This window comes from Nonomuraea ceibae (assembly GCF_019396325.1).
Taxonomy (GTDB): Bacteria; Actinomycetota; Actinomycetes; order Streptosporangiales; family Streptosporangiaceae; genus Nonomuraea; species Nonomuraea ceibae.
This window is the reverse complement of the sequence record NZ_JAHKRO010000045.1, coordinates 1-57,671: the sequence shown is the minus strand read 5'-3', so window position 1 is coordinate 57,671 and position 57,671 is coordinate 1. Positions and strand designations below refer to the sequence as shown.

Here is a 57,671-nt window from a genome sequence, read left to right as displayed (position 1 = left end):
GAAAGCACGCTGACCACCCACTGGTCGCCGGGGCCGCCACGCTTGCGGGAGGGTGGCGGCTCCTTCTTCCGTCCGCCCGTCCTCCCGCGCCGTCGGAAGGAAAGCACGACATGACGCCAGCAGGAACGTGGGGCAGGAGGCTGGTGCGCGTCGTCGCGTCCGCAGCCCTGGCCGTGGTGCTGATCGCCACGACCGCCACCGCGTCGTCAGGCGAGGACGAGCAGGCCGGGAGCCTGCCCGGCTTCACCCACGGCCGGGTCGCCGTCGAGGGCGGCTCCGTCCACTACGTCAAGGGCGGGTCGGGGCCGGCGCTGCTGCTCCTGCACGGCTGGCCGCAGACGTGGCAGATGTGGCGCGACGTCATGCCCGAGCTGGCCCGCGAGCACACCGTCATCGCCATGGACCTGCCCGGCCTGGGCACCTCGTCCATCCCCGGCGGCGGCTACGACAAGGTCACCACCGCGCACCGGATCCGCGAGGCCGTGCGCGCGCTCGGCTTCACCAAGGTCGGCATCATCGGCCACGACCTGGGCGTTCTGGTCGCCTACCCGTACGCGCGGGACTTCCCGGCCGAGGTGAGCCGGCTCGTGATGATCGAGAGCCCGCTGCCCGGCTTCGGGCTGGAGGACCTGTACGGGGTGAGCTTCCACTTCAAGTTCAACTCCGCCCCGGCCCCGATCCCCGAGCGGATCATGGACGACGAGGACGTGCCCACCTACCTCGGCATGATCTTCGACTTCAGCCACCGCAAGGACGCTGTCAGTCGCGAAACCTACTATCGCGCGTATGCCTCCGACGCCAGGCGCACGGCGGGGTACGAGTACTACCGCGCCTTCGCCGCCGACGCCGCCGACAACCGGGCCAACGCCGGCCGGAGGCTCGCCATACCGGTCGCGGCCGTGGGCGGCCAGCACTCCTTCGGCCCCGGCGTCGCCGCCTCGTTCGCCCAGGTGGCCGACGACGTGCGCACCGTGGTCGCGCCCGACTCCGGGCACTTCGTCCCCGAGGAGAACCCGGAGTTCCTGGCCGGGTGTGCGCTCCTGTTCTTCGGCCCGGCGGGCACGACCCCCGGTCCCGGGCTCGGCGACTGTGCCCCCTGACATCCCAGGGCCGCCTGACACCCCAGGCCCGTCGCGGTCCCCGTCCCCGGATCCGGGGGCGGGGCCGCCGCATGACCACACCCCGACAGGAGGGAAGGCTGACATGAGCCAGCAATACGCGCATCAGCGCCTGTCCCCGCCAGGCGTCTCGGCAGAGAACGAGCGGGAGGCGGTGCGGCGGCTGCGCCGCGACGTCGAGGGGGCCGTCCTGGTCCCGTTCGAGGCCGCCTACGAACGCGAGCGGCAGGCGCCCTACTCCGACATCGACCCCAGGCCCGTCGCCGTCGTGATGGCGAGCGGCCCGGCCGACGTCCGCACCGCGCTCACCACCGCGCGCGAGCACGACCTGCCCTTCGCCGTCCAGGGCACCGGGCACGGCACCCACGCCGCCTCCGACGGCGGCATCCTCGTCAAGACCACGCAGCTGGCCGGCGTCCTGGTCGACCCGGTGCGCCAGGTGGCCCGCGTCGGCGCCGGCGCCGTGTGGGAGCAGGTGATCGCCGCCGCCGCGCCGCTCGGCCTGGCGCCGCTGGCCGGCTCACACCAGACGGTCGGCGTGGCCGGCTACACGCTGGGCGGCGGCCTCGGCTGGCTGTCGCGCCGGTACGGGTTCGCCGCCGACAGCGTGCTGCGCGCCGAGGTGGTCACCGCGGACGGCCGGCTGCTCACGGCGAGCGCCGACAGCCACCCCGACCTGTTCTGGGCGATGCGCGGCGGCGGCGGCAACTTCGGCGTGGTCACCTCGCTGGAGTTCCGGCTCCACCCGGTCGCGCGGGTGTTCGCCGGGGCGGCGTTCTTCCCCGGCGACCGGGCCGCCGACCTGCTCGCCCGCTACCGCGACTGGATCGACGGCGCGCCCGACGCGCTCAGCACCGCGATCCTGCTCACCCGGCTGCCGCACGACCGGCGGGTGCCCGCCGCGCTGCGGGGCAGGCCGGGCGCGGTCGTCCAGGTCATGTACGACGGGCCGGGCGAGGAGGCCGGGCGGCTGCTCGCGCCGCTGTTCGAGGCGGCGGGGCCGCCGCTGCTGGAGACGTTCCGCACCGGCGCGTTCGGTGAGATGGACATGGGCGGCACCGGCCCCGCGCACGTCAACCTGCTCGACTCGCTGCCCGACGAGGTGATCGAGGTCCTGGTGTCGGCGGCGACCCGGCCGGGCTCGCCGGTCTCCGGCGTGGAGATCCGCCACTGGGGCGGCGCGCTGGGCCGCCCCGGCCCGCACGCCGGCCCGATCGGGCACCGCTCGACGCGGCTCAGCGCCATCCTCGACGCCAGGCTGCCGGAGGTGGAGGCGGTGATGCGCCCCCACACGGGCGGGCGCGCGTTCCTCAACTTCCTGCACGACCCGGGCAACGCCGTGGCGGCCTACGACCCGGCCGACCACCGCAGGCTGCGCGAGGTGAAGCGGGCCTACGACCCGGACAACGTCTTCCGGCTGAACTACAACATCCCGCCCGCCTGAGCCCCGGGCGGCTCTCGCGTGCGTCGCGGCCCGGCTCACAGCTCGACGCGGACGTCGTACAGGGTGACCCAGGTGTTGAACTCGATCAGCCGCTCGATGACGGCGCGGGCGCTCCACGGGCCGCCCATGCTGTAGGCGCCGGGCGGCGCGTCCAGCAGGGTGCGGATCTCCGCCTCCGAGGCCAGCAGCAGCGCCGGGCCGCCGTCGGCCAGGATGCCGGCCAGCTTCTCGCGCAGCGCCTCCTCGTAGCCGGTGTCCTGGGTGGACGGGTACGGGTTCTTCTTCCTGTCGAGCACCGAGTCGGGCAGCACGCCGCGCATGGCGGCCCGCAGCAGGCTCTTCTCCCGGCCGTCGAAGTTCTTCATCGCCCACGGCGTGTTGTACACGTACTCGACCAGCGTGTGGTCGGTGAACGGGACCCGCACCTCCAGGCTGGCGGCCATGCTGATGCGGTCCTTGCGGTCGAGCAGGAAGTTCTCCCACCGGGTGAGGTTGAGGTAGGTCAGCTCGCGCATGCGCGCCTCCAGCCCGCTCTCGCCGGGCAGCCTCGGCACCTCCTCCAGCGCCTCGGCGTAGCGCCGCTTGACGTACTCCTCCAGGCCGAGCCGGTCCCACAGGCCGATGTCGCGCAGCGCGCCGATGCCGCCGGCCTTCCTGAACGGCGAGTGCCAGGGGAAGGTGTCGGACTGGACCGCGTCCTCGTCGTGGAACCAGGTGTAGCCGCCGAACAGCTCGTCGGCCGCCTCGCCCGACAGCGCGACCGTCATCTCCCGCTTCAGCGCGCGGCACAGCACGAGCAGCGAGTACTCCATGTCGCCGGTCGACACCGGCAGGTCCTGGGCGCGCAGCACCGACCGCCTGACCTCCGGGTCGAGGATCTCGGCGTTGTCCAGCTCGACGATGATGTGCTCGGCGCCGACGTGCTCGGCCACCTCGACCGCGAACGGCGTGTCCGGGTCCTCCCACTGCACGTTCGCCTGGAAGCGCGACTCGTGGCCCTTGAAGTCCACCGAGAACGCCTTGAGCGGCTCGCCGGCGCCCTTACGGGCGATCGCGGCGGCGGCCAGCGCGGTGATCGCGCTGGAGTCGAGGCCGCCCGACAGCAGCGTGCCCACGGGCACGTCGGCGACGAGCTGGCGGTCCACGATCTCCGACAGCAGCCGCCGCACGGTGGCGATCGTGGTGTCCAGGTCGTCGGTGTGCGGGCGGGCCCGCAGCCGCCAGTAGCGGTGCTCGCTGCGGCCCGCGCGCGACAGGCGCAGCACGGTGGCCGGGCGCACCTCGTGCATGCCGCGGAAGACGCCGTGGCCGGGCGTCTTGACGATCGTGAAGATCTCCCGCAGCCCGTCGGCGTCGATGACCGCCTCGGCCTCGTCGTGCGCCAGGATCGTCTTCGGCTCCGAGCCGAACAGCACCCCGTCGGGCGTCGGGTAGTAGTAGAGCGGCTTGACGCCCATCCGGTCGCGCACCAGCAGCAGCTCCTCGGTGCGCGGGTCCCAGATGGCCAGCGCGAAGATGCCGTCGAGCCGGTCGGCGAAGTCCTCGCCCCACTCCAGGTAGGCGCGCAGCACCACCTCGGAGTCGCTGGCGGTGCGGAACTCGTGGCCCAGCCCGCGCAGCTCCTCGCGCAGCTCGCGGTAGTTGTAGACCTCCCCGTTGTAGGTCATGACCGGCAGGCCGTCGTCACCGGCCGCCATCGGCTGCCTGCCGCCCTCCAGGTCGATGATCGCCAGCCTCCGGTGGCCGAGCGCCGCGCGGGCGCAGGTCCACACGCCGCCCGCGTCGGGGCCCCGGTACTCCAGCGTCGCCGTCATCGCCGTGATCGTGTCCCGTTCGCCGGTCAGATCGCGGTCGTAGCTCACCCATCCTGCGATGCCGCACATGGTCAGTTCGTCCTTTCGATGGTCTCGGTGAAGTCGCGGGCGCCGTGCAGCCACGCGACCTTGTCGTGCAGCTCGTCCTCGGAGAGGGCGGACAGCATCCGGTTCCTGGCGAGCGCGTCGGCGCCGGCCGGGTGGTAGAGGCGGGTGCCCATCTCGCGCGAGACGAGCTGGGTCCTGGCCGTGCGGTCCCGGCGGGCCGCGTTGTACTTCTCGAACCGCTGCGGGAAGTCGGCGGGGCCGCAGTCGGCCAGCTCGCCCAGCGTCACCGCGTCCTCCAGCGCCATGCACGCGCCCTGGGCGGCGTACTGGAGCATCGGGTGGGCGGCGTCGCCGAGCAGCACCACCCGGCCGTCGGCCCAGTCGGGCACCGGGTCGCGGTCGCACAGCACCCACTCGCGCCACTGCGCGCCGAGCTCCAGCAGCCGCCTGGCGGTCTCGCCCAGCTCGGGGAAGGCGCCCAGCACCCGCTCGCGCACGGCCGGCCGGCCCGTCACCACGGCGGCGGCGCCGTCGTCGCGGGTGGCGGCCAGGTTGAGGAACTCGCCGCCGCCGATCGGGTAGTGCACGAAGTGCCAGCGCGGCCCCGCCCACAGCGTGACGGTGTTCCAGCGCAGGTCGGCGGGCACCCGGTCCATCGGGATGACCGAGCGGAAGATCGTGTGCCCCGACACGCGCGGCCCGCCGTCGCCGACCAGCCGCGCCCGGATCATCGAGTGCAGCCCGTCGGCCCCGACGAGCGCGTCGCCCGGCACCCGCCGCCCGTCGCCGAGCAGTGCCCGCACGCCGCCCGCGTCCTGCTCGTAGCCGGTGACGTGGCTGCCGCCGCGCAGCTCGACCAGCGGGTGCTCGCGGCAGGCGGCCAGCAGCGGCCCGTACAGGTCCACCCGCTGCACGACCGCGTACGGGTTGCCGAAGCGGGCCCGGTAGCGGCCGGTGAGCGGCATGCTGGCCACCCGCTCACCGGTGGTGCCGTCCATGAAGCGCAGCTCGTCGATGTAGACGGCCAGCTCGCGCACCGCCTGCCCGACCCCGAGCCGGTCCAGCGCGGTGAAGCCGTTGGGGCCGATCTGGATGCCGGCGCCGAGCTCGCTGAACTCGTCGCGGCGCTCCAGGACCACCGCCCGGTGGCCCTGGCCGGCCAGGCCGAGCGCGGCGGCGAGCCCGCCGATGCCGCCCCCGGCGACGAGCACGGTCGCCGTCCTCGTCCGCCCGCTCATCGCCGCACCGGCGTCCGGTCGAGCACCGACAGCAGGGCGTCGCGCAGGATGCCGACCCCGTCGGCGGTCAGCACCGACTCGGCGTGGAACTGCATGGAGGCGAACCGGGGCCCGCGCAAAGCGTGCACCTCGCCCGTCTCCGGGTCGCGGCTGACCGCGACGGTCCCCGTCAGCCCGGCGGGCTCGATCTCGTCGGCCGGGGCGTGCGCGGCGAAGGTGTTGTAGAAGCCGACCCTGGCCCGGCGGCCGAACAGGTCGATCACCCGCTGCACGCCCTGGTTGGGCACCTTCCTGCGGCGCAGCGGCAGGCCGAGCGCGCCGCTGAGCACCTGGTGGCTCAGGCACACGGCCAGGAACGGGGCGCCGGAGCCGAGCAGCCGCCCGACCGCGTCACGCAGGTGCGCGATCTTGGGGTGGGCCAGGTCGGCCGGGTCGCCCGGCCCGGGCCCGAGCACCACCAGGTCGTGGCCGTCCAGCGCGTACGGCTCGTCGAAGCGGCGCACGCTCACCTGGAGGCCCAGCGAGCGGAGCTGGTGGCCGATCATCGAGGTGAACGTGTCCTCGGCGTCCACCACCAGCACCCGCAGGCCGATCAGGTCGGGCGTCCAGAACGTCCGCTCGCCCTGCTCCTGCCGCCAGAACCCGGAGATGCCGTCGTTGCGCCCCTCCAGCGCGCCGCGCACGTCGGGGTGCTCGGCCAGCGGCTCCGGCGGCTCGGCGCACAGCGCGTCGAGCAGCCCGGCCGCCTTCGCCGCGGTCTCGGCCACCTCCGACTCCGGGTCGGAGTGCCTGACGAGGGTCGAGCCGACGCCGATGCGGACCCGCCCGGCGGCGTCGATGTCGGCGGTGCGGATGAGGATCGAGGAGTCGAGCGTCCGCCGGCCCGCCCCGTCGCTGCCGATCAGCGCGGCCACGCCGCTGTAGTAGCCGCGTCCCTCCTTCTCGTAGCGGCCGATCACCCGGCAGGCGCTCTCCAGCGGGCTGCCGGTGACGGTCGGCGCGAACAGGGTCTCGCGCAGAATCTCCCGCACGTCGCGGGTGGTCTCGCCCTCGATGTAGTACTCGGTGTGCGCGAGCCTGGCCATCTCCCGCAGGTACGGCCCCGACAGCCGGCCGCCCGACTCGCAGATCCGGGCCATCATCTTGAGCTCCTCGTCGACCACCATGTAGAGCTCGTCGGCCTCCTTCTTGTCGCCGAGGAAGTCCATGAGCGCGCCGACGGTCGGCCCGGACGGGGGATAGCGGTAGGTGCCGCTGATCGGGTTCATCACCGCGACGCCGCCGTCGACGCTGATGTGCCGCTCGGGCGAGGCGCCGACGAACGTCCGCTCGCCGGTGTGGATGACGAACGTCCAGTACGTGCCCGTCTCCCGGGTGGCCAGCCGGCGGAACAGCGTGAGGGCGGCGGCCGGGGTGTAGTCGGTGATGTCGGCCAGGAACGAGCGCTTGATGACGAAGTTGGCGCCCTCGCCCCGGCCGATCTCGTCGTCGATGACGGCCCGCACCACGGCCGCGTAGTCCTCGTCGGAGGTGTCGACCGTGCGCTCGCGGGTGCGGATCGGCCGGTCGGGGATGCGCGCCAGCGCGGCGGGCAGCGGCAGGCTGCCGTGGCCGGTGACGGTCATCGCCACGAGCGGCGCGCCGTCGTCGCGCGCCTCGAAGCCGCGCTCCGCGATCTGCCGGTACGGGATGAGCGTCAGCAGCTCGGGGCCCTCGGCGCCGGGCTCGTCGGGCAGCGGGAGCTCGGCCAGCGTGGCGACCGTGGACACCTCGCCGACCAGCACGTCCAGCATGCCCTCGCGGCCGGCGCCCGGCCGGTGCAGCAGCGCGAACGGAGGCGGCACGGGGGACAGGACGTCGTCCAGGAGCCGTTCGGCGCTCATGGCCGCCCTCCTCGCGCGAGATCGGTCAGGAGCTCCTTGGTCGTGGCGACCATGCCGCACCGCCCGGCCACGTACCGCAGCGTCATGAGGTGGTCCTCGGCGGTGAAGTCGGCGACGGCGTCGGCCACCAGGAACGGCTGGACGTCGTGGGAGTAGGCGTCCACGGCCGTCATCAGCACGCCGATGTGCGCGTACACCCCCGAGATGATCAACTGGTCGCGCCCGCTGTCACGCAGCATCCACAGCAGCGGCGACTGGTGGAAGGCGCTGTAGCGCCGTTTGACGATGATCCAGTCGTCCGGCCCGGGCGCCACCGGGTCCACGACGCCGCGATGCTCCGCGCCGGTGGTCATGCCGGGTCCCCAGAAGTCCCTGAGCAGTCCCCGCTGCCGGTCGGACATCCCGCCGGGCTGCGTGGTGTAGGCGACGGGGATGCCGGCGGCGGCGCACCGCTCGCGCAGCGCGGCCGCGTTCCTGACGAGATCCGTCACCGGGGCCTCGCCCGCGGGAAAGGCATCCAAGAAGAAATGCTGCATGTCGTGCAACAGGAGAACGGCCCGCTCCGGGGAAACGGTCCACCGCGCCGTGTTGGCCGGTAGTTCGCCGGAGTCCGGCATCGGATAAGGCGTAATAGCAGGAATCCCGATCATTGTTGCCTCAATCTGGTTGTGCGATGAAGAAATTCAGGCGCCCAGTGCGGCGCCCCCGTCCACCGTCAGGTGCTGAAGCGTGATGTGGCTTGCCTTTTCGGAGAGCAGGAATGCGACCGTGTGCGCGATGTCGGCCGGGCTGGCGACCTTTCCGAGGGGGATGCCGGTGCGGTAGGCGCGCGGCTTGCCCTCGATCGACGAGCGCAACGCCCGGTCGTGGTCGCTCCACAGCGCCGAGAGCATCGGGGTGTCGACCGAGCCCGGCGTCACCACGTTGCAGCGGATCCCGTACCCGGCCACCTCCAGGCCCAGGGACTTCGTGAACGCCGTGGCCGCGGCCTTGGAGGCGGCGTAGGCGGCCATGTCGGCGCGGGCGACCAGCGCCGCGTTGGAGGCGACGGTGACGACCGCGCCCGCCCGCCGCGGCACCATCCGGGACACGACCGCCCTGGAGACGTGGAAGACGCCGTCGACGTTGACCGCGAACGTGGCCGCCCAGTCGGCGTCCGACATCGTCACCGCCCGGCCGGTGCGCAGCACCCCCGCGGCGTTGACCAGCTTGGTGACCGGCCCGAGCAGCCGCTCGGCCGCCTCGACCACCGCCTCCACCTGGGCGCTGGAGGCGACGTCCACGGGGAACGCCGCCACCCGCAGCCCGTCGGCCTCCAGCTTCCCGGCCAGCTCCCTCAGCCCGGCCTCGTCCCGGTCCAGGGCGGCCACCGCGATGCCCTCCTCTCCCAGCGTCCGCGCGATCGCCGCCCCGATGCCGCCGGCGGCTCCGGTGACCAGCGCCACCATCAGGAGCTCCCGGCGGAGAATCGCGTCAAATGAATGTGCATGATGAACTCAGCCGCCTTTCCCCGCACAATTGCCGAGGTGCGGGTCTGTCAATTTCCGGGTCTTTCTCTTACGTAAGAGACTGCGATCGGGGATGACCCGGAACAAGGCGGGAGCGTGGCAGCAAGTTGTCTTCCCGGCGCTGTTTCCTGCCAGCCCGGAGCAACGCAGCACGTCAAGAGATGCCCCAGGGGGCGGCCCGAGCTGACGATGTCGTGGTGAGGAAGTCCGGTGTCAAGAGAGCGGCGACCTCGTGGCTGCAGGACCAGGCATGGTTCCTGCAGAAACTGGTCCCGGATTCACCCGCCTACACGATGCTCCGCGCCTACCGAACGACCGGCGAACTCGACGTGCCCGCGCTCCGCGCCGCCTGGCGGGGGGTCGTGCTGCGGCACGAGATCCTGCGCACCACGCTCGTGGACGACGGCGGGCTGCCCGTGCAGGAGATCGCCGGCGACTGCCACCCGCACGCCTTCACCGAGCTCGACGCCCCCGGCGCCACGGCCGAGCAGCTCTGCGCCGACCTCGCGCGCACCCCGCTCGACCTGGAGGACGGCCCGCTCGCGCAGCTCACCGTGGCCCGGCCGGCCGACGGCGGCCACCTGCTCGTGCTGCGGCTGCACGAGGCCGTCGCCGACGAGTGGTCGCTTCCCACGCTGCTCGACGAGCTCTCCGACGGCTACGCCGACCAGCGGGTGCCGCCGCCGCCCGAGGGGCTCCAGTACGCCTCCTACGCCCGCTGGCAGCGCGACCAGGGGCACACGCCCGAGTTCCACGGGCTGCTGCGCTGGTGGACCGGGCACCTGACGCCGCCGCCCGCCTCCCCGGCGCCGCCCGCCGACCGGCCCCGTCCCGACGGGCCGTCCTTCGGCGGCGGGGCGGTTTCCTTCAGCTGGGCGCCCGCGCTCGGGCAGGCCGTCGCCGAGCTGTCCCGTGAGGAACGGGTCAGCGCCCCCGCGGTGCTGCTGGCCGCGTTCCTGTGCCTGCTGCGCCGCCACAGCGGCGAGGACCGGGTGGCCGTCGGCGCCCCCGTCAACCTGCGGCCCGCGGTGCGCACCGGCGCGCTCGTCGGCCCGTTCCGCAACCACGTGGTGCTGTGCGCCGACCTGTCCGGCGGGATCACGTTCCGGCAGGCGGTGCGCCGGGTGGCCAAGGCCGTGGCGCACGCCTACCAGCGCCGGATCGTCCCCTACGACCGGCTGGTGCAGGCGCTGCGGCTGGAGCGGGACCCGCGCCGGATGCCGCTGTGCGACGTGCTGTTCGACTACCGCGACGAGGCCGAGCCGCTGCCCGTCCTGGGTGACGCCGAGGTGCGCCCGGTGCGGCCGCGCGCGGGCTCGGCCAGGACCGACCTGTGCCTCACGGTCGAGCACGTCGGCTCCGGCCTCACCGGGGAGCTGACCTACCGCGACAGCCTGTACGAGGACGAGTCAGCCGGGCAGCTTCTCGACCAGCTCCGCACGTTCCTGGCCATCGCCCTGCGCGCCCCGGACCTGCCCGCCGACCAGATCCCGCTGGAGGACTACGCCCGCACCCGCGCCCGGGTGCGCGAGGCTGACCGGACGGGGGTGCTCGACCCGCTGCTGCCGTCCGTGCCCGAGCTCGTGCGCGCCCGCGCCACCCGCACCCCGGACGCGGTCGCGGTGGACTGGCCGGACGCCGCGCTGACCTTCCGCGAGCTGGACGCGCGCGCCTCGGCCGTCATCACCGCCCTGCGCGCGCTGCCCGCCGACGCACCCCCCGGCGAACCCGCCGGGTCCACCGCCGGGCTTGCCACAGAATCCGCAGCCGGGCCTCTCGGGGACGCCTCCGTGGTCGTCCGGATGGCGCCGGGCCCCGCCCAGGTCGCCGCCGTGCTCGGCACGCTCGGCGCCGGCGCCAGGCTCACCTGCCTGGCCACCGGCGACGCGGGCGAGCGGGGCAAGGCCGTGCTCGCCGAGCTGCGGCCCGCCTGCGTGCTCACCGAGGGCCGGTCCGACGACCTGATCCGCTGGTACGAGGACGAGCTCGGCGGAACCGTCGTCGACGTCACCGCACTCGGCGTCCCCGCCCGCCCGGCCGCCCTGGTCACCCCCATGACCACCGCGCCCGCCTACGTCGCCTACACCTCCGGCTCGACCGGCAGGCCCAAGGGCATCATCCAGTCGCACGGCAGCCTCGCCCAGTTCGCCACCTGGCTGGCCACCGAGTTCCGGATGCGGCCGGGCGCCCGCGTCGCCCAGTGGGCCGCGCCCGGCTACGACGCCGCGCTCGTCGAGACGTTCGCCGCGCTGACCGGCGGCGCGACGCTCTGCCCGGTCCCCGAGCGGATCAGGGCGAACCCGGAGAAGCTGGCCGCCTGGCTCGCCGACGAGCGCATCACGCTGCTGCAGACCGTGCCGAGCTTCGCGCGCAAGCTCCTCGACGCGATCACCGCCGACGGCGCCGGCCGCTCGCTCTCGCTCGGCTGCCTGCTGCTCGCCGGTGAGCCGCTGCCCGGCGAGCTGGCCGCCGACCTGCGCGCGGCCCTGCCCGCCGTCCGGCTGGCGAACCTGTACGGCGCCACCGAGACGATCCTGGCGACCTGGTACGAGGTGACCGGCCCGGTGCCCGGCATGACGCCGATCGGCACGTCCATCCCCGGCCGCCAGGTCGTCGTGCTGGACGACTGGGACCGGCCCTGCCCGCCCGGCGTCACCGGGCATCTGGTGGTCAGGAGCCCGTACGTCGCGCTCGGCTACGCGGGCGCGGGCGCGGACACGCGGCCCTTCGAGCCCGTCTACCACCTCCAGGCGTGCGGGTCCGGCTTCGGCCGCTTCTACCGCACCGGCGACCTCGGCCGCCTGCGGTGGGACGGCCTGCTGGAGTTCCGCGGGCGCGGCGACTCCCAGATCAAGTTCCACGGCACCCGCGTCGAGCTGGCCGAGGTCGAGGACGCGCTGAACCGGAACGAGGCGGTCGCCGAGTGCGCGGTCGTCCCGGTGAGCGGCCCCGACGGCTGGGTCACCCGCCTGGTCGCCTACGTCGTGCCGAACCGCACGGCGGCGGGCGAGGCGGAGGTGCGGGCCGCCGACCTGCGGGCCACGCTGCGCGCCCGGTTCGGCAAGAGCACGCTGCCCCTGTCGGTCAGGACGGTCGGCGCGCTGCCCCGCAACGTCGGCGGCAAGATCGACCGGCGGATGCTGCCGGCGCTGCCCGCGGGCGGCGCGAACCGGAGCGCGCGGACGCCGGCCGAGCTCGAACTGGCCGCCATCTGGTCAGACGTCCTGGGCGCCGAGCCGGACGGCGACGGGGACCCCTTCTTCGCGGTGGGCGGGCACTCGCTCATGGTGCCCCGCCTGCTCGATCGCGTGCGTGACAGGTTCGGCGTGGAGATCCCCCTGTGGGAGTTCTTCGCCAACCCCACCCTGAACGGCCTGGCCGCTCAGGTCAGCGCGCACGCGCTTTCCGCTGATGCTGTCAACCAATCTATGGCGGGTGAGTGATGTGACACTGGTGGAGACCTCGACGTCAGTCGACTTCGATGGGGAGAACCTGGATGTCCCGACAGTACGGCTGATCGCCGAGAACCAGGTCACCTGCGGCGTCGCCCCGTCCGCCCTGGCCAAGGTCGCGGCCAACCGGCGGCTGTTCGAGGACGTCATCGCACGTGGCATCCCCGTGTACGGCGTGACGACCGGCTACGGCGAGATGATCTACATGCTCGTCGACACCTCCAACGAGATCCAGCTCCAGACCAACCTCGTCCGCAGCCACTGCGCCGGCGTCGGCCCGATCTTCGCCGAGGACGAGGCACGGGCGGTCCTCACGGCCCGGCTCAACGCCCTGTCCAAGGGCTACTCGGCGGTCCGGCCCGAACTGCTCGAACGCATGGCGCTCTACCTCAACCTCGGCATCACGCCCGCCATCCCCGAGATCGGGTCGCTGGGCGCCAGCGGCGACCTCGCGCCGCTGGCGCACGTCGCCTCGACGCTCATCGGCGAGGGGTACGTGCTGCGCGACGGCCGCCGCACCGAGACCGGGCCGGTGCTGCGCGAGCTCGGCATCGAGCCGCTGCAACTGCGGTTCAAGGAGGGCCTGGCGCTCATCAACGGCACCTCGGCGATGACCGGGCTCGGCTGCCTGCTCGTCACCCGGGCGCTCGACCAGGTCCGGCAGGCCGAGATCGTCACCGCGCTGATCTGCGAGGTGCTGCAGGGCTCGACCAGCCCGTTCGTGGCCGACGGGCACGACATCGCCCGCCCCCACCAGGGGCAGATCGACGTCGCCGCCAACATGCGCGCCCTGCTCAGCGGTAGCGGCCTGGCGGTGGAGCACAGCGAGCTGCGCCAGGCGCTCAGCGTCGACCCGCTGCGCCTGTCGATCCTGCGCGACCGGGAGCCGCCGCGCCGCCGCAAGGACGGCGACGCGCCCGAGCACGGCGTCCACCGGACCGAGGTCTACCTGCAGAAGGCGTACACGCTGCGGGCCATCCCGCAGGTCGTCGGCGCCGTCCGCGACACGGTCTACCACGCCGCCGCCACGCTGCGCACCGAGCTCAACTCCTCCAACGACAACCCCCTCGTCTTCGAGGGCAAGGAGGTCTTCCACGGCGCCAACTTCCACGGCCAGCCGGTCGCCTTCGTCATGGACTACCTGACGATCGCGCTCACCCAGCTCGGCGTCTTCTCCGAGCGGCGCACCAACCGGCTGCTCAACCGCCACCTCAGCAACGGCCTGCCCGAGTTCCTGGTCGCCGGCGACCCCGGCCTCAACAGCGGGTTCGCGGGAGCCCAGTACCCCGCCACCGCCCTGGTCGCGGAGAACCGGACGATCGGCCCGGCCAGCACCCAGAGCGTGCCGTCCAACGGCGACAACCAGGACGTCGTCAGCATGGGCTTGATCGCCGCCCGCAACGCCCGCCGGGTGCTGCAGAACAACAGCAGGATCCTCGCGGTGGAGTTCCTGGCCGCGGCCCAGGCCGTGGACCTGTCGGGCCGCGCGGACCGGCTCAGCCCGGCCGGGCGGGCCACGTACGAGCGGGTCCGCTCGCTCGTGCCGGTCCTGGAGGCGGACCGGTACATGGCCGACGACATCGAGCTGGTGGCCTCGGCGATCTCACGGGGCGAGTTCCTGGACGCGGTCGTCCAGGCCGACGTCGCCCTCCGCTAGACCCGCTGGACCCCGTACGAGAAAGCGCCCCCGGGAGGTGATCCCGGGGGCGCTTTCTCGCGGGCTCGGCGCTCAGTGGCGCAGGCCGTTCTTCGCCTGGCGCAGGTGCTCGAAGGAGGACAGGTCGGGCGCCGTCCAGCCGTCCAGGTCGTACTCGCTCAGGCACTGGTCGACGAACGCCTTGTAGCCGTCCACCTGGCCGCTGGCGGTCTGCGCGGCCAGCAGCTCCACGCGGGTGTTCTCGTGGTTGCCGGCGTAGTTGCGCTCGTACAGCTCGTGCCGGCCGCCGAACTCGGTGCCCACGGCGTCCCAGAGCAGCTTCATCACCTTGATCCGCTCGACCGAGTCGATGCCGCCGGAGCCGCGCAGGTACTTGTCCAGGTACGGCCGCACCTCGGGGTTCTTGAAGTCCTCGGCGCTGGAGTTGATGTAGATCAGGCCGCTGGCGATGTCCTGGTGGATGATCTCCTTGACCCGGGGGTAGCCGGTCTGCATGAACCAGCGGTAGGCCAGGCCGTACTCCGGGTTGGGCAGGACCGCGCCGTTGCGCCACTCGACGGGGTTGCGCGCGGCCGCGTCCGACAGGCCCCAGAACAGGTTGCGCCAGGCCAGCACCTCGCCGATGCGGCTCTGCACGCCCCGGAAGTCCTTGGTGCCGGTGATCTCCACGGCCTTGGCCAGCAGGCCCGCGATGAACTCCAGCTTGACCGCCAGGCGGGTGCAGCCGTGGAAGGTGAAGCGCTCGGGGAAGCCGGAGCGGCCGGTGAACAGCTGCACCTTGCCGAGGTGGCCGTAGATGAAGACGTTCTCCCAGGGGATGAGCACCTTGTCCAGGACGAGGATCGTGTCGTTCTCGTCCAGCCGCGACGACAGGGGGTAGTCGAACGGGCTGCCCATCACGGTCGCCGCGGCGGTGTAGGACGGCCGGCAGATCAGCTTCAGCCCCGGCGCGTTCATCGGGATGGTCGCCACCAGCGCGAACTTCTTGTCCTTGATCGGCAGGCCGTAGTGGGCGATGAAGTTGTAGTGCGTCAGCGCCGACCCCGTCGCCACCACCTTCGCCCCGCTCACCACGAGCCCGGCGTCGGTCTCCTTCTCCACGTGCACGAACACGTCGGCGACCTCGTCCGGCGGCCGGCTGCGGTCCACCGGCGGGTGCACGATCGCGTGGTTCCAGAACAGGACCTTCTCCTGCGACTCCCGGTACCAGCGCCGCGCGTTGTCGGCGAACGGCTCGTAGAACTCGGCGTTGGCGCCCAGCGTGCCGAGGAAGGCCGCCTTGTAGTCGGGGCTGCGGCCCATCCAGCCGTAGCTCATCCGCGCCCACGCGGCGATGGCGCGCTGGTTGGCCACCAGGTCGTCGGCGCTGCGCGGGGTGGTGAAGAAGCTGTGGGTGAAGCCGTCGCCGCCCGTGTCGGTCGGCACGACGAGGTCGCCGCGCCGCTCCGGGTCGTGCAGCGCGTCGTAGAGCCTGGCGGTCATCCGGATCGGGTTGTGGAACGCCGGGTGCGCGGTCACGTCCGAGACGCGGTCGCCGTACAGGTAGATCGCCCGGTCGTCGCGCAGGCTCTCGACGTACTCGGCGCCGGTCATCGGGCGGGTCTTCGGCCGGCTGCCCGGCCCGGTGTCCGGGATGTGTGGCGCGTCCTGCAAGTCAGTCATGGCAATTCCCCTATTCGAGCCCGAACCGGGCCTTGGCCAGATCGCGTTTGGCGATTTTGGCGAGGTAGGTGGACAGGCCGGCGTGCGTGACGAACATCGACATGTCCCGCCACACCCGCTCGATGCGCTCGCCGGCGCGCACGGCGCTCGAACCCGCCGTGGGGAACAGGTGCGACTCGACCGCCCGCCAGCACAGCGCCACGGCCTCCTGGCAGATCGCCGCCAGCCGCAGCTCGTGCTCGTGGGTGACGGCCGCCGCGCCGCGGGCGCTCGTCTCGCGCCACTGCCGCACCGCGTCCGTGGTCGCGGCCTCGGCCGTGGCGATCAGGCCCGCGGCCTTGCCGTACGTGAGCTGGAAGTCCGGGTCCTCGGTACGGGTCACGATGGGCGGGAACGGCGTCGTGCGGGTCCGCATGAGGTCCTCGTAGGCGTCCAGCGCGCCCTTGGCCATGCCGACCGCCAGCAGCGCGTCCTCCATGACCATGAAGCTGAGCTGCCCGCCGCCGTACTCGGGGCCGTGCAGCTCGCGGCCGGGGGTGCCGCCGGTGACGTCGATCTGGCTCATGTGGTGCTTGAGCACGTAGCGGTCGGGGACGCGGCCGCCGGTGATGCGGATGCTGTGCGAGCCGCTGCCCTTCAGGCCCAGCGCGTGACCCCAGTCGTCGAGCCGGGTCCACTCGCTGCGCGGGGCGATGAACATGATCGGCTCGCCCGACTCGATCAGGGCGTGCCCCATGAAGTGGGTGGCGTACGGTGACCCCGAGCAGTAGCCCCAGGTGCCGTTGATCAGCCAGTCGCCGTCCGGCGTGCGCTCGGCCGTGCCGCCGGGCATGACGGTCGCGGGGCAGATGAACTCCCCGGAGGCGAAGATCTCCTCCTGGGTGCGCTCGTCGAAGATCGTCGCGGCCGGGAGCGCGTGCGCGGCGCCCAGGCAGAACATCCAGCCTGTCGAGGGGCAGCCCCGGGTCAGGTTGATCGCCACGCGGACGAAGGTGTCGATCCCGAACTCGTAGCCGCCGAACCGGCGGGGGACCAGGATGCGGTAGAAGCCCGCTCTGGAGAACTCCTCGTGGACGTCCTCGGCGTAGAACGTGCGCCGCTCGGTCTCGGCCTGGCGCTCGGCCAGCGCGGGAATCATGGCCTCCGCCCTGGCGACCACGTCCTCGGGGGTGAGTCCGGGCTCCGGCGGTTCGGCGAGGCGGTGCTCGAAAACAGTGGTGTCGACACCCATCGCTATGCGCGTCCTCACGGTTTCGTGGTCGAATCGGACATGCCGCCAGCGTCACATCCACGATTAGGCCGCGCATCTCCCGGCGTGCTGTTCTGCGCGGGCACGGCGAAGCCCCCGGTTCAGGAAGCATTTTCCCGAACCAGGGGCTTTCGATTTCCGCGTCATTCCGGTGTGTGGGCGGCTGAATTCCTTTCTCCCGGTGGATTACCGCTGGTTTCTCACTTGAAGGAGATGGCCACCTCCCCGAGCACCTGCTCGTTGTTGCCGGCGCCGACGAAGCAGGAGGCCGCCGCGCAGTCCACCGGGCCCACCGGGGTGCCGTCGTAGCCGACGCCGTCGAACTGGCGGTTGAGCTTCAGCGGGATGGTGGCCGAACCGCTCGCGTCGGTGGTGAACGAGGTGGCCGTGCCGCCGTCGCAGGCGGCGCCCGAGGCCGTGTTGGCGCAGGTGGCGATGCCGAACACGGCATTGGGCAGGGCCCCGGTGACGGTCACCGTGGCAGTCGCGCCGTCCGACACGCCGGAGGCCGGCGAGACGGAGAACGACGGGGCCGCGGCGGAGGCCGCCGGGCTGGTGGCGAAGGCCAGGCCGAGCGTGACCGTGGCGGCGAGACCCAGCTTGGCAATCAGACCAGTCTTGCGCGTCATTCTTTACTCCTTTTTCCGGGGCGATTTGTTTCGCCGTCGTGAGTACAACTCTGCGGCATCGGCCCGGCGGGTGCCAGAGGAAATCAATTCAGCAAGCTGCAGTGACGGTGACTGCATCTTGTCAATGATCGCCTTGCGTTCTGTTTGACGATGGGCTATTCGCAGGCGAGCAAGGCCGGATAAGACAGCGGGCCGCGCAGCCGGGAGAATCCGGACCAGTGTGCCCGTCCGTACGGCACGGCTCATCGGTTGGGAGCGGCTGTGACCATTGACCAGATCACCCGGGACGCCAACGTCTACGGCGACGACATCAGCGAGATCTACGACCTGCTCTACCTGCGGCGCGGCAAGGACTACGCGGGGGAGGCCGACATCGTGACCAGCCTCGTGCGCGAGCGCGCGCCGCACGCCGACTCCCTGCTCGACGTGGCCTGCGGGACGGGCGAGCACCTCAGGACGCTGCGCACCCGCTTCTCCCTGGTCGAGGGGGTGGAGCTGTCGGCGGCGATGCGGGCCAGGGCGCAGGCCAAGCTGCCCGGCGTCGCCGTCCACCCGGGCGACATCCGCGACTTCCGGCTCGGCCGCGTCTTCGACGCCGTGTGCAGCCTCTACAGCACGGTCGGCTACATGGCGGGCACCGAGGAGCTCGACGCCGCCGTGGCCAGCATGGGCCGGCATGTGGCCCCCGGCGGGGTGCTCATCGTGGAGCCCTGGTACTTCAAGGACGGCTTCGCCGACGGGCACATCGGCGACGACGTGGTCCGCGAGGACGGCCGGACCATCGCCAGGGTGGCCAAATCGTCCCGCGTGGGCGACACCGTCCGCGTCGAGGCGCACTACCTGGTGGCCGACGGCGCCGGGGTGCGCCACTTCGAGCACACGCAGGTGATGAACCTGTTCTCCCGCGCCGAGTACGCGGCGGCCTTCGAGCGGGCCGGCTTCACCGCCGAGTGCCTGGAGGAGACCGGGCCGCTGCTCGCCGGCCGCTCCCTGTTCCTCGGCGTGCGACGGGACGGATGATTCGCGGTGATCCCCCTGTTCAAGGTCGAGGTCCCGGCCGGCGCCGCCGACCGGGTCACCGCCGTGCTCGACAGCGGCATGCTCGGGCACGGGCCGCTGGTCGAGGAGTTCGAGCGGCAGCTCGGCGAGCGGATCGGCAACCCGTACGTGGCGGCGCTGAACAACGCCACCTCCGGCCTGCAGCTCGCGCTGCGCCTGGCCGGGGCCGACGGCGAGGTCCTGAGCACGCCGTTCACGTTCGAGGCGACGAACTGGAGCATCCTGGCCGGCGGCGGGCGCATCACCTGGGTGGACGTCGACCCGGCCACGCTCAACGTGGACCTCGAGGACCTCGCCAAGAAGATCACCCCCCGCACCCGGGCGGTCATGGTGGTGCACTGGGGCGGCTGCCCCGTCGACGTCGAGCGCCTGGCCCGCATCCTGGACGACGCCGAGGCCGCCCACGGGCGCCGGCCGGTCGTCGTCGAGGACTGCGCCCAGGCGTGGGGCGCCACCGTGCACGGCCGCCCGCTGGGCCGCCACGGCAACCTGTGCGTCTACAGCTTCCACGCCACCAAGCACCTGAGCTGCGGCACCGGCGGCCTGCTCGTGCTGCCCGACGAGGAGTCGCTGCGGCGCGCCCGGCGGCTGCGCTTCTTCGGCATCGAGCGCGACGCCGACCGCGTGCACGCCGACTACGACGTGCCCGAGTGGGGCTACAACTTCTACCTGAACGAGATCGGCGCGGCCATCGGGCTCAGCAGCCTCGCCGTGGTCGACGAGCGGATCGCCCGCCACCGCGCCAACGCCGCCTACTACGACGCCGAGCTCGCCGGGGTGCCCGGCCTGGAGCTGACCGCGCGCACGCCTGGCCTGGACTCGTCGTTCTGGCTCTACCCGGTCCTGGTGGAGGACCGCGACGCGTTCATCGGCAAGCTCGCCGCCGCCGGGGTCGCGGCGAGCGTGGTGTGCCGGCGCAACGACGCGCACGGCTGCGTGACGCCGTCGGCCGAGCCGCTGCCCGGCCTGGAGGCGGTGCACGACCGGGCGGTCAACATCCCGGTCGGCTGGTGGCTGTCGGACGAGGACCGGGCGCACGTCGCGCACACCATAAGATCCGGCTGGTGACTCATGGCAATCGCCGATAAAGGTTCGCGCCCGGCCGGTGTTAACGTCTATTCATGGACGCTTCCTGTCGAATTTGCAGCGGGCCGGTCAAGGCGTTTGTCGACCTCGGTTTCCAGCCCCGCGGAAACGCTTTTCCCCGGGCCGACCGGGTGGCCGGTGAATTCCGTTACCAGCTGGTCGTGGGAATGTGTGACTCGTGCACCATGGTCCAGCTGATGGCGGACATTCCCCAGGAAGTCAGATACCACGACGAATACCCGTACCACGCCTCCAACTCGGTGGTGCACAGCCGGCATTTCGAGGGCCTGGCGCGGCATTTCCTGGAGCACGAGCTGACCGGGCCCGACCCGTTCATCGCGGAGATCGGCAGCAACGACGGCGTCATGCTCGCCACCATCGCCGCGGCCGGCGTGCGCCACCTGGGCATCGAGCCGTCGGCCCAGGTGGCGGAGATGTCCAGGGCGCGGGGCGTGCGGGTGCTGTCGCAGTTCTTCGACGAGGACAGCGCCGGGCCGATCCGTGCCGAGCACGGCCCGGCCGACGTGATGTTCGGCGCGAACGTGATCGCCCACATCTCCCACCTGGCCTCGGTGCTCAAGGGCGCCAAGAAGCTGCTCGGCCCGGACGGCGTCTTCGTCTTCGAGGAGCCCTACCTCGGCAGCGTCGTCGAGCAGACCGCGTTCGACATCCTCTACGACGAGCACTCCTTCGTCTTCTCCGTGCGTGCCATCCAGGCCGCGGCCGAGCTGTACGGGCTGGAGCTCGTCGACGCCGAGCCGGTGGCGCTGCACGGCGGCTCGATGCGCTACACGCTGGGCCAGCCCGGCGCCCGCCCGGTCGCCCCCGCGGTGCCCGAGCTGCTGGCCGCCGAGGCCGCCCAGCGGCTGGAGGAGCACGCCACGCTGGAGGCCTTCGCCCGCCGCGCCGAGCGCATCCGCGACGAGCTGACCGCCCTCGTCGGGTCGCTGCGCGCCCAGGGCAAGAAGGTCGTCGGCTACGGCGCCCCCGCCAAGATCACCACGGTGACCAACTACTGCGGCTTCGGCCCGGACGTCATCCCCTTCGTCTGCGACTCCACGCCCTCCAAGCAGGGCCGCGTGGTGGCCGGCTCGCACATCCCCGTGGTGGCGCCGTCCGTGTTCGCCGAGAGCGACGCCGACCACGCCATCCTGTTCGCCTGGAACCACGCCGAGGAAATCATGGCGAAAGAGCGCGCGTTCGCCGAGCGAGGCGGGCGCTGGGTTCTCTACGTGCCCGAGGTGCATATCGTCTGAGCATTTTCAGCACATGGGGAGATGCGCCGTGCGGGGTGGCCGCCCACCATTTAGTTAATTCCCCCAGCCGGGCGGTCCGAGAGAAAGGAACCCACGGTGTCTGTGGCGGCGGAAATCAGTCATACAGGCGCTCTCGGAGAGCGCCGCCCCGACCTTCCCGCATTGACCGGACTACGCATCATCGCGGCGTTGCTCGTTTTCATGAGCCACGTCGTCTATCCCATGACGTCGGGAAATCAGAATCCCGCGACCCCCTACAGCGACGACGGGATCACCCAGACGCTCGTCTGGCTCTTCTACCCCGGCGGCTACATCGGCGTCTCGTTCTTCTTCATCCTGAGCGGCTTCGTCATCACCTGGTCCTGGCAGCCGGGCGGCCGGGCCACGTCCTTCTGGCGGCGGCGGGCGGTGAAGATCCTGCCCAACCACGCCGTCACCTGGGGCCTGGCGATGCTGCTGTTCGCCGCGTCGTTCACGCCCCTGTGGGGCCTGCCGAACCTGTTCCTGGTCAACTCGTTCTCGCCCGACCCCAACCTGTGGGGCGGCGCGAACATGCCGGCCTGGTCGCTCAGCTCCGAGATGCTGTTCTACCTGCTCTTCCCGCTGCTGATCATCCCGATCGCCAAGATCAAGGAGAGCCGGCTGTGGCTGTCGGCCGGCCTCGTGGTCCTGGCCATGGCCGCGGTCTGCGTGGCCACGCTCACGCTGCTGCCCGACTCGCCCCGCTACCCGGGTGAGGCGCTGGCGCTGACGCAGTTCTGGTTCGTCTACATGTTCCCGCCGGCGCGGCTGTTCGAGTTCGTGCTCGGCATGGTCCTGGCCAGGATCGTGATCAGCGGCCGGTGGCCCCGCATCGGGATCGCCCCGGTCATCGCCCTGCTCGTGGCCGCCTACGCCGCCACGCTGTGGGTGCCGGAGCCGTACAGCATCTCGCTCGTCACCGCGATCCCGTTCGGGCTGGCCATCGGCACCTACGCCGCGGCCAACCTGCGCGGCCGGCGCACCTTCATGGGCAGCCGGGTCATGGTGTGGCTCGGCACCGTCTCGTTCGCCTTCTACATGACCCAGGCCGTGGTGCTCTACTGGCTGCGCGGCGCGGTGCTCGGCGACGCCGAGTACGGGCCCGTCGGCGGCACGCTGCTGATCCTGGGCCTCATCGCGGTCAACGTCGTGGCCGCCTGGCTGCTCTACACGCTGGTCGAGCGGCCCGCGATGCGGCACTGGAGCCGGTCGAAGAAGACGCCGCCGCCACCGCCGCGGGAGCCGGCGCGCGCCCCGGTGCCCACCGCCTCAGCCGCCGAGTGACCCTTCCCCCCGCTGTGCCCGCGATGCCCACCCCTCTTCAGCGGTGGGCATCGGCGTAACACGATCGACCACGACCCAGGAGAGTTCCGTGAACAGACGTTGCCCGGTCCTCGACACCACCGGCAAGAACATCCACGCCGAGACGGACCAACTGCGCTCGCGCGGCCACGCGACCCAGGTCGAGCTGCCCGGCGGGGTCATCGCCTGGTCCGTCAACACCCACGCCGCGATCAGGCGGCTGCTCACCGACCCGAACGTCACCAAGAGCGCCCGCAACCACTGGCCCGCCTTCCGCAACGGCGAGATCCCGCCCGACTGGGAGATGATCAGCTGGGTGGCCATGGACAACATGGTCACCGCGTACGGCAAGGACCACGTGCGGCTGCGCAAGCTCGTCGGCAAGGCGTTCACGCCCCGGCGCACCGAGGCGATCCGCCCGCGCATGGCCGAGCTGACCAACCAGCTCCTGGACGCCCTGGCGGCCGTGCCGCCCGGCGAGGTCGTCGACCTGCGGCAGAGCTTCGCCTACCCGCTGCCCGCCATGCTGGTGGCCGACCTCATCGGCATGTCGGAGGCGGCCCGCGTGCAGACCGCCAAGGTCATCGACATGATGGTCGACACCACCGTGAGCCCCGAGCAGGCCCAGGGCATCCTGCTCGGCTGGCGCGGCGCGATGGAGGAGCTCATCGCCGAGAAGCGCCGCAACCCCGGCGAGGACATCACCAGCGACCTCGTGGCCGCCCGCGACGAGGACGGGTCGAGGCTGTCGGAGGTCGAGCTCACCGACACGATCTTCGCGATCCTCGGCGCCGGCTCAGAGACCACGATCAACTTCTTCGACAACGCCATCACCGCGCTGCTCACCCACCCCGACCAGCTCGACCTCGTCCGGACCGGGCGGGCGAGCTGGGACGACGTCATCGACGAGACCCTGCGCGTCGACTCGCCGCTCGTCCACCTGCCGCTGCGCTACGCCGTCACCGACATCCACCTGGACGGCGTCACGATCCCGCAGGGCGACCCGATCCTCATCAACTACAGCGCCGTGGGCCGCGACCCCGCCCTGCACGGGGAGGAGGCCGGCCGCTTCGACATCACCCGGCAGGACAAGGAGCACCTGTCCTTCGGCTACGGCCCGCACTACTGCCTGGGCGCCAGCATCGCCCGCGCGGTCGCCCAGACGGGGCTCTCGACGCTGTTCGAGCGCTTCCCCGACCTGAGCCTCGCGGTGCCGCGCGAGGAGCTGGTGCCGCTGCCCACGTTCATCATGAACGGCCACCAGGCCCTGCCCGTCCGCCTCACCGCCGACGTGCCCGCCGAGGTGCCCGCCGAGGTGACCACCGCTGTGCCCGCCGGGGCCCGTTAGCCCGCCCGCACGACCGACGATCCGGCCCGGAGCACCGGGCCGGATCGTCGCGTTCCGGGGGCGGGTCACGCCGCGGCCGCCAGCGGCCGGGCCCGGACGGCGCCGGCGCCGGTGTCGTCCAGGGCGAGCCACCACGGGTTCGCCCTCGCCCACTCGATCGTCCGCAGCAGCCCCTCCTCCAGCGACGTGGCGCACTCCCAGCCCAGCACCCGCCGCGCCTTGGAGCTGTCGGGGATGCGCCGGGGCACGTCCTCGTAGGCGGAGCCGAGCGCGGCCCGGGTGTCGACCGCGATCTCCTCGGCCTCGGCGCCCGTCAGCTTCGCCACCAGCTCCCCGGCGTCCCTGATGCTCGTCTCCACCATGCTGCCCAGGTTGAACGACTCGCCGACGGCCGCCGGGTGCGAGGCCGCCAGCAGGGTCCCCGCCACGGCGTCGTCCACGTACGTGAAGCAGCGGGTCTGCTCGCCCCGGTCGTACATGACGATCGGCCGGCCGTTGAGCGCCCGGTGCACGCTGCGGCTGAGGACGAACGCGGGCCGCTGGCGCGGGCCGTAGGCGTTGAAGTAGCGCACCACCGTGGTCTCCAGGCCGTGCTGGCGGCCGAAGGCGAACGTCAGGTGCTCGGTCAGCGCCTTGGCGGAGGAGTACGTCCACCGGTCGGCCGAGGTGGAGCCGAGGACCCGGTCGGCCTCCTCCGTCCACGGCACCGCCGGGTTCTTGCCGAACACCTCGCTCGTGCTCGCCACCACGACCCGCGCCCCGGCCCGCGCGGCGGCCTCCAGGACGTTGCGGGTGCCCTGGAAGTTGATGTCGATGACGTCCAGCGGGCGGGCCAGGTACTGGTCCACGCCGACCACCGCCGCCAGGTGGTACACCACGTCCACGCCCTTGCCCACGGCCCTGGCCAGGTCACCGGGATCACGCACGTCACCGAGCACCAGCCGGGCGTGCGCCCGCGCCATCCGCTGCGTCTCGGGCAGCGGCCCGCTGTCGAAGACGGTCACCTCGTCACCGCGGGCGATCAGCCGCTCCACCAGATGGCTGCCGATGAATCCGGAACCACCGGTCACGACCACGCGGGCGGGCCTCGGGCTGAGCTGCGCCAGATCTGCGTTCGGCATTTTTCCGTCCCTTTCACGGGGTGGTTATTTTCTTCGACACCTCCAATATCCCGCTTCCGAGGGCTCTGAATAAGTTTTTCCGGCGTCAGCAAACTGCACCGCCGGGCAGCTTCCTGCCGACGGGAAAAGAAAAAGCCCGGCCCCGCTTCGTCGCGGGACCGGGCTTTTCTTCGCCGGTCAGCCGGAGGTCTTCTCGACGGTCCGGTAGGTGAGGATGACGATGCCCGACTCCAGCGGCATGGCCCCGGCCAGCCGCAGCGGCGCCGTGGTGCCGTCGTTGTAGAGCAGCTCACCGACGCCGCCGCTGCCGACGAGGACCGGGTGGAGCCAGATCTGCACCTCGTCGAGGAGGCCGTGCTCGACGAGCGTGGCGGTGAGCCGACCCCACCCGTAGATGAGGATGTCGCCGCCGGGCTGCTCCTTGAGCTTGCGCACCTCGCCGACGGCGTCGCCGCCGAGCACGGTGCTGTTGTTCCAGTCGGCCTTCTCCAGCGTGCTGGAGACGACGTACTTGGGCAGGCTGTTCATCCGGGCGGCGTAGCCGCCCTCGTCCTCCATGGTGGGCCAGGCCTCGGCGAAGCCCTCGTACGTCACACGCCCCATGAGCAGGGCGTCGGCGGCCTTGAGCGTGGCGAGGGCGTGGGACTCGGCCTCGTCGCTCCAGTAGTCCATGGACCATTCCTCGGGCCGTTCGATGACGCCGTCGAGCGACATGATGACCGATGCGATGACCTTGCGCATGGGGCGACTCCCAGGAAGTGGATGGCTCTACGGACGGGCGCTGTCGGAGGCGGCGGCCACCGGCACGCCGGGCGCGGGCTGGGCGACCGGCTCGGCGGGGCGGCTCTTGCCGAACCACCGCGTCCACAGTCTCATGACAGGGCGTTCCAGGACGTAATAACTGACGGTCGAGAGGGCGACGCTCGTCGCCAGCACGAACAGCGTCAGCTCCCAGAAGCCCACCGTGCCGCGGAACTGGGTCGCGTCGACCGGGACCGTGCCGAAGATGTTGCCGTTGCGCAGGTAGACCTCCTGCAGCACGACGTGCCACAGGTAGATCCCGTACGAGATCCGCCCGAGATAGCGGATGACCGGGTTGGCCAGCGTCACGTCCATCAGGCGCGACCTGGCGTGCGGCACGGTCAGCGGCACGATGAACAGCACGCCGAAGACCAGCACCAGCGAGTGCCCCACCAGCTCCTGCACCAGCGCCGGCACGTCACCCGCGCCCGGCGTGCCGAACGGCTGCGGCGCGTAGGCCAGGTAGACGGCGGCCGCGGCCAGCCAGAACAGGTTCGGCCGGCGGGCGGCCAGCCGGTAGATTCCGGGCGTGTTCCCCGAGACGTCCTGGTAGGCGGACAGGGTGCCGAGCATCATGCCGCAGGCGAAGGCGCTCATGTAGTAGAAGGGCCAGAACCACAGCTCGTACGGGCCGGTGAAGGTCGGCAGGTTCGTCCAGGTCACCCAGGCCAGGCCCAGCACCAGCACGGCCACCGGGGTGACCATCATCCAGCGCAGGCGCGCCCGCTGGTCCTCGCGGCCCCGCGCCAGCCGGCCGGAGATCCACGCCAGCAGCGGGATGGCCAGGTAGAACGTCAGCTCCGTCGGCACCGTCCAGGTGTGCAGGAGGCCGGTCATCGGCTGACCCTCCTGCCAGAAGAAGTGGATCGCCAGGAACGGCCGGAGCACGTCCCACACGGTCGCGATGCCGTTCAGGTTGATCGCGAGCAGCGCGACCGCCAGCACCAGCCAGTAGGCGGGCAGGATGCGCAGCGCCCGCCTGGCGAGGAAGGCCGGGATCGCCGGGCGCGAGGTCCCGGCGATCGCCGCGCGGGCGAACGGCCTGTACAGGAACAGACCGGACAGGACGAAGAAGGGGGGCAGGCACACGGCCAGCCCGTCGGCCAGGACGCCCCAGATCCCGTTGCCCGGCTGGTCCATGAAACTGGAGTCGCCGGACAACCAGGCTGCGTGGAATACGAGAACTCCCAGAGCGAGGACTCCGCGCACTCCTTCCAATCTGGGAAGGCGTTCGCCTTCAGCGGTTCCGCCACCGCTAGCGCGGGCTGTTGCCACCATCGCGTGCTCCCATCAGGAGTGTTTTCATCGGCACTTTTCCGGCCGTATCCGTTTATTTGCTACGCGTCGATATCAGCACGGCCGATCGGTGAACCACATCTCCTGAATTGCGGGATATTGAGTTATGGGAACAGGCCGCGCTCCGTTGTGCCGATCAGCGGCGGACGGCCTCACCCGGGGCCGGGCTCGGCGTCCACGACGGCGCCGGATCCAGGCCGCGCGTGCCGTTCCGCAGCACCCGGAAGACCATGCCGGGGCTCATCAGCGCCTGCGGCGGGTCGACCAGCCCGGCCACCCGCATGAACGTCCTGGTCACCGCGCCGTCCCTGGTCGCGGCCACCTGCAGCTTCGCCATGTACGCGTTCATCATCCGGACCATCGCCGGCCTCGGCCCCGCCACCTCGGCGAAGCTCAGGTCACCGCCGGCCGAGATGTTCCACGGCACGTCGATCACCGCGGAGATGTCCTTGAGGAAGTCCAGCGGGCGCGGCTCCACCCCCCGCCGCAGATGCGTGCGGAGCGTCAGCGCCTCCAGCGCCGCCACCGTCATGCCCTGTCCGTACACCGGGTTGAAGCTGCACGCGGCGTCACCCAGCACCAGCAGCCCGGCCGGGAAGCGCTCCAGCCGCTCGTAGTGCCGCCGGACGCTCGCCGGATACCTGAACGACACCGGGTCGTCCAGCGGCTCGGCGTCACGGATCACCTCGTAGATGTCCGGCACGGGCAGCGACCTGACGAACTCCATGAAGCCCTCGTGCGTCGCCGGCGCGGCGTCGCCCAGCACGCCCGTCAGCGACAGCACGCAGCGGCCGCCCTCGATCCGCGAGAAGAACGCGCCACGCGGGTGCGACGGCCCCGACACCGGGTTGATCGACAGGTCGCCGTCCAGGATGCTCTCGTCCGGCAGCCGGTAGTGCCGCGTCGTGTAGGTCAGGTCGATCTTGACCTTCTCCTCCTCGGGCCGCCCGTAGCCGAACTCCTCCAGCCACACCGGCGTACGGGAGCCGCGCCCCGTCGCGTCCACGACGAGATCCGCCTCGATGAGCTCCTCGCGCTCGCCGTCCCGGGGACGCACCCGCACGCCCGTCACCCGGGCCCGGTCCGCCGTCGCCACCAGGCCGACGATGTCGCACCGCTCCACGAACGTCACGTTCGGCAGCTCCGCCACCCGGGCCCGCACGTGGCTCTCCAGCACCGGCCGGGCCGCCGACACGCACACCAGCCCCGTCGTGCCCGGCGCGAGCCGGACGCCGTTGAAGAACCAGCGCAGCTCGCCCAGGTCGCCCGTCGGCACACCCGCCGCCTTCGCCCCCTCGGTGAACCCGGGGAACAGCTCCTCCAGGATCTGCTGACCCCGGGCCAGCAGCCCGTGCACGTGCCGCCCCTGCGGCACCCCACGCCTGGCGGCGCTCACGCCCACCAGCGCGTCACGATCCACCACCAGCACGTCCGTGTACGCCTCGGCCAGCACCCGGGCCGCCAGCAGGCCCGCCATGCTGCCGCCCAGCACCACCGCGCGGTCTCCCACGGCCATCGCGGTCACCTCCCACGTTCCTGATCGTCAGCGGAACCCTCGGCACGCCGCCCGGCGCGCGGGGCCGTCTCGTGTGATGCCGGTCGCGACCGGCGCGCCCGCGCCCGCCTCATCGCAGCGAACGCGCGAAGGCGCGGATGTCGCCGACCAGCTCGGCCGGCTGCTCCAGCGCCGCGAAGTGGCCGCCACGCTCGAACTCCGTCCACCGCGTGATCGTCGGCAGCTGGTGGTCGGCGAACCGCCGGATCGGCCGCGTCGCGTCCGCCGGGAACACCGCGACGCCCACCGGCATCTCCAGCGGCCACGGCCCGCCCCACGTCCGCACGAACGCCGCGTCCCCGTACGAGGACTCGTAGTAGAACTGCGCCGACGAACCCGCCGTCGCCGTCAGCCAGTAGATCGACACGTTCGTCAGCAGGTCGTCACGGCTCACCGCGTCCTCGGGCGACTTGTCGGAGTCCGTCCACTCCTTGAACTTCTCCACGATCCAGGCGAGCTGCCCGACCGGCGAGTCCGTCAGCCCGTACGCGAGCGTCTGCGGGCGGGTCGACTGGATCTTCTGCCAGCCGATCCCGTCCTGCTGGAACCGGCCGCCGTGCTCCAGCCTGGCCAGATCGTCCGCGCTCAGCTCCGCCATCGCCGCCGGGTCCTGCGGCGGGAACGTCACCAGCATGTTGATGTGCACCCCGGCCACGTGCGCCGGATCGGCCAGGCCGAGCTGCAGCGAGATCACCTTGCCCCAGTCGCCGCCCTGCGCCACGTACCGGTCGTAGCCGAGCCGGCTCATCAGCTCCGCCCACGCCCGCGCCACCCGCGGCACGTCCCACCCGGTCTCCCGCGTCGGGCCCGAGAAGCCGTACCCGGGGATCGACGGGATGACCACGTCGAACGCGTCCGCCGGATCGCCGCCGTGCGCCGCCGGGTCCGTCAGCGGGCCGATCACGTCCACGAACTCCGCGACCGACCCCGGCCAGCCGTGCGTGATGATCAGCGGCGTCGCGTCCGGCTCGGGGGAGCGCACGTGGACGAAGTGCACGTTCGCGCCGTCGATCTCCGTCGTGAACTGCGGGAAGGAGTTCAGCCGCCGCTCGGCCGCACGCCAGTCGTAGCCCGTGCGCCAGTACTCGGCCAGCTCCTTGAGGTAGTCCAGAGGCACCCCCCGGTCCCAGCCCACGCCCGGCAGCTCGCCCGGCCACCGGGTGGCGGCGAGTCTCCGGTTCAGATCGTCGAGGTCGTCCTGCGGGATGTCGATACGGAACGGACGCATGTGTGCCCCTGGTTCGCTAGAGCTGTCTGGGGGAGGGGCGAGGACTGCGCGCCTCCGGCCCCACGACGTCATCGTCAGCCCCGCCCACCCCCCGGCGCATCTCGCGACGTGCGCCATCCCCCTCCCGTCACCCCCGACCGTTCCCCGCCCGCCCGTCCGTACGAAAGCCCCCACCGCCCAGCCACCCCCACCGCCCAGAGCGGCCCCCTCCACCGAACGGCCGCCCTCCCACCAGCCTCTTCACCCACCGCGCCCGCGGCTGGGGCGAACCCGCAACGCCGGACGGACCCTCCGGTGGGGTGACCTCCTCGCGCGGCGGCGTGCCCCTTCAACGGGCCGGCCCTCTGGCGGAGCGGCCCCTGCGCCGGACGGCCCCCTCCGGCGGGGCGCCCTCTCCGCGAGACGGCGGGTCCTCTTCGGCGGGGCGGCCCTCTGCGGGCGTACGGGCCCCCTCCGGGTGGGCGTGCCCTCTCTGGGCGGGTGCCCTCTGGGGCCGGGCTCCTTGGGGGCTGCTTCACCCAGGGGCCAGAGGTGGTCGGTGGTTCTCGGGGTGGCCTGTGGCGGGTCTGGTCTTCTCAGGGGCGTCGTGGGGCCGACGTGGGCCTCTGCGGCGGCGTACGAAGACGGCGGGGCCCAGGGATGGCGAAGGCCCGGCCGGGTGCCGTTGGGGGAGGCGGGCCGGCCGGGCCGAGGGGTCCGGCGCCGGCTACGGTGGCGGCGCCGGCGGTGCGGGGGTCAGGCGGTGGCCTTGGTGATGACGTCCGCCACCGCCGCCACGGCCGAGTAGTCGCCCGGGCTGAAGCGGGTCTTGGTGACCGCGAACGCCGTGCCGCTGGGCAGGTGGAGCTCGGCGTGGCTGCCGCCGGCGCCGGGCCAGCCGAGGACGGTCGACGGGTCGGGGCCGTTCTCGACGGGCCGTCCGAGGCCGAAGCCGAGCGCGTACTGGGTGGGGTGGCCGAAGATCTGGTCGACGTCGTTGACGGCGACGGCGGAGATCTCCTCCAACTGCCCCGGGCTGAGCAGGCGGACGCCGTCGACCTCGCTCTGGAGGGCGGCGTACAGCTTGGCGAGCGCCCGCGCGCTCATGGTGCCGCCGGCGGGGATCTCGGCGCCGAGGTAGTCGCGCCGGTTGACGAGCTCGGCCGAGAGCTGCACGGCCTTGGGCACGGCCTTGAAGTACGTGGGCATCATCTGGGCGAGCATGTCGAGGTCGACCGGGTCGCCGACCTGCACCTGCGGGGCGACGCGGTCGAGGGCGGACTCGGGCACGGCCAGGTAGAGCTCGTCGGCGACGCCGAGCGGGCCGGACACCTTCTCGCGCAGCACCTCCGAGATGCGCTTGCCGGTGGCGCGGCGGACGACCTCGCCGATGATGTAGCCGAACGTCTGGGCGTGGTAGCCGGTCTTGGAGCCGGGCTCCCACCACGGCTCGGCGGCGGCCAGGCCGTTGACGATCTTGTCCCAGTCGGTCAGGTCGTCGCCGGTGGTGTCCTCAGGGACGCCGGGGGTGCCGACGGTGTGGGTCAGCGCGTGCCTGATCGTCGCCTTCTCCTTGCCGTTGGCCCCGTACTCGGGCCAGATCTCGGCGATCGGGGTGTCGTACCCGAAGACGCCTTCACCGACGAGCACGTGCACCACCGTGGAGGTGAGCGCCTTGCCGGCGGAGGTGGCGTAGATGGGGGTGTCGGAGGTGAGTGGCCGTCCGGTCGCCTGGTCGGCGACGCCGGAGACGGCGTCGGCCAGCAGTTCACCGTGACGGTAGACGGCGACCTGCAGACCCGTCTCGGCTCCGGATTCGACTAGCTGGTCGATCGTCTCCTGAACTTGCCGCTGGAGATCGCTCATGGTCCCTGTTTCCCTTGTGATGGTGGATGTCCTCGCCTCAACTGAGGGCCATTCACCGACAGTTTGCTGAGAGAAAAGGTCGCCGGACAACCGAACAGATGAACGCCGCATTCTCGGAGAAATCCGCTGGTTCAGCCCCAGCATTCTCGGAGATGCGCCACGGGCGGACCGGCCAGCAAGATGTGCCAGTAAAGCATGATTCGTAACGCTATTCCTTCGGTTGATTCGGTTGATATCGCGTCACCCGCGCGTGGGGGAGGCTTGATGGCACTGCTCGCGCCACCCGGACCGGCCACGGCCGGCTACTGGAACAGGAAGACCGAGACCATGCCACGCCAGGAGCTGGCCGCCTGGCAGTGGCGCAAGCTGCAGCTCGCGCTCGCCCACGCCCGGGCGAACTCGCCCTTCTGGCGCGAGCGGCTGCCCGAGCGGCTCGACTCGCTGGAGGACTACTTCGCGCGGGTGCCGCTGCTGTACAAGAAGGACCTGATCGCGGCGGAGGAGACGGCGCCGCCGTACGGGACGTGGCCGTCGCTGGACCCGTCCTTCGCCATCCGGCACCACCAGACCAGCGGCACCAGCGGCGACCCGCCCGTGCGCACCTTCGACACCCAGCGCGACTGGACCTGGGGGGTCGACCTGTGGTGCACCGTGCTGCACGGCATGGGCGTGCGGCCCGGCTACACGGGCCTGGTCGCGTTCGGGTACGGGCTGTTCATCGGCTTCTGGGGCATGCACTACGGGCTGGAGCGGATGGGCTGCCGGGTCGTCCCGGCGGGCGGGCTCGACTCCAAGGCGCGCGTGCGCATCCTGGTGGACCTGCAGGTCGAGGTGCTGGGCTGCACGCCGAGCTACGCCATGCGCCTGATCGAGACGGCCAAGGAGATGGGCGTCGACCTGGCGCGCGACGCCAACGTGAAGATCATCATGGCCGGTGGCGAGCCGCGGCCCGAGTCGACCACGCAGGCGATCTCCGAGGCGTTCGGCGCACGCGTCTTCAACGCGGCCGGGACGACCGAGTTCGGCACGGTGTCGATGTTCGAGTGCCCCTCGCTCAACGGCGGCTGCCACATCATCGAGTCGGGCGTCATCGAAGAGGTGCTGCACCCCGACACGCGGCAGCCGGTCGGCTACGGCGAAGAGGGCATCCGGGTGACGACCGGGCTCGGCCGCGAGGGCATGCAGCTGTTCCGGCACTGGACGGACGACCTCGTGGTCAAGCGGCCGTGGAGCGAGTGCGGCTGCGGCCGGACCTGGGACTGGTTCGACGGCGGCATCCTCGGCCGCCGCGACGACATGCGCAAGATCCGCGGCGTGTCGGTCACCCCGGTCATGGTCGAGGACGTCCTGCGCGGCTTCCCCGAGGTGAACGAGTTTCAGGTGGTGCTGCGGACGATCCGCGGCCTGGACACGATCGTGCTGCGGATCGAGCCCGACGAGATCCCCGGCCTGGACGTCGCCGACCTCGGCGCCCGCGTCAGCACGACGATGAAGCAGGAGGTCGGCATCCGCCCGGACGTGGAGTTCGTGACTCCGGGCACCCTTCCCCGGTTCGAACTGAAGGCGGCGAGGTTCCATGACGAACGCAGATGAGCTCTCCGACAAGCAGGAGCGCCAGCTCCGCGACTGCTACGCGACGCTGCACGAGCTCGCGGAAACCTGCGGAGTCCCCTCCGTCGTGGCCGCGGCGCGCGCCGCCGTGGCCGAGCTGCACGCCGCCCTCGACGGGCAGGCGCTCGACTTCGGGTTCTACTCCCACAAATGGAGCTCCGAGCAGCCCGTGTGAGCAGCCCGTCTGAGCCCGGAGGAGGCAACCATGGCCGGCAGGCCGAAGAAGATAGTCGCGATCAACGGGTCGGAACGCGACGGCAACACCGCCGACGTGCTCGCGTACGCCGCGGGCATCGCCTTCCGGCGCGGCGTCGAGTTCGAGACCATCCACCTGCGTGACATCGACATGATGCGCTGCGGCCCGTGCGGCGACTGCAACGACCGCGTCGTGCGGTGCGTGCAGACCGACGACGTGCCCGGCGTCGTCGACAAGATGATCGAGGCCGACGCCATCATCTATGCCGCCCCCGTGCACGGGTTCGGCACCTCCAGCCTGATGCAGACGTTCATCGAGCGGGCCGGCGTGGGCTATCTGCGCTTCGACCGGCCGCTCAGCAACAAGGTCGCCGGCATCATCGCGCTGGCCCGCCGCTACAGCGCCGGCGAGGTGTGGGCGCAGCTCATGGCCAACGCCCTGCTCAACCGCATGATCGTCGTCGGCGCCGGGTTCCCGGCCACGGTGCACGCCCTGCACAAGGGCGACGCGGCCTTCGACGAGGAGGGCCTCATCAACGTCGGCCGCCAGGTCGAGCGCATGATCGACATGATCGAGCTGCTGGACGACTACCGCGAGCTGACCGGCCGCGACGACATCCTGCCCCCGCCGGAACGCAACGAGCGCGAGGGGCTGGCCTGGAACGCCGCGCGGGAGCGCATGTGAGCGCGCCGCCGGACGACGCCGCGTTCCGCGAGGAGTACCGGCGGCTGCACACCCGCTTCTACGCCGGCGCGATGTCGCGGGACGACTGGGCCGCCTGGCAGGAGCGGCGGCTGGCGAGCGTGCTGCGGCACGTCACCGAGCGCTCGCCGTTCTACCGCCGCCACCTGGCCGGGATCGACCTGGCGCGGGTGACCCCGGACACGCTGCCGCTGCTGCCGTTCACCACCAAGGACGACCTGCGCCGGGAGATGTACGACGTGCTGTCCGGCAGCGTCGCCGAGGCCGCCGTCTACTACGAGACGACCGGCACCACCGGCGCGTCCACGCCCTGCCCGCGCGGGCCCAGGGACGTCATGACGAGCAACTCCGCCGTCGTGGAGGCGTGGCGGCGGCTGTTCGCGGCCCGCTTCGGCGACCGCAGGCCCGTCGTCGGGCTGATGGGCCCCTCCGAGCTGTACGCCTTCGGCGACGTGTTCGGCGCGGTCACCGCCGAGCTGGGCATCTGCCACGTCAAGATCTGGCCGGAGTCGCCGCGCGTCGGCTTCCGCAAGGCGCTGCGGCTCATCGAGGAGCTGGGCGTCGAGGTGCTGGTGTGCGCGCCGGCGCTGTGCCTGAGCCTGGCCAAGGCCGCCCTGCACTACGGCTACGACCTCGACCGGCTGCCGGTGTCGATGTTCCTGGTGCTCGGCGAGGTGTGCACGGGCGCCTTCCGGGCGAACGTCACCTCGCTGTGGCCCGGCGCCGCCGTCTACCCCGCCCTGTACGGGTCGCAGGAGGCCCTGTGCATCGCCACCGGCGCGGTCAGCGGCGACCTGCACCTGTCCAAGCCGAACTACCTGGCCGAGGTCGTCGACCCGGACACCGGTGAGGCGCTGGGCGAGACGGGGGAGGGCGAGCTGGTGCTGACCATGCTGATCGACGGCATCAAGCCGCTGATCCGCTACCGCACCGGCGACCTCGTCCGGATCACCCCGGCGCCGCCCGGCGCGCCCCTGCCCGGGCCGGTCGTCGAGGTCATCGGCCGGGTGGCTGACCGCATCCACCTGGGCAGCGCCACCCTGCAGCCCGCCGAGCTGGAGAGCGCCGTGCTCACCGGCGTCCGGGGCTGCCTGGGCTACCAGATCGTCATCGACCCGGGCGACGAGGTCACGGTGCGCCTGGACCTGCTGCCGGAGATCAGCGGCGACCCGCGCGAGGTGGGCGAGGGCGTGTCGGCGCGGCTGCGCGAGCTGGCCGGGGTGCGCGCCGGGGTCAGCGTGGACGCCGGCCTGGACCCGGTGACGAACACCGGCTCGTTCACGAGCTGGAAGGCGGCCAGGATCCTCGACAACAGGTCGGAGCCCGACCGCGTGGCGCTGGTGGCCCGCGAGGTGGCCCACCGCTACGCGATCACCACCTGAGACGCCGAGGGGCCGTCCGGTCGACGACCGGACGGCCCCTCGGCACGCCGCTGTCCTACCCCTTGTCCAGCTTCACGGCCTGGGCGATGTAGTCGCGCAGCGCCGCGTCGTGCGTCTCCAGGTCGGCCGGCTTCTTGAGCTTCACGTGCCGGGTCTGCTTGCCCGATCCGGCCAGCAGCCCGTGCGCGTCCTCGAAGCTCGCGCCCCGCTCGAAGGCGAACGTGACGTGCGTCTTGCTCAGGCTGATGATCGCCAGGACCTTGTTGTCACGCCAGGAGGGCGACCCGTAGGTCAGCACCTCGCGCGCGTCGGGAGCGGCCTCGGCCATCAGCGCGCGCAGCCCCTCGACGATGTCCTTGTACTCCGGGGAGACCCTGGTCTTCACGAATTCGTCGACGTCCGGGTTACCCATTAGCAGACCTCCTTGTGGTGGTGATGGCTTTCATATCAAGCTGGACGCGTTCGGCGTGACATCTCCGCGGAACAGCCCGTCCGGGTCGACCCGCTGCCGGATCCGGTCCAGCTCGCCGATCTGCTCGGCGCTGAGATGGCCCTGCGGCTGCTCGCTGTCCTCCACGAAGGTGGGCGCGGTCCTGCCGGTGTCCCAGGGCGCGAGCGCCTCACGTACGCGGGCGCAGCGGTCGCGGATGGCCGCGAGGCTGCCGGCGTCCATCACGACGCCCGCGCCCGAATAGGCGTAGGCGGCGTCCAGCCGGTCGAGCGCCCCGCCGGGCGCCGGCGGGGCGGCGTACGCGCCGCCGAGCTGCCGCAGCCCCGCGGTGACCAGCGGCGAGCCGGCCGGATCGGCGATCAGGTCGAGCAGGCGGGCGGCGCCGTCGTCGCCGATCTCGCGCAGCAGCAGGTGGTCGCCGGCGATGGCGATGGGCTCGTCCGGCTCCATGTGCGCGTCGAGCACCGCGGCGGTGGTGGTCGTCTCCCACGTGTCGAGCACCGGCTCGGCGATCGCGCGCAGCGGCCCGAGCAGGTCGGCGGCGTGCCGCTCGGCGGTGCCGGGGCCGGACTCGGCGTCGAGCACGACGCCGTCGACGCACAGCACCGGGCCGGAGCTCAGCGCGGGCGGGATCTCGGGCAGCGGCGGCAGGTTCATCACCCGCAGCGACGTGCCGGCCTCCCAGGGGGCGTCGAGCGCCCACCGCCGCCAGGCCGACAGCAGCCGGGGGGCGTGCGCGGCCGGCCAGTAGGCGGCCCCGGTGACCACCCGGGCCGCAGGGAAGAGGCCGACCTCGACGGCGGTGACGACGCCGAAGCCGCCCCCGCCGCCGCGCAGCGCCCAGAACAGCTCGGGGTCGGACGCGGCGTCGACGCGGCGCGCCTCGCCGTCGGCAGTCACCAGCTCGATCGCCAGCACGCTGTTGGCGGCCAGCCCGTGCTTGCGGCCGTAGAAGCTCAGCCCGCCGCGCAGCAGGTAGCCGACCACGCCGACGGTCGGCGCCGAGCCGTGCGGCGCGGCCAGCCCGTGGGCGGCGGCGGCCGTCACGACGGCGGCCCACGCGGTCCCGGCGGGCACGCGCGCCACGCGGCGGGCCGCGTCGATCTCGACCTCGCCGTCCATCCGGGTGCGGATCAGCAGGTCGCCGTCCATCGGCCGCCCGGCGGGGGCGCCGTGCCCGGTGCTGTGCGCGCGCACGCCCAGCCCGACCGCCCTCGCGTGCCGGATGGCGGCCCTGACCTGGTCCACGGTCCGCGCCGTGGTGGCGGCGACCGGCCGCAGCGGGCCCGCCAGGTTGAACACGTGCGTGGCCGCCTCGTACGCCGGATCGCCGGGCGAGGCGATCAACGTGCCCGGCTCGTCAACCACGGTCATGAGCGTCAGCCTCCAGCTCGGGTGCCCGCGTGTCAGGCCGTTGTCCAGCCTCGCACGCGCGGGCCCGCGCCACGTCTTCCAGAATGCGGTTTCGGTCTCGCACACCAGGAGATGTGCCCGGCCGCCCGAGGGGCGCACCATGGCCTCAGGGTGCACCGGATTCGCGGGAGAGCGACGTATTCCATGGCTTCCGAATTCCTCGACACGGCCGCAATCGGCAGGCATTACGACGAGCGCTCGCCCATCGGCGACGTGCTCCGCGACGGCCACATCCACATGTGGTACTGGTACGACGACGAGGACGAGGCGTCGCTGGCCGAGGCCGTGGGCCGCACCAGCCGCAAGGTCGCCGACACGCTCGGGCTGCGCCCCGGCGAACGGCTGCTCGACGCCGGCTGCGGGCCGGGCGCCACCAGCGTCTTCCTGGCCACCGGCTACGGCGCGCGGGTCACCGGGATCTCCATCAGCGAGTTCGAGCTCGGCGCCGCCCGCGAGCGGGCCGCCGCCGCCGGCGTCGCCGACCTGGTCACCTTCGAGTACGGCGACTACACCGACCTGGCCTACGCCGACGGCTCCTTCGACGCCGTCCTGGCCCTGGAGTCGCTGCAGAACGCCCCCGACCTGGCCGCGGTGTTCGCCGAGCTGTTCCGCGTGCTGCGCCCGGGCGGCCGCATCACCTTCTCCGACTTCAGCCTGGAGTCGCAGGCCGAGCCCGAGCGGGTGGCCAAGTTCATGGCCAGCCTCAAACTGCGGGAGCTGCCCACGCTCGCCGAATGGCTCGGCCACGCGCGCGCCGCCGGGTTCCTGCCCGAGGAGTACACCCAGTGCGGGCCGAGGGTCTTCGGCCGCAAGTCCAAGTACCTGCGCACCGCGATGCCCCGCAGGCAGGAGATCGCCGAGCGGTTCGGCGAGGCCGCGGTGACGACGTTCTCGCGGCGCCACGCCGGATTCTTCGCCCCCCGTCCCGACCAGATCGGGTACGTCATCGTCTCCGCCCGCAAACCCCTGCGTTGAGCGCGAGGCGGGCGATCACCACGAAAGGACGCGCACATGACCTTGTCCATGTCCCAGCCGGCCGTCGCCGACCTCGTCGAGTCGTTCTCCGGCGCGGACCCCGACCGGCTCGGCGAGGAGTACCTGCGCCTGGCCGGGCTGCTGCTCGACGGCGGCACGGCGACCGAGCTGGCCTCGCCCGCCGTGCCGCTGCTGGTCGAGCTGCTGCGCACCGCGCCCGCGGACCGCAAGGCCCACCCGGCCGTCCTGCTGGGCCTGCTGGCCGGAGCCGAGGACCCCGCCGGTGACGGCGAGCTGGCCACGGCCGTGGGGCGGGAGATCGACCTCTACCTGGACCTGTGGATCGGCAGCGCGAACGGGCAGCCGCTCTCCCTCGCCCTGGCCTACCTGCTGTCGCACTTCCCCGAGGACCGCGACCGCATCCTGTCCGTCGCCGGCGACCGGGGGCTCGACGTCTACGACCTGTCCAAGCTCGATCGGGCGCTCGCCCGGCTCGACCTGGACGACCCGGTCATCGGCCGGGTCTTCCCGTCGCCGGCCGTGTGGGCGCTGATGGACGAGGCGGAGCGCGACTTCGACAACTCGTGGATCAAGGCCATGCCCACCGAGCAGATCATCCTCAACTGGGACAAGGACACCAGCACCGTCCGCGGCAACCTGGGCGCCGCAGCCCACTGGGCCGCGCTCAACGGCGCGCCCACCCCCGTCGAGGTCGGCACCGTCCCGCCCCGCGACGAGCTGCCCCCGCCGCCCGACGGCGGCACCGAGCTGTTCGCGCCGCACGCCGCCGCGCTGCGCTGCCCGCGCTGCGCGAGCGGCCTGGACCTCACCGGCGCCGAGGTGCGCTGCGCGGCCTGCGCCGCCGTCTACCCGGTGGCCAACGGCATCCTCAACCTCACCGAGGACGCCGAGCGCAACGCCGGCGACTTCCTCTACAAGCTCGCCGAGGTGCCCAGCATGGGCCACTTCTACGAGGCGTACGCGCGCCCCAACTTCCTGCGGCTGGCCGGCTCCAACTGGGGCACCGCGATCAGCCCCGCCGACGAGGACGCCTACATCACCGAGCACGTCCGCCCGGTTGACGGCCCGGTGCTCGACCTCGCCTGCGGAGCCGGCCGGTGGACGCAGACGCTGACCGAGGCCGTCGGCGCCGACCGCGTCATCGCGCTGGACATGTATCCGCCCATGCTCACCGCCACCCGCAGACGCCTGCCCGAGCTGCCCGCCGTCATGGCGGGCGCGCGCCGCCTGCCCTTCGGCGACGCCACCCTCGGCGCCGTCATGTGCTGGAACGCGCTCCAGGCCTTCCCGGACGACGCGCCGGAGGCCATCAAGGAGATCGGCCGCTGCCTGCGCCCCGGCGGCACGTTCACCTTCCTCACCTTCCACTCCTCCGCCGACCCCGTCTACCGCCACCTGGTCGCCTGCCACTACTTCCCCGGCCACCAGAGCGGCATGGAGCTGTTCGAGCTCGACGACATCAAGGCGTGGCTGGCCGCGGCGGGCCTGACGATCCGCCACGAGCACGGCCCCGGCACCTTCGTCCTCATCACCGCCGAGCGCCCCGCCTGACGCCCGGGAACGACGACGCGAAACCAGAAGGGCCGCTGCCGATCCGATCGGCAGCGGCCCTTCTCCCTCGCCCGGGTATCAGCGGTTCAGCTTGAGCTGCACCACCTTCTCCAGGTCGGCGGCCGAGTAGTCGCGCCCCGCCGAGGCGGTGCTGAACGACTCCACGGCCAGGCTGTGCCCGGGGCTCGTCGCCGGGTTGCGGAAGCCCGTGCCGATCGCGTACGCGTTGTACTCGTCCAGCAGCTTCTGCGCCTCCGCGGTGGCGGCCGTGAAGCGCGCCAGCGGGTCGGCCCCCCGCGTCAGCACGTCGTCCATCGCCCGCGTCATGACGTCCTGGTTGCCGGCGAAGTCGCCGAACAGCGCGCCCCGCGACACCGGCACCGGCCCGCCGCCGGGCAGCGCCCGGCTGGGGTACCTGCTGACGTGCTCGTAGCCGAGCCGGTGGTACGGGTGCTGGTCGAACCAGCCCTCGTCCTCCAGCAGCCGGTAGGAGGCGTGCGTGATCGGGATGAAGCTGCTGAACTTGTGCCGGTCGGCCGCGTTGCGCGGATTGTGCAGGAACTGGATGAGCGCGAGCGCGCCGTCCTGCGTGTCCGCGTCGAGGCCGTTCGCCAGCCACAGCGACGTGCCCGCCACCGCGTTGCCCACGTACGGCACCTCGCCGTTGTACGGGAAGACCCCCACCTCGACGTCGAACCCGTTCTTGTGCGCCGCCTGCACCATGTAGTTGACATCGTTGGACGAGGTCAGCCGGATCGCCACGTCACGCTCGGCGAAGGCCCGGAACGTGCCCGCCCAGTCGGGGATCTTGCCGGTGTAGAGACAGTGGCCGCGCGCGTGCAGCCGCCGCCACCACTCCACCCACGCCAGCATCTCCTCCGAGGCCAGGTACGCCGTGGTGGCCCGCCCCGACCGGCCGTTGTCGTTGTCCACCAGCAGCCCGCCCTGCGTGGCCAGCGCCTGCTGGAAGAACGTGCCGTGGTTGGACCAGGTGATGGGGAACGCCGGCCGGTCGCCGCGCAGCCCGGCGATCCGCTCGCACACCTCGTCGACCTCGGCCCACGTCTGCGGCAGCTCCGTCACGCCGGCCGCCCGCAGCATCCCCTTGTTGGCGAACAGCAGGCTCGTCGTGCCGCCGGACGGCATCGAGGTGAGATCCCCGTCGAGCGAGTAGTACTCGCGGAAGGCCGGCAGCAGGTCGTCGATCACCACCGGCTCGCCCAGGATCTCCGTCCGGCCGCCGATCGCCCGCTCCAGCGACGTGAACACCGGCTCCCCGTCGGGCCCGATCAGGTCGCGGGCGGCCTGGCCCATGTAGAAGTAGTACTCGGCCACGGCCGGCCGCTGCCCGCTCGCCGCCGCCTGCGCGACCTGCAGCGGGAAGGTCCAGAAGTCCTTGCCCTCGATGTTCACCTCGTAGTCGGGATGGGCCCGCTCGAAGTCCCTGCCCTGCTCCCGCCACCGGTCCATCCACCCGGGAAAGGTCAGGTCCGGCACCCACACGTCCAGCACGATCTTCTTCTTCATGCGATCCCCCGGTGTTGCGCGGTCAGCTTCTCCAGGTCGGGCACGATGTCCGACGGGCTCGGGCGGTCCAGCCACTCCTCGTGCAGGGCGTCGGCGCCCGCCTTGTACGCCGGGTCCTCCAGGGTGCTGACGATCAGCGCGCGGACCTCCTCGGCGGACTGCTTCTGGTGGTCGAGCCGGAACCCGGCGCCCCGGCCGACGATGTACGAGGCGGCGATCGGCGACAGGATGTGCCGCTCGGGGATGACGCTGCCGCCCTCCTCGGTGAACTCCAGGCGCTGAGACTCGTCCGTGTCGGCGATGATCTGCGGCACGTTGGCGGCGACGGAGGCCCAGAACGTGCCGCTGGAGCCGTGGTTGATGCTGGCCGAGCAGGTCGGCAGCAACTGCGAGAGCGGCACGTAGTCCACGACGCGGACGTTGTCCGGGATCGGCGGCAGGCCGACGAGCTGGTTGGCGTCGAGCGTGGCGACGAGCTCGACGTCGAGGTCGGCCACCGCCTCCAGGATCTTCGGGGTGCGCCATTCGCCCTGGTGGTAGGTGCGGGTCGACAGGCCCAGCGACAGGGCGATCCGGGGCCGCTCGGGCGGCCCGTACAGCCAGGAGGGTTTGACGCCGCCGCCGTTGTACGGGATCCAGCGCACCGGCAGCGACGTGAGCGTGGTCGAGACGCGCATCTCGGGCGGCAGCGGGTCCACCGTCCACTGGCCGAGCAGCAGCTCCTCGTCCACCTCGACGCCGTAGCGCTCGGCCAGCGGGCGGACCGCGTCGGCCAGCGGGTTGCCGGCGGCGGCCGGGCCGCGGGCGGCGAACAGCTCGGTGGCCCAGCCGCTGTAGTCGGGGCCCATGATGACGCGCGCGTGCGCCGCGCCGGCCGCGCGCGCCGCCACGGCGCCGCCGGGGAACCACGGGTCCCACAGCACCAGGTCGGGCCGCCAGGCGAGCGCGAACTCCACCAGCGCCACGTTGTCCGCGCTCGGCTCCGGCGGCAGGTGGTACTTGGCCGCCGACAGCAGGAACTGGTAGAAGACGTCCCAGCTGTCGCGGTCGGCCGGGGAGACGCCCAGCTCCGCCGCCAGCCGGTCCATCTCGGGCACGTTCGGCGCCAGGTCGGGCCGGGCCCAGCCTTGCGCGGTCGTCTCCGGGACGCCGCACACCACCGCCGTCAGCCCGGCGGCGGTGATGTCGTCCTCGGCGCCCGGCGGGCACGCGATGACGACCTCGTGCCCGGCGGTCTGCAGCGCGTGGGCGTACGGGACGGCCGGGAACAGATGGCATCTCTGGGGCCAGACGGTGAGCATCACTCGCATGGAGGCTCCTTGGGATCTAGAGATGTGCGTGGGTCGACCGGTAGCGCCTCAGGTGCTCGCCGGTGAGGGAGTCAGGGGACTGCAGGAGTTCCAGCGGGGTCCCGGTGAACACGATGCGGCCGCCGTCCTTGCCGCCGTCGGGGCCCAGGTCGATGACGTGGTCCGCCTGCTGGACGACGTCCAGGTTGTGCTCGATGGCCACCACGGTGTCGCCCTGGCGGACCAGCGTGTCGAGGAGCGTGAGCAGGGTGGTGATGTCTGACATGTGCAGGCCGGTGGTGGGCTCGTCCAGGACGTAGACGGTGCCGGTGCGGTGCAGTTGCGCGGCCAGCTTGATGCGCTGCAGCTCGCCGCCCGACAGCGTGCTGAGCGGCTGCCCGAGCGTCAGGTAGTCGAGGCCGACGTCCGTGAGCGCCCGCAGCTTGCGGCGCAGCGCGGGCTGCGTGAACGCGTCGACGGCCTGCTCGGCGGGCAGCGCCAGCACGTCGGCGATGGATCTGCCGTCGAGCCGGTGCGCGAGCACGTCCTGGTGGAACCGGCTGCCGTCGCAGGCGGTGCAGCGGACGGTGACCGGGTCCATGTAGGCGAGCTCGGTGATGATGACGCCGCGGCCCTGGCACTCGGCGCAGGCTCCCTCGGAGTTGAAGCTGAACAGGCTCGCCGGCTGCCCGCTGGCCTGCGCGAACAGCTTCCTGATCGGGTCCATCAGGCCCAGGTACGTGGCGGGCGTGGAGCGGGCGGAGGCGGCGATGGGCGACTGGTCGACGTAGACGGCCTCGGGGTACGCGCGGGTGAACACGTCGGCGATCAGCGTGCTCTTGCCCGAGCCCGCGACGCCGGTGACCACGGTCAGCATGCCAAGGGGGATGTCCACCGACACGTCCTTGAGGTTGTGCAGGGTGGCCCCGGTGATCGGCAGGACGCCGCGCGGCTGCCGGAACTCGGTCTTCATCGTGGTCGCCGCGCGCAGGCCCCGGCCGGTGGGCGTGTCGGCCTCGCGCAGCCCCGCGAACGAGCCGGTGTAGACGATCTCGCCGCCGTGCGCGCCCGCCCCGGGGCCGAGGTCCACGACGTGGTCGGCGATGGCGATGACGTCCGGGTCGTGCTCGACGACGAGCACGGTGTTGCCCTGGTCGCGCAGCGTGCGCAGCAGGTCGTTGAGCCGTCCCACGTCACGCGGGTGCAGGCCGACGCTGGGCTCGTCGAAGACGTACGTCATGCCGGTCAGCGTGCTGCCCAGGTAGCGGACCAGCTTGAGCCGCTGGCCCTCGCCGCCCGACAGCGTCGAGGTGGCGCGGTCCAGGCTGAGGTAGCCGAGCCCGATCGCCGCCACGCGCCGCAGCGCCACCGCGGCCGAGCGGGCGATGGGGGTGGCCACCGGGTCGTCGATGCCGTCGAGCACCTCGATCAGGTCGGTGACCTGCATGCGGGTCCACTCGGCGATGTTGCGCCCGCCGATCGTGGTCGCCAGCGCCGCCGGGTTCAGCCGCGCGCCGTCGCAGTCGGGGCAGACGCCCTCGGAGATGAACCGCTGGATCGTCTCGCGGGTCCGCTCGCTGGTCTTGCTCATGTCGCGCTTGACGCCCAGCCGGGTGAACCGGTCGAGCAGGCCCTCGTAGTTCGTCTTGTACGAGCCGCTCTTCGTGGTGAGCTGGACCTTGCCGCCGGTGCCGTGGAGGAAGAAGTCCATCTCCTCCTGCGTGTAGTCGCGCACCGGCTTGGCCGGGTCGAGCTTGCCGCTGTTGGCGTACAGCTGCCAGTCGGGGGTGCCGACGCCGTAGCCGGGGACCAGGATCGCGCCGTCGGCCAGCGACTTGTCGCGGTCCAGCATCAGGTCCACGTCGGCGCGGACGCTGCGGCCGAGGCCGTCGCAGCCGGTGCACATGCCGCGCGGGTTGTTGAAGGAGTACGTCGAGGCCAGGCCGTCGGTCGGCGTGCCGTACCGGGCGAACAGGGACCGGATGACCGAGTAGATGTCGGTGATCGTCCCCACCGTGGAGCGGGCGTTGCCGCCGAGCGGCTTCTGGTCCACGACGACCGGCGGCGTGAGGTTCTCGATCGCGTCGGCCAGCGGGCGCTCGTACTTGGGCAGCTGGTTGCGGATGAACCACGGGTAGGTGCCGTTGAGCTGCCGCTGAGCCTCCACCGCCACGGTGTCGAAGACGATGGACGACTTGCCCGATCCCGACACGCCGGTGAAGACGGTGATCTGGTTCTTCGGGATGGTGAGGGACACGTCCTTGAGGTTGTGCTCCCGCGCCCCGGTGATCCTGATGACGTCGAGGCTGGGGGAGACGGCCGGCGCGGGGGCCGGGTCTGCTGTGACGCTCACTGGTGCTCCTGTTCCTGCGGGGCGCGGGAGACACGGTGATCCGGCCGAGGTGTTCCGATCCCCGGCCGGATCACTGGCCCGCGCTACTTGGCTGCGGTCTCGGCCACCGGCTGGTCCGCCCCGGCGGGGGCGGCGCCGGGCTCGCCGGCCTGCTCGCCGTCGCCCGGCTGCTCGCCGCCGTCCGGCTGGTCGCCGGTGGGCGGGGCGTGCCGGAGCGCGACGGCGGCCACGGTGGCCAGGACGAGCGCGACGACGGCGCTGGCGACGGCGGTGGAGTTCATCGCCGAGGTGAACGCCTCGCGGGCGGCGGTGAGCAGCTGCGCCGCCACCGGCCCCGTCACCTGCTCGACGGCCGTGTAGGCGCCGGCGATGCTCTCCTGGGCGGTCCGCGCCGCCTCGGCGGGCACGCCCGCGGGCAGGCCGCCGCTGAGGCTGCTCTGGTAGACGGCGGTGCCGACGCTGCCCATGACCGCGATGCCGAACGCGATGCCGAACTCGCCGCTGGTCTCCGACATCGCCGACGCCGACCCGGCCTTCTCCGGCGGCACGGACCCGATGATGAGCCCGGTGCCGAGCGCGCCCATCGGGCCCGCGCCGAGCGAGCTGACGATGAGGCCGGTGACCAGCAGCGCGACGCCCGCCGAGCTGCCGACCTGGGTCAGCAGCAGGTAGCCGACCGCGGTGACCACGAGGCCGCCGGCGATCACGTACCCGGGCCTGATCTTGCGGGCGACGGCGGGGGCCGCCATCACGCCGAAGATGGTGGCGATGGTCGAGGGCACCAGCCAGGCGCCCGCCTGCAGCGGCGAGAGGCCCTCGACCGTCTGCAGGTAGAGGTTGACCAGCAGGTACGTGCCGCTCATGATGCCGCCGCCCACCATGATCACCAGGGCGGCGCTGAACGAGCGGTTGGCGAACAGCCGCAGGTCGAGCAGCGGGCTGGCGAGGCTGCGCTGGCGCTGCACGAACAGCACGCCGACGATGAGGCCGACGGCGACGGCGGTGATGTTCACCGGCTGCCAGCCGCTCCTGGCGACCTCCTTGAGCCCGTAGATGACGGGCAGGATCGCGCCGAGCGACAGGGCCACGCTGACCAGGTCGACCCGGCCGCTCTCGGCGTCGCGGTATTCGGGCAGCAGCTTCGGCCCCGCCAGCAGGAGCAGCGCCATGACCGGCACGCCCAGCAGGAAGACCGAGCCCCACCAGAAGTTCACCAGCAGCACGCCGCCGACGACGGGGCCGATCGCCATGCCGCCCATGAAGCAGCTCATCCACACGGCGATGGCGACGCCCATCTGCTGGGGGTTCTTGAACATCACGCCGAGCAGCGACATGGTGGACGGCATCAGCGTGGCGCCGGCGATGCCCATGAGCGCCCGGGAGACGATCAGCATCTCCGCGCTGGTCGAGTACGCGGCGGCCACGGAGGCGGCGGCGAACGCGACGGCGCCGATCAGCAGCAGTCTGCGCCGGCCGACCCGGTCGCCCACCGTGCCCATCGTGACCAGGAACCCGGCGATCAGGAAGCCGTAGATATCGGTGATCCAGAGCTGCTGGGTCGCGCTCGCGCCCAGGTCCTGGCTCAGGTGCGGCAGCGCCAGGTACAGCGCGCTCATGTCCAGCGACAGCAGCAGGGTCGGCAGGGCCAGTACGGCCAGGCCGATCCACTCCTTGCGACCGGCCCGCACATCGGACCCGGCGCCGGAGCTCACATCCATGGGAGATCCTTCCGTCTGGGGGGTTTCCAGGGCCCTCGGCCCTAGTGCAGGGGGGAATCCGGAGTGGTGACGACGGCTCGCAGGACGGTGGTGAACTCCGAGGCCCAGGCGGCCATCGTGTCCGGGTTCCACAGGTTGGTGTTGTAGCCGAGAGTGCCGATGATCTCCCCGGCCGGTGTGATGTTGAGCTCGCACAGCGCGCCGTCCGGGATGTCGCCGCCGGACGGCTGCGACAGCAGGCGGGGCACCTCGGCGTACTCGACGTCGCCGACGCGCTCGCCGTTCATCGCGAACGGCGAGTGGAAGACCTGGAACAGGAACAGCCCGCCGTCGTCGGCCGCCGCCGTGCTCATGAGCTGCGGGGCCTGCGCGACGATCTGCGAGAACGGGATGTCGTGCGCGTAGCTCTCCAGGCAGCTCGCCCGCACGAGCCGGGCCACGTCGCCGAACGTGTCGCAGCCCGTCAGGTCGGTGCGCAGCGGCACGAAGTTGAAGAACGACCCGACGGTCTGGTGGAAGCGCATCGCGGTGCGCCCGGTGGTGAACGTCGGCACCACGACGTCGCTGATGCCGGTGATGCGGCGCAGCACGATCGCGTGGGCGGCGAACAGGACCATGAACGGCGAGCAGCGCAGCTTCGCCGCGGCCTTCCTCGTCGCGGCGCTCAGCTCGGCGCCGACGGTGAAACGGTGCCAGCCGGTGGTCTTGGGCAGCCCGGCCGAGCGGGGGTGGTCGGTGGGGAAGGTGAGCATCTCGGCGCCGCTCAGCTTCTCCCGCCAGAACGCGCGTGCCCCGTCGAGCTCGTCGGAGGCGGCCCGCTCCCGCTCCCACGCCGCGTACTCGCGGTACTGCGGCGGCGGGGGCGGCAGCTCCACCGGGTGCCCGCGCCGGACGGCGTAGCAGAGCGCCACCTCGCGCATGATCACGTGCATCGACCACGCGTCGGCGGCGGTGTGATGGACGGCCAGCACGAGCACCGCGTCGGCCGAATCGAAGCGGCCGAGCACGGCGCGCAGCAGCGGCACCGACGTCGCGCTGTAGGAGCCGGACTCCACCTCGTTGACCAGCTCGCTCGCCCGCAGGTCACGCGCGTCCGCGCCGGTGTCCGACAGGTCGCGCACCTCCAGCTCCACCGGTCCCGGCGGCATGATCCGCTGGTGGCTGTCGCCGGGCTCGCGGACGAGCAGCGTCCGCAGCGCCTCGTGCCGCGCCACGACGTCGCCCAGGGCCGCCCGCAGCGTCCCGTCGTCGACCTCGCCGCGCACCCGGCAGGCGTAGAAGATGTTGTACGCCGGTCCGAACGGCCCCGAGTCGTCACCCTCGTCGAAGACGGACAGGAATTCCTGGTTGAGGGAAAGCGGAACGCGGCTCACCGGCTCGCTCGGCGTGTTCAGGATTTCGGTGACGCTCACCACGGGTCCCTTCACTGAAATTCGCCGCAAGGCGCGTCCCGGACGGACTGAAAGAATATCCGCGACGCACTTTCCGGACTTATTCTGGATTGCTGTCTTTCACCGGCCGATGCCCAGGTAGAGGTAACCGAGCCGGCGCAGTTCGGCGATCTTTTCCTTGCTGTAGTAGGCCCGGCCGTCGAGAATGAGGCAGTTGCCCGCCACCGGCAGCGCCGCGTAGTCGATGTCCGCGAAGTCGTGGTGGTTCGCCATGATGGCCACGCAGTCGGCGTCGCGGACCGCCTCGTCGAGGGACTCGGTCGGGGCGATGCCGAACAGCGTCTCGGCCTGGAACGGGTCGACCAGCGGATCGTGCAGCCTGACCGTCGCGCCGGCCTTGAGCAGGGCGGTGACGACGCCCTCGACGGGGGTCGCGCGCAGGTCGCCGGTGTTGTTCTTGAAGGCCGCGCCCAGGATGGCGACGGTCGCCGTGGCCGGGTCCTTGCCCTGGCCGACCAGCGTGTCGATGATGAGCTGGCTGGCGTGCTCGGGCATGCCGAGGTTGACCTTGCGGCCGGTCGGCGGCGTGTGGAGCTCGACGCCGCGGCGGCGGGCGGCGTGCCAGACCATCCACGGGTCCTTGACCAGGCACGAGCCGCCGACCCCCACGCTGGGCAGCAGGATGTTGACCTTGCTCTTGCCCTTGGTGATCGTGTTCGCGGCGGCGATCACGTCCAGGACGTCGACGTCGTAGGCGGCGCAGAACTTGGCCAGCTCGTTGGCCAGCGCGATGTTGAGGTCGATCCACCAGTTGTCGGCCAGCTTGACGATCTCGGCAGCCTCGGGGGAGTCCTGGGTGATCACCTCGACGCCGAGCGCCTGCCGCCAGAACAGGGCGGCGTCCGCCGTGCTGTCGTCGTCGACGCCGCCCACCACGATCGGCAGCGAGCGCAGCTCCCGCAGCGCGGTCCCCTCGGCGAACCGCTCCGGGGTGAAGGCGAGGTTGAAGTCCACGCCGCAGGCCAGGCCGCCGCCCTCCAGCAGCGGCCGGACGAAGTCGCGCGTCGTGCCGGGCGGGACCGTGCTCTTGACCAGCACGAGCTGCCCGGCCCGCAGATGGCGGCCCACCTGCTCGGACGCCTGCCCGAGCTGGTCCTCCACCATGGAGCCGTCGGTGCGCACCGGCGTGCCGACCGCCAGCAGCAGCACGTCGGCGTCGCGGACCGCCGCGAAACTCGTCGTCAGCCGCAGCCGGCCGGCCATGATGGCGGCCTCCAGCAGCGGGGCCAGGCCGTCCTCCTGATAGCGGCAGTGGCCCTCGGTCAATTCGTCGATCAGCCTGGCGTTGGTGTCGATGCCGATCACGTCCCACCCGCGCTCGGCGAGGATGGCGGCGTAACAGGAGCCGACGTAGCCGAGTCCGATGACCGCCACTTTCGGCTGCTCGTTTTCCCGCAGGCATCGCATGAACGTTCCCCCTTTAGGGCGACCGGTCGAAATTCCTGTTGCCAGCACAACGCAATTCCTGGCGGCGCGCATCTTGTGGGTTGCCTGGCCGGGCGCAATACAGGAGATGCGACGGGAATGGAGGTGGCCGATGCTGTGGAGTGGTGCATCGACGAAGGGCGTGAGATGAACGAACACAAGGCGTTGATCCTCGACGAGGTGCGTAAATACCACGCCGATGTGGCACCCTCCGGGGATTTCGAGCCGGGCGTCACCGAGATCTGGCCCACCGGGGCGGTGCACGACGTGGCGGACCGGCTGGCGCTGGTCGAGGCCGCCCTCGACCTCCGCGTCGCCGGCGGCACCAGGGCCAGGAAGTTCGAATCGGTCTTCGCGCGCAAGATGAAGCGGCGCAAGGCGCACCTGACCAACTCGGGCTCCTCCGCCAACCTGCTGGCGGTGTCGGCGCTGACCTCCCACCGGCTGGAGGACGCCCGGCTGCGGCCCGGCGACGAGGTGATCACCGTCGCGGCGGCGTTCCCGACCACGGTCAACCCGATCCTGCAGAACGGGCTCGTCCCCGTCTACGTGGACGTGGAGCTCGGCACGTACAACCCGACCGTCGACATGGTCGCCCGGGCCATCGGCCCGAAGACGCGCGCCATCATGATCGCGCACACCGTCGGCAACCCGTTCGCCGTCGCCGAGATGGCCGAACTGGCCGCCGAGCACGAGCTCTTCCTCATCGAGGACAGCTGCGACGCCGTCGGCTCCACCTACGACGGCGAGCCCGTCGGCACCTTCGGCGACCTCACCACCGTGAGCTTCTACCCGGCCCACCACATGACGATGGGCGAGGGCGGCTGCGTGCTGACCTCCAGCCTGCTGCTGTCACGCATCGTCGAATCGCTGCGCGACTGGGGCCGCGACTGCTGGTGCGAGCCCGGCGAGAGCAACACGTGCCTGAAGAGGTTCAACTACCAGATGGGCACGCTGCCGCACGGCTACGACCACAAGTACATCTACTCGCACGTCGGCTACAACCTGAAGATCACCGAGCTGCAGGCCGCGCTCGGCCTGAGCCAGCTCGGCAAGCTCGACGACTTCTGCGCCGCCCGCCGCCACAACTGGCGCCGGCTGCGCGAGGGCCTCGAAGGCGTCCCGCACCTGATCCTGCCCGAGGCCACCCCCCGCTCCGACCCGAGCTGGTACGGCTTCGTCCTCACCGTCGACCCGGCCGCGCCGTTCGACGCCAAGGAACTCGTGGACTTCCTGGAGGACCGCAAGATCGGCACTCGCCGCCTCTTCGCCGGCAACCTGCTGCGCCACCCCGCCTACCTCGACCGCGACCACCGCGTGGTGGGCGAGCTGACCAACACCGACATCATCACCACCCACACCTTCCACGTCGGCGTGTACCCCGGACTGACCGACCAGATGATCGACTACGTGGTCGCGTCGATCAAGGAGTTCGTCGCCGCGCGCGGATGACCGTGTGACAGAAGCCGAGAAGGTGATTCCTCATGGGCCGGACCGACGCATGAAGGCCTTGGTGCTGTCCGGCGGGTCCGGCACCCGTCTGCGTCCCTTCAGCTACTCGATGCCGAAACAGCTCATCCCCATCGCCAACCGTCCCGTGCTGGAGCACGTGCTGGTGAACATCCGCGACCTGGGCGTGACCGAGATCGGCGTCGTCGTCGGCTCCTGGGCCGCGGAGATCGCCGCGGTCGTCGGGGACGGCTCGTCGCTCGGCCTGCGCGTCACCTACATCCGGCAGGACGAGCCGCTCGGGCTGGCCCACGCCGTGCGGCTGGCCCGCGGCTTCCTCGGCGACGACGACTTCGTGCTCTACCTGGGCGACATCATGCTGCCCGACGGCGTCGCCGGCGTCGCCGCCGACTTCCGCGCCCGGCGGCCCGCCGCGCACGTCGTCGCCCAGCGGGTGCCGGACCCGAGGGCGTTCGGCGTCGTCGAGCTCGGGCCCGGCGGGAACGTGCGGCGGCTCGTCGAGAAGCCGCGCCACCCGCGCAGCGACCTCGCCATGGTGGGCGTGTACTTCTTCACCGCCGCCGTGCACGAGGCCGTCGACGCCATCGCCCCCAGCCGGCGCGGCGAGCTGGAGATCACCGACGCCGTCCAGTGGCTCGTCTCCCACGGGCGGCCCGTCCGGGCGACCGAGTACCAGGGCTTCTGGAAGGACACCGGCAAGCCCGACGACGTGCTGGAATGCAACCGGCGGCTGCTCGCCGAGCTCGGCGGGCGCGTCGAGCTCGGCCCCATGACCAGGACCACGCGCTCGCGCATCGAAGGGCCGGTCATCGTCGGGGCCAACACCGTCATCGAGGACTGCCTCATCGGGCCGAACGTCTCGATCGGCCGCGACTGCGTGCTGCGCGGGACCCGGCTGAGCGACTCCATCGTGCTCGACGGCGCCTCCATCCTGGAGGTGCCCGGCATGCACGGCTCCATCGTCGGCCGCTCAGCCGTCATCGAGCCGGCCGGCTCGCCCGCGATCCCGTACCGCCTGCTGGTCGGCGACAACACCCGCGTCGAGATCGCCCCCGTGGCCCGCTGACCCCCGCGCCCCCGTCCCCGGTACGGCCTCTCCCCCCGGGCGCGGGGGCGCGGCGTACTCCCGCACACGGGCGCGGGGGTGCGGCGCGCTCCCCGGACATGCGGCGACCGACCGGTGAGGCCGGTCGGTCGGGCGGGGGAGGAGCGGGTCAGGCTCCGACGGGGGTGTTCTGGTAGGCGGTGATGAGCCACTGGCCGTCCTGCTTGACCAGCACCCAGGTGGCGCGGACGGCCCGCTCGGGCGCGACCTCGCTCTCGCCGCCGGCGAGCACGCCGCCCTTGGTGACCAGCACCGCGGCGTCCGGGCCGAGGAACTTGGCCGACACGGGCTCGCCGAACACCCGCGTGCCCTTGAGCGGCCCGGCGTAGGCGGCGCTCATGTACGCCCGGATGCCCTCGCGGCCGGCGACGTAGACGTCACCGGGCAGGATCATGGTGGCGTCCTCGGTGAAGACGCCGGCGAAGGCGTCACCGTCGTTGGCGGCCCAGGCGGCGATGATGCGCCGCGGCACCTCGCGCACGGCGGTCGTGTCGTCGGCGGTGATCGTTGTGACGCTCATGGGATCGTCCTCCACTCAGCGGCTGATAAACACCCTCCGTGACCATAACTCCGCGCCCTTCGCCGCCTTTCTCCTGCCGTGCCGAAGGGCGCCGGCATTTTCCCGCATTCTCAAAGATGTACGCGCCGCCGCCGCCTGTGACGATATCCGCAAGAACCGGTATTCAGGGCGGGTATCCGTTCGCGGGCCCTTTCATTGGGGAATTCAGCAGTGGAGGACACCGGATGACTGACAATCGGGCAGGCGAGCTGAGTTTCGCTCTGATCGAGGAGAAGGTCGGAAAGATCTGGCGCACCGTCTTGGACGTGCCGGACGACATGGCCGACGCCACGTTCTTCGACCTGGAAGGCGAGTCGATTTCCGCGATCCGCATCGTGTCGCGCATCGAGGACGAGCTGGGCGTCGAGCTCGAGGTGGGTGACATCTTCGAGGAGGACCCCAACGTGGGCGCGCTGGTGCTCAGGGTCGCCGCCGCGGCGAAGGTCTCGTCCCTCGCCTGAACGCGCCGACGGCGCGAGCTTCTGACCGCTGGGACACGCGGCCCAGCCCCGAGGGAACAGTAGGAGGAAATGGTGGCGACGACGACCGAGGTTCCGGCGCGGGAAGAGCTGGTGAAGCGGGTGTCCGCGCTCGCGCCGGCGCTCCGGGCCAAGTCGGCCTGGAACGAGCAGAACCGGCGCCTCCACGAGGAGTCGATCGAGGCCCTGGCCGACGCCGGCGTCTTCAGGATGCGGGTCCCGGCCCGCTTCGGCGGCTACGAGTGCGACACGCGCACGCTGGTCGACGTGGGCGCGGAGCTGGGCCAGGCCGACGGGTCCACCGCGTGGACGGCGTCGGTCTACTGGATTCCGACGTGGATGGTCTGCCTGTTCCCGGACGAGGTGCAGGCCGAGGTGTTCTCGACGCCGGACGTGCGCGTCTGCGGCACGCTGAGCCCGTCCGCGATGGCGGCCCCGGCGAACGGCGGCGTGGTGGTCAACGGCAAGTGGGGGTTCGTCAGCGGCGCCTGGCACAGCCACTGGCAGGAGATCGTGGCCATCCAGGTGGGCCCGGACCAGGAGCCCATGCCCATCATGGCGCTGGTGCCCACGTCCGAGCTGAAGATCATCGACGACTGGCACACGACGGGGCTCCAGGGCACCGGCAGCGTCAGCACGGTGGCCGAGAACGTGTTCGTCCCGGCCGAGCGGGTGCTCCCGCTGCCTGCCGTCCTGCAGGAGCAGTACGCGTCGCGGCTGAACGCCGGCATCCCGATCTACCGGGCGCCGATGCTCCCCGTGGCCTCGGCCTCCTCGGTCGGCACGCTGCTGGGGCTGGCGAAGGCGGCGAAGACGGCGTTCCTGGAGCGCCTGCCCGGCCGCAAGATCACCTACACCGGCTACGAGCAGCAGAGCGAGGCGCCGCTCACCCATCTGCAGGTCGCCTCGGCCGCGCTGAAGATCGACCAGGCGCAGTTCCACGCGGAGCGGCTGGCGGCCACGGTCGACGGCAAGAGCGAGCGCGGCGAGGCGTGGACGCTGGAGGAGCGGGCCCGGGTCCGCGCCGACATGGGCGCGGTGTGCGCGCTGGCCAAGGAGGCCGCGGACATCTTCGCCTCGGCCAGCGGCGGCTCGTCCCTCTACTCCGACGTGCCGATCCAGCGCATCCTGCGTGACGTGCACAGCGCCAACCTGCACGCGCTCATGCACCCCAACACCAACACCGAGCTGTACGGCAGAGTCCTGTGCGGCCTGCCGCCGAACACGCTCTACATCTGACCGGCGTGCCCCGATGCCCCGCTGCCCTCCGGCGGCGGGGCATCCGCTCGTCACGCCGCTTCCAGACCGGCCGCCTCGGCGGGCTCGGCGGGCTCGGCGGCCACCGGGCCGCGGTCCCGGGCGGCGGGGGCGCAGGCGTCGACGATGAGCTCGCGGCCGAGGTTGCCGCGCACCAGCAGGTCGGCCACGACGCCCCAGCTCGTGCTTCCCTCCGGCGCCCGCAGCGCCTGCGCCACGGCGGTCAGGTCGTCCACGACCTCCTCCAGGACGCCGGCGACGGCGTCGGCGTTGTGCTCCAGGATGTCGATCCACAGCTCGGGCGGGCTGCCGGCCACGCGGGTCACGTCGTACAGCCCCCGGCCGGCCAGGGACAGCAGCTCCGGCTGCCCGGCCGCGTACGCGAACCGGGCGGCCAGCGCCGCCGACAGGACCAGCGGCGCGTGCGAGACCGCCGCGGCTGCCCTGTCGTGGGCGGGCGGCGACAGCAGCGTCACCTGCGCGCCGCAGGCGGCGACGAGGTCGGCCACGGCCCGCACCGCGTACAGGGCGGTGGCCGGGCACGGGCACAGCGCCCACTTGCGGCCGGTGAACAGCCCGGCTCGGGCGGCGGCCGCCCCCGGCGCCTCACGCCCGGCCATCGGGTGGCCGGGGACGTACCGGCTCAGGTCGCACCCGGCCAGCTCGGCGGTCGCCAGGATCCGCGCCTTGGTGCTGGCCACGTCGGTGTAGACGGCTCCCAGCTCTCTGGCCTGCGCGTCGCGCAGCACCTGGGGCACGGCGGACGGCGGGGTCGCGATGACCACGACGTCCGCTGGCGGCTCGTCGACGGTCAGCGGCGCGCCCGCCCCCAGGCGCACCGCCTCGGCCAGCGCACGCGGGTCGTGGTCGGCGAGCCGTATGCGGATCCCCTCGGCACGCAGCGCGAGCGCCACGGAGGTGCCGATCAGCCCGCACCCGATCACTGTGACCCGGCGGAGGGTGGATCGCGTGGTCCCGCTCGTCGTGGACGTCAAGATGGCCATGGTGACCGGTCCTTCCTCAGCATCGGTGCTTCCACTGCCATGCTGCGCCGGACCAGGGCCGAAAAGGGGGCGAGGTGACGTCCGCTTACTGCCGACGGGCAGCACGTTCCTGCCAGCGGGTCACGTCCACGGCGCCACCGGGTACCACGGGATGATCTCCCGCCGGGCCAGGAGCCTGACGTCCCAGTACAGGAACGTGAACACGCCGGCGACGATGAGCGCCGAGGCGGTCAGCACGGCGATCCGGTGCGGCTTGGCGGCCAGCCACCGGTGCACCCGCCCGCCGAACACCACGGCGGTGACCACCAGCAGCACCGCGAGCAGCACGATGTTGCCGATCGACTGCAGCGTGAACGCCGCGGCCCCGTACAGCGGGTTGCCGCTCTCGGCCGCGTCCCGGAACATCGCCCGGAACAGCCCGAACGGGCGGCCGATCAGGAAGCCGCCGATCAGCGCGCCCATGAAGACCATGCGCGCGCCGGGCCGCCGCTCGAACGGGTCGGGCACCAGCCTGAGCGCGGCCAGCCCCAGGTAGAGCATCGCCAGCCCGACGATCCCGAACACCACCATCGACTGGATGCTGCGCGGCGACAGCCCGCCGGAGACGTTGGCCGCCGTGGAGAACTGCGGCATGCTCGTGCCGACGATCCCGACGAGCGCTCCGTACAGGGCGGAGACGGGGATCATGCCGGCGGCGAGCAGCCCGAGCGGCCGCAGCGCCGCCCGGAACCGCTCGCGGCGCCCGGCGCCGTCGCCGACCAGGGGAGCCAGCGCGCCGAACACCGCGATGTTGCACGCGGTGAACGTGCCGGCCATGCCGGTCACGAACGCGAACACGACCCCCGCCGCGATGCCCGCGATCGGCGCCTCCGCGGCGTCGTGCCCCAGCAGGGTGTCGGCGACGGTGCCGCCGATCGTCTCGTCCACGAACCGGGCCGACCACACGACCGTCAGCAGGAACCCGATCACCGCGCTGATCAGGACGACCCGGCCGCGCCGCACGGTCCGCAGCTCACCGTCGCGCGCCTGCCGGCCGCTCAACGTGTTCGCCATCACCCACCACCGTTCACTCGGAGTGTCACGTACGGTCAGGATGAACGGCGATCTTGGGGGCGATTTCTTCGAGAATGCTTAGTTTGTGGCCATTCATTGCCATACAGTCATTGCCACCAGCGCCACGCCGACCAGCGAGTCCAGCACGAAGCAGAACTCCGCCAGCGACCGCGCCACCACCTTCCCCGTGCGATGGTGGTGGACGTCCCACGCGGCGTGACCGAGCATCCCCGCCGCCACCAGGTACGCGCCCGCGTCCCCGCCGACCGCCAGCGTGACGACCGCGACCAGCCCGAACCCCGCCATCGCGAGCACCTGGCGCGACAGCCCCGCCGCCCGCGTGACCAGCCCGTACGCCGCCAGCCCGGCGGCCACGCCGAGCATCGGCCAGGTCGGGCCGACGCCCGGGAGCAGCGCCTTGGAGACGGCGATGACGGCGAAGCTCACCCCGAACAGCGGCCACGCCGCCGACGGCCGGCCCAGCGCGGCGGCGCCCAGGTAGATCATCCCGGAGGCGGCCAGGACCGGCGCGACCTCCTCCCCGCCCGCCAGCCCGTACACCATCAGCCCGGCCAGCACGATCCCGGCCATGGTGGGCCAGTGGCGCAGCGTCGAGACCCGTTCGGTCGTGTCGTTCACGGCGTCCTCCTTCGATGAGGGCTCCAGCCTCGCCACCGGCGCGCCCCGCCAGTAGTGCCGGATGCGCACGGGCGCGCGTGGACGTGTCACATGATCGGGTGACATCTGTCATCCGCGCGTGCCTTGCTGCGAGAATGGCCGCGTGCCTGACCTCCCGATCGACGAGGACGCCGGCCTGGGCCGCTTCCGCCGGGGCACCTGGTGGAGCGTGACCGCGACGACCGGGTTCTTCCTCGTCTTCGTCGCCGGGGCCTGGGTCCTCGACCCCGCCGTGGCCCTGTGGGCCCGCGTCACGGGCGCCGCCGCCCTGGCCGCCACGGGCCTGTCCGGCATGGCACTCCTCACCCGCCGCATGACCCCCTCCCCGGAAACCCCCGCACCCCCGCCCCCGCCCCCGGACGGGCCTTCGCCTGCGTCCGT

Annotated in this window: 45 protein-coding genes and 1 pseudogene; 20 read left to right on the top strand and 26 right to left on the bottom strand. The window is 72.0% G+C overall.

Annotated elements, in window-relative coordinates; translation table 11 throughout:
* Positions 1-110 precede the first annotated feature (110 nt).
* Together KME80_RS25800 and KME80_RS25795 are read left to right on the top strand one after the other, a co-directional pair.
* The gene (locus tag KME80_RS25800; RefSeq protein WP_219508742.1) at positions 111-1,100 is read left to right on the top strand and encodes an alpha/beta fold hydrolase; all 990 of its coding nucleotides are present in this window, start codon (positions 111-113) and stop codon (positions 1,098-1,100) included.
* A 103-nt stretch (positions 1,101-1,203) separates the two neighbouring features.
* Positions 1,204-2,562, top strand: coding sequence for an FAD-binding oxidoreductase (locus tag KME80_RS25795; protein WP_219508741.1), 1,359 nt, complete (start codon positions 1,204-1,206; stop codon positions 2,560-2,562).
* Positions 2,563-2,597: 35 nt separating this feature from the next.
* Here KME80_RS25795 and asnB read toward each other — a convergent pair whose 3' ends face one another.
* The 5 genes from asnB to KME80_RS25770 form a co-directional block, all read right to left on the bottom strand.
* Complete coding sequence (asnB, locus tag KME80_RS25790) at positions 2,598-4,445, bottom strand: asparagine synthase (glutamine-hydrolyzing) (protein ID WP_219508740.1); 1,848 nt, start codon at positions 4,443-4,445, stop codon at positions 2,598-2,600.
* A gap of 2 nt (positions 4,446-4,447) precedes the next feature.
* On the bottom strand, positions 4,448-5,662 hold the full coding sequence (locus KME80_RS25785; protein WP_246645790.1) for a 3-hydroxybenzoate 6-monooxygenase: 1,215 nt from the start codon (positions 5,660-5,662) through the stop codon (positions 4,448-4,450).
* Positions 5,659-7,545: an anthranilate synthase family protein gene (locus KME80_RS25780; protein ID WP_219508739.1), complete on the bottom strand. Its 1,887-nt coding sequence runs from the start codon at positions 7,543-7,545 to the stop codon at positions 5,659-5,661. The genes KME80_RS25785 and KME80_RS25780 overlap by 4 nt, the downstream gene beginning before the upstream one ends.
* The gene (locus tag KME80_RS25775; protein ID WP_357592960.1) at positions 7,542-8,066 is read right to left on the bottom strand and encodes an isochorismatase family protein; all 525 of its coding nucleotides are present in this window, start codon (positions 8,064-8,066) and stop codon (positions 7,542-7,544) included. The genes KME80_RS25780 and KME80_RS25775 overlap by 4 nt, the downstream gene beginning before the upstream one ends.
* Positions 8,067-8,228: 162 nt before the next feature.
* A complete protein-coding gene (locus KME80_RS25770) occupies positions 8,229-8,993 on the bottom strand; it encodes a 2,3-dihydro-2,3-dihydroxybenzoate dehydrogenase (RefSeq protein ID WP_219508736.1) in 765 nt (254 codons plus the stop codon).
* A 257-nt stretch (positions 8,994-9,250) separates the two neighbouring features.
* Between KME80_RS25770 and KME80_RS25765 the strand changes: the two genes are divergently transcribed.
* Both KME80_RS25765 and cmdF read left to right on the top strand, forming a co-directional pair.
* Positions 9,251-12,496 carry a non-ribosomal peptide synthetase gene (locus tag KME80_RS25765; protein WP_219508735.1) on the top strand — a complete coding sequence of 1,082 codons (3,246 nt, stop codon included), beginning with the start codon at positions 9,251-9,253 and terminating at the stop codon, positions 12,494-12,496.
* Entirely contained in the window at positions 12,489-14,162 is a 1,674-nt protein-coding gene (cmdF, locus tag KME80_RS25760; protein WP_219508734.1) for a tyrosine 2,3-aminomutase, read from the top strand. The genes KME80_RS25765 and cmdF overlap by 8 nt, the downstream gene beginning before the upstream one ends.
* Before the next feature lie 72 nt (positions 14,163-14,234).
* Here cmdF and KME80_RS25755 read toward each other — a convergent pair whose 3' ends face one another.
* From KME80_RS25755 to KME80_RS25745, 3 genes are all read right to left on the bottom strand, one after another.
* The gene (locus tag KME80_RS25755; RefSeq protein WP_219508732.1) at positions 14,235-15,824 is read right to left on the bottom strand and encodes a 4-hydroxyphenylacetate 3-hydroxylase family protein; all 1,590 of its coding nucleotides are present in this window, start codon (positions 15,822-15,824) and stop codon (positions 14,235-14,237) included.
* 10 nt (positions 15,825-15,834) lie between these two features.
* On the bottom strand, positions 15,835-17,055 hold the full coding sequence (locus KME80_RS25750; protein WP_219508731.1) for an acyl-CoA dehydrogenase family protein: 1,221 nt from the start codon (positions 17,053-17,055) through the stop codon (positions 15,835-15,837).
* Positions 17,056-17,273: 218 nt separating this feature from the next.
* On the bottom strand, positions 17,274-17,702 hold the full coding sequence (locus tag KME80_RS25745) for an enediyne antibiotic chromoprotein (protein ID WP_219508729.1): 429 nt from the start codon (positions 17,700-17,702) through the stop codon (positions 17,274-17,276).
* A gap of 261 nt (positions 17,703-17,963) precedes the next feature.
* Here KME80_RS25745 and KME80_RS25740 point away from each other — a divergent pair, with 261 nt between their 5' ends.
* The 5 genes from KME80_RS25740 (at position 17,964) to KME80_RS25720 (ending at position 23,774) form a co-directional block, all read left to right on the top strand.
* Complete coding sequence (locus KME80_RS25740; RefSeq protein ID WP_308125933.1) at positions 17,964-18,722, top strand: class I SAM-dependent methyltransferase; 759 nt, start codon at positions 17,964-17,966, stop codon at positions 18,720-18,722.
* A gap of 6 nt (positions 18,723-18,728) precedes the next feature.
* Positions 18,729-19,829: a DegT/DnrJ/EryC1/StrS family aminotransferase gene (locus KME80_RS25735; RefSeq protein ID WP_219508728.1), complete on the top strand. Its 1,101-nt coding sequence runs from the start codon at positions 18,729-18,731 to the stop codon at positions 19,827-19,829.
* 53 nt (positions 19,830-19,882) lie between these two features.
* Positions 19,883-21,103 (top strand): class I SAM-dependent methyltransferase, encoded by a 1,221-nt coding sequence (locus KME80_RS25730; RefSeq protein WP_219508726.1) that lies wholly within the window; start codon positions 19,883-19,885, stop codon positions 21,101-21,103.
* A gap of 96 nt (positions 21,104-21,199) precedes the next feature.
* Positions 21,200-22,408, top strand: coding sequence for an acyltransferase family protein (locus KME80_RS25725; RefSeq protein WP_308125932.1), 1,209 nt, complete (start codon positions 21,200-21,202; stop codon positions 22,406-22,408).
* A gap of 88 nt (positions 22,409-22,496) precedes the next feature.
* Positions 22,497-23,774, top strand: coding sequence for a cytochrome P450 family protein (locus KME80_RS25720; protein WP_219508724.1), 1,278 nt, complete (start codon positions 22,497-22,499; stop codon positions 23,772-23,774).
* A gap of 65 nt (positions 23,775-23,839) precedes the next feature.
* On the opposite strand, the gene KME80_RS25715 is transcribed toward KME80_RS25720, so the two are convergent.
* The 6 genes from KME80_RS25715 to KME80_RS25690 all read right to left on the bottom strand — a co-directional run bounded on the left by KME80_RS25715 (position 23,840) and on the right by KME80_RS25690 (position 31,620).
* Entirely contained in the window at positions 23,840-24,895 is a 1,056-nt protein-coding gene (locus KME80_RS25715) for an NAD-dependent epimerase/dehydratase family protein (protein WP_219508723.1), read from the bottom strand.
* Positions 24,896-25,072: 177 nt separating this feature from the next.
* Positions 25,073-25,636 carry a dihydrofolate reductase family protein gene (locus KME80_RS25710; RefSeq protein ID WP_219508722.1) on the bottom strand — a complete coding sequence of 188 codons (564 nt, stop codon included), beginning with the start codon at positions 25,634-25,636 and terminating at the stop codon, positions 25,073-25,075.
* 27 nt (positions 25,637-25,663) lie between these two features.
* The gene (locus tag KME80_RS25705; protein ID WP_281427167.1) at positions 25,664-26,974 is read right to left on the bottom strand and encodes an acyltransferase family protein; all 1,311 of its coding nucleotides are present in this window, start codon (positions 26,972-26,974) and stop codon (positions 25,664-25,666) included.
* 154 nt (positions 26,975-27,128) lie between these two features.
* On the bottom strand, positions 27,129-28,508 hold the full coding sequence (locus KME80_RS25700; protein WP_219508720.1) for an FAD-dependent oxidoreductase: 1,380 nt from the start codon (positions 28,506-28,508) through the stop codon (positions 27,129-27,131).
* A gap of 109 nt (positions 28,509-28,617) precedes the next feature.
* Entirely contained in the window at positions 28,618-29,775 is a 1,158-nt protein-coding gene (locus KME80_RS25695) for an epoxide hydrolase family protein (protein WP_219508719.1), read from the bottom strand.
* A 735-nt stretch (positions 29,776-30,510) separates the two neighbouring features.
* Positions 30,511-31,620, bottom strand: a complete 1,110-nt coding sequence (locus KME80_RS25690; RefSeq protein WP_219508718.1) for a serine hydrolase domain-containing protein — start codon at positions 31,618-31,620, stop codon at positions 30,511-30,513.
* A 264-nt stretch (positions 31,621-31,884) separates the two neighbouring features.
* On the opposite strand from KME80_RS25690, the gene KME80_RS25685 reads away from it, so the two are divergent.
* From KME80_RS25685 to KME80_RS25670, 4 genes are read left to right on the top strand one after another with little or no spacing between them, the layout of a single operon-like run.
* Positions 31,885-33,213 (top strand): phenylacetate--CoA ligase family protein, encoded by a 1,329-nt coding sequence (locus KME80_RS25685; protein WP_219508717.1) that lies wholly within the window; start codon positions 31,885-31,887, stop codon positions 33,211-33,213.
* Positions 33,197-33,406: a DUF6052 family protein gene (locus tag KME80_RS25680; protein WP_219508715.1), complete on the top strand. Its 210-nt coding sequence runs from the start codon at positions 33,197-33,199 to the stop codon at positions 33,404-33,406. Before KME80_RS25685 ends, KME80_RS25680 begins: the two co-directional genes overlap by 17 nt.
* A gap of 30 nt (positions 33,407-33,436) precedes the next feature.
* Positions 33,437-34,111: a flavodoxin family protein gene (locus KME80_RS25675; RefSeq protein ID WP_219508713.1), complete on the top strand. Its 675-nt coding sequence runs from the start codon at positions 33,437-33,439 to the stop codon at positions 34,109-34,111.
* On the top strand, positions 34,108-35,511 hold the full coding sequence (locus KME80_RS25670; RefSeq protein WP_219508711.1) for a phenylacetate--CoA ligase family protein: 1,404 nt from the start codon (positions 34,108-34,110) through the stop codon (positions 35,509-35,511). The genes KME80_RS25675 and KME80_RS25670 overlap by 4 nt, the downstream gene beginning before the upstream one ends.
* A 55-nt stretch (positions 35,512-35,566) precedes the next feature.
* Here the strand turns inward: KME80_RS25670 and KME80_RS25665 are convergent, their stop codons facing one another.
* Both KME80_RS25665 and KME80_RS25660 read right to left on the bottom strand, forming a co-directional pair.
* Positions 35,567-35,923 carry a DUF1801 domain-containing protein gene (locus KME80_RS25665; RefSeq protein ID WP_219508709.1) on the bottom strand — a complete coding sequence of 119 codons (357 nt, stop codon included), beginning with the start codon at positions 35,921-35,923 and terminating at the stop codon, positions 35,567-35,569.
* Positions 35,924-35,953: 30 nt separating this feature from the next.
* Positions 35,954-37,336 (bottom strand): FAD-binding oxidoreductase, encoded by a 1,383-nt coding sequence (locus tag KME80_RS25660; RefSeq protein ID WP_219508708.1) that lies wholly within the window; start codon positions 37,334-37,336, stop codon positions 35,954-35,956.
* 183 nt (positions 37,337-37,519) lie between these two features.
* Between KME80_RS25660 and KME80_RS25655 the strand changes: the two genes are divergently transcribed.
* Positions 37,520-38,350, top strand: coding sequence for a methyltransferase domain-containing protein (locus KME80_RS25655; RefSeq protein ID WP_219508707.1), 831 nt, complete (start codon positions 37,520-37,522; stop codon positions 38,348-38,350).
* A gap of 36 nt (positions 38,351-38,386) precedes the next feature.
* Positions 38,387-39,922 carry a class I SAM-dependent methyltransferase gene (locus KME80_RS25650; RefSeq protein WP_219508706.1) on the top strand — a complete coding sequence of 512 codons (1,536 nt, stop codon included), beginning with the start codon at positions 38,387-38,389 and terminating at the stop codon, positions 39,920-39,922.
* 78 nt (positions 39,923-40,000) lie between these two features.
* Here the strand turns inward: KME80_RS25650 and KME80_RS25645 are convergent, their stop codons facing one another.
* From KME80_RS25645 to KME80_RS25620, 6 genes are all read right to left on the bottom strand, one after another.
* Positions 40,001-41,449 (bottom strand): extracellular solute-binding protein, encoded by a 1,449-nt coding sequence (locus KME80_RS25645; protein WP_219508705.1) that lies wholly within the window; start codon positions 41,447-41,449, stop codon positions 40,001-40,003.
* Positions 41,446-42,759 carry a nucleotide disphospho-sugar-binding domain-containing protein gene (locus KME80_RS25640; protein WP_219508704.1) on the bottom strand — a complete coding sequence of 438 codons (1,314 nt, stop codon included), beginning with the start codon at positions 42,757-42,759 and terminating at the stop codon, positions 41,446-41,448. The genes KME80_RS25645 and KME80_RS25640 overlap by 4 nt, the downstream gene beginning before the upstream one ends.
* A 16-nt stretch (positions 42,760-42,775) precedes the next feature.
* Complete coding sequence (locus tag KME80_RS25635) at positions 42,776-45,091, bottom strand: ATP-binding cassette domain-containing protein (RefSeq protein ID WP_219508703.1); 2,316 nt, start codon at positions 45,089-45,091, stop codon at positions 42,776-42,778.
* 83 nt (positions 45,092-45,174) lie between these two features.
* Entirely contained in the window at positions 45,175-46,809 is a 1,635-nt protein-coding gene (locus KME80_RS25630; RefSeq protein WP_219508702.1) for an MFS transporter, read from the bottom strand.
* 41 nt (positions 46,810-46,850) lie between these two features.
* Positions 46,851-48,221, bottom strand: a complete 1,371-nt coding sequence (locus KME80_RS25625; protein WP_219508701.1) for a condensation domain-containing protein — start codon at positions 48,219-48,221, stop codon at positions 46,851-46,853.
* 99 nt (positions 48,222-48,320) lie between these two features.
* Positions 48,321-49,634 carry a nucleotide sugar dehydrogenase gene (locus KME80_RS25620; protein WP_308125931.1) on the bottom strand — a complete coding sequence of 438 codons (1,314 nt, stop codon included), beginning with the start codon at positions 49,632-49,634 and terminating at the stop codon, positions 48,321-48,323.
* Positions 49,635-49,832: 198 nt separating this feature from the next.
* Here KME80_RS25620 and rfbH point away from each other — a divergent pair, with 198 nt between their 5' ends.
* Both rfbH and KME80_RS25610 read left to right on the top strand, forming a co-directional pair.
* Entirely contained in the window at positions 49,833-51,137 is a 1,305-nt protein-coding gene (gene rfbH / locus KME80_RS25615) for a lipopolysaccharide biosynthesis protein RfbH (RefSeq protein ID WP_219508699.1), read from the top strand.
* 49 nt (positions 51,138-51,186) lie between these two features.
* Entirely contained in the window at positions 51,187-52,221 is a 1,035-nt protein-coding gene (locus KME80_RS25610; RefSeq protein WP_219508698.1) for a glucose-1-phosphate thymidylyltransferase, read from the top strand.
* A 148-nt stretch (positions 52,222-52,369) separates the two neighbouring features.
* Here the strand turns inward: KME80_RS25610 and KME80_RS25605 are convergent, their stop codons facing one another.
* A complete protein-coding gene (locus KME80_RS25605; protein WP_219508697.1) occupies positions 52,370-52,780 on the bottom strand; it encodes an SgcJ/EcaC family oxidoreductase in 411 nt (136 codons plus the stop codon).
* Between the two features lie 224 nt (positions 52,781-53,004).
* Here KME80_RS25605 and KME80_RS25600 point away from each other — a divergent pair, with 224 nt between their 5' ends.
* Both KME80_RS25600 and KME80_RS25595 read left to right on the top strand, forming a co-directional pair.
* Positions 53,005-53,280, top strand: coding sequence for a phosphopantetheine-binding protein (locus KME80_RS25600; protein ID WP_246645785.1), 276 nt, complete (start codon positions 53,005-53,007; stop codon positions 53,278-53,280).
* Positions 53,281-53,349: 69 nt separating this feature from the next.
* Positions 53,350-54,537: an acyl-CoA dehydrogenase family protein gene (locus KME80_RS25595; RefSeq protein ID WP_219508695.1), complete on the top strand. Its 1,188-nt coding sequence runs from the start codon at positions 53,350-53,352 to the stop codon at positions 54,535-54,537.
* A gap of 50 nt (positions 54,538-54,587) precedes the next feature.
* On the opposite strand, the gene KME80_RS25590 is transcribed toward KME80_RS25595, so the two are convergent.
* From KME80_RS25590 to KME80_RS25580, 3 genes are all read right to left on the bottom strand, one after another.
* Positions 54,588-55,559 (bottom strand): prephenate dehydrogenase, encoded by a 972-nt coding sequence (locus KME80_RS25590; protein ID WP_219508694.1) that lies wholly within the window; start codon positions 55,557-55,559, stop codon positions 54,588-54,590.
* A 120-nt stretch (positions 55,560-55,679) separates the two neighbouring features.
* A complete protein-coding gene (locus KME80_RS25585) occupies positions 55,680-56,612 on the bottom strand; it encodes a hypothetical protein (RefSeq protein ID WP_219508692.1) in 933 nt (310 codons plus the stop codon).
* A 93-nt stretch (positions 56,613-56,705) separates the two neighbouring features.
* Positions 56,706-57,251 (bottom strand): hypothetical protein, encoded by a 546-nt coding sequence (locus KME80_RS25580; protein ID WP_219508691.1) that lies wholly within the window; start codon positions 57,249-57,251, stop codon positions 56,706-56,708.
* A gap of 142 nt (positions 57,252-57,393) precedes the next feature.
* Between KME80_RS25580 and KME80_RS25575 the strand changes: the two are divergent.
* Positions 57,394-57,671 (top strand): annotated as a pseudogene (locus KME80_RS25575) (hypothetical protein); the annotation flags it as partial.

Coding starts and splice junctions, on each gene's coding strand:
- rfbH (WP_219508699.1), top strand. CDS start 49,833: ATGAACGAACACAAGGCGTTGATCCTCGACGAGGTGCGTAAATACCAC.
- KME80_RS25770 (WP_219508736.1), bottom strand. CDS start 8,993: ATGGTGGCGCTGGTCACCGGAGCCGCCGGCGGCATCGGGGCGGCGATC.
- KME80_RS25800 (WP_219508742.1), top strand. CDS start 111: ATGACGCCAGCAGGAACGTGGGGCAGGAGGCTGGTGCGCGTCGTCGCG.
- KME80_RS25690 (WP_219508718.1), bottom strand. CDS start 31,620: ATGAGCGATCTCCAGCGGCAAGTTCAGGAGACGATCGACCAGCTAGTC.
- KME80_RS25605 (WP_219508697.1), bottom strand. CDS start 52,780: ATGAGCGTCACAACGATCACCGCCGACGACACGACCGCCGTGCGCGAG.
- KME80_RS25610 (WP_219508698.1), top strand. CDS start 51,187: ATGAAGGCCTTGGTGCTGTCCGGCGGGTCCGGCACCCGTCTGCGTCCC.
- KME80_RS25795 (WP_219508741.1), top strand. CDS start 1,204: ATGAGCCAGCAATACGCGCATCAGCGCCTGTCCCCGCCAGGCGTCTCG.
- KME80_RS25705 (WP_281427167.1), bottom strand. CDS start 26,974: ATGGTGGCAACAGCCCGCGCTAGCGGTGGCGGAACCGCTGAAGGCGAA.
- KME80_RS25650 (WP_219508706.1), top strand. CDS start 38,387: ATGACCTTGTCCATGTCCCAGCCGGCCGTCGCCGACCTCGTCGAGTCG.
- KME80_RS25590 (WP_219508694.1), bottom strand. CDS start 55,559: ATGGCCATCTTGACGTCCACGACGAGCGGGACCACGCGATCCACCCTC.
- KME80_RS25680 (WP_219508715.1), top strand. CDS start 33,197: ATGACGAACGCAGATGAGCTCTCCGACAAGCAGGAGCGCCAGCTCCGC.
- KME80_RS25645 (WP_219508705.1), bottom strand. CDS start 41,449: ATGAAGAAGAAGATCGTGCTGGACGTGTGGGTGCCGGACCTGACCTTT.
- KME80_RS25715 (WP_219508723.1), bottom strand. CDS start 24,895: ATGCCGAACGCAGATCTGGCGCAGCTCAGCCCGAGGCCCGCCCGCGTG.
- asnB (WP_219508740.1), bottom strand. CDS start 4,445: ATGTGCGGCATCGCAGGATGGGTGAGCTACGACCGCGATCTGACCGGC.
- KME80_RS25745 (WP_219508729.1), bottom strand. CDS start 17,702: ATGACGCGCAAGACTGGTCTGATTGCCAAGCTGGGTCTCGCCGCCACG.
- KME80_RS25685 (WP_219508717.1), top strand. CDS start 31,885: ATGGCACTGCTCGCGCCACCCGGACCGGCCACGGCCGGCTACTGGAAC.
- KME80_RS25710 (WP_219508722.1), bottom strand. CDS start 25,636: ATGCGCAAGGTCATCGCATCGGTCATCATGTCGCTCGACGGCGTCATC.
- KME80_RS25660 (WP_219508708.1), bottom strand. CDS start 37,336: ATGACCGTGGTTGACGAGCCGGGCACGTTGATCGCCTCGCCCGGCGAT.
- KME80_RS25630 (WP_219508702.1), bottom strand. CDS start 46,809: ATGGATGTGAGCTCCGGCGCCGGGTCCGATGTGCGGGCCGGTCGCAAG.
- KME80_RS25785 (WP_246645790.1), bottom strand. CDS start 5,662: ATGAGCGGGCGGACGAGGACGGCGACCGTGCTCGTCGCCGGGGGCGGC.
- KME80_RS25640 (WP_219508704.1), bottom strand. CDS start 42,759: ATGCGAGTGATGCTCACCGTCTGGCCCCAGAGATGCCATCTGTTCCCG.
- KME80_RS25675 (WP_219508713.1), top strand. CDS start 33,437: ATGGCCGGCAGGCCGAAGAAGATAGTCGCGATCAACGGGTCGGAACGC.
- KME80_RS25780 (WP_219508739.1), bottom strand. CDS start 7,545: ATGAGCGCCGAACGGCTCCTGGACGACGTCCTGTCCCCCGTGCCGCCT.
- KME80_RS25585 (WP_219508692.1), bottom strand. CDS start 56,612: ATGGCGAACACGTTGAGCGGCCGGCAGGCGCGCGACGGTGAGCTGCGG.
- KME80_RS25600 (WP_246645785.1), top strand. CDS start 53,005: ATGACTGACAATCGGGCAGGCGAGCTGAGTTTCGCTCTGATCGAGGAG.
- KME80_RS25595 (WP_219508695.1), top strand. CDS start 53,350: ATGGTGGCGACGACGACCGAGGTTCCGGCGCGGGAAGAGCTGGTGAAG.
- KME80_RS25655 (WP_219508707.1), top strand. CDS start 37,520: ATGGCTTCCGAATTCCTCGACACGGCCGCAATCGGCAGGCATTACGAC.
- KME80_RS25700 (WP_219508720.1), bottom strand. CDS start 28,508: ATGGCCGTGGGAGACCGCGCGGTGGTGCTGGGCGGCAGCATGGCGGGC.
- KME80_RS25695 (WP_219508719.1), bottom strand. CDS start 29,775: ATGCGTCCGTTCCGTATCGACATCCCGCAGGACGACCTCGACGATCTG.
- KME80_RS25665 (WP_219508709.1), bottom strand. CDS start 35,923: ATGGGTAACCCGGACGTCGACGAATTCGTGAAGACCAGGGTCTCCCCG.
- KME80_RS25755 (WP_219508732.1), bottom strand. CDS start 15,824: ATGACTGACTTGCAGGACGCGCCACACATCCCGGACACCGGGCCGGGC.
- KME80_RS25750 (WP_219508731.1), bottom strand. CDS start 17,055: ATGGGTGTCGACACCACTGTTTTCGAGCACCGCCTCGCCGAACCGCCG.
- KME80_RS25730 (WP_219508726.1), top strand. CDS start 19,883: ATGGACGCTTCCTGTCGAATTTGCAGCGGGCCGGTCAAGGCGTTTGTC.